Raw genomic sequence first — 41,008 nt, 5'->3', positions numbered from 1 at the left:
GCGCCGCCAGATCGACAACCGCCACGACGACATCCTCGCCACCGGCGGTGTGCATATCGGCGGTACCGACTTCGACAAGCAACTCTCGCTGGCCGGCATGATGCCGCTGTTCGGCTACGGCAGCCGCATGAAAAGCGGCGCCTACATGCCCACCAGCCACCACATGAACCTGGCGACCTGGCACACCATCAACTCGGTGTACTCGCAAAAATCCAAGCTGGCGCTGGGCAGCATGCGCTACGACATCGAGGACACGGGCGGCATCGACCGGCTGTTCAACCTGATCGAACAGCGCGCCGGGCACTGGCTGGCGATGGAAGTGGAAGAAACCAAGATCCAGCTGACCCAACAGGACAGCCGCCATGTGCTGCTGGACCGGGTCGAACCAGGGTTGAGCGTGGAATTGAGTCGGGCATTGTTCGAGTCGGCCATTGATGGCTTGCTGGAGCGGGTGCGCAACAGCGTGACCCAGTTGCTCAACGATGCCTCGGTGGACGTGGCCCAGGTGGACACAGTGTTCTTTACCGGGGGTTCCAGCGGGATTCCGGCGCTGCGCCACAGCATCTCGGCGATGCTGCCGAATGCGCAGCATGTGGAAGGGAATATCTTTGGCAGTATCGGCAGTGGTCTGGCGATTGAGGCCAGCAAGCGCTACGGCTACTGAGTTTTAGCTGAAACCGTGGCGCGCCCTTCGCGAGCAAGCCCGCTCCCACATTTGACCGAGTTCCAACTTTGGAATGCAGCCGAATGTGGGAGCGGGCTTGCTCGCGAAGGGGCCAGTCCAGGCAACATCAATGCCTAAACCATCCCCGCCAGCTTCAACTCACTCTTCAAGTACGCATAATAAATCGGCCCCGCCACCACCCCCGGCAGGCCGAAGGCGGCTTCGAACACCAGCATCGCCAACAGCAATTCCCACGACTTGGCACTGATCTGCCCACCGACGATCCGCGCGTTGAGGAAGTACTCGACCTTGTGGATCACAATCAGGTAGCCCAACGCCGCCACCGCCACCCAAATCGACAGCGACAGAGCCACGATGGTGATCAGGGTGTTGGACATCAGGTTGCCGATCACCGGCAACAGGCCCAGCAGGAACGTCAGCACGATCAACGTCTTGGTCAGCGGCAGGTGAATCCCGCACAGCGGCAGCACCACGGCGAGGAAGATCGCGGTGAACGCGGTGTTCAGCGCGGCGATCTTGATCTGGGCGAAGACGATGTTGCGAAAGGCCTGGACCAGCAGGTGCAGGCGGTCGAACAACGCGGCCGCCAGGGGTTTGCGCTTGGTGAGGTCCGGCACCCGCTGCAGGGCGATGATCGCGCCCAACACCATGCCGATGAGCAAGGTCACGAACATGTGCGCGGCGTCTTTGCCCACCAACTGCAATTCGCTGAGGTGTTTGCTCAGCCATTCGCCGATGGCCACGCGGAACTCTGCGGCGCTGGCCGGCAAGTACGCGTCGAGAAACGGCGGCAACTGGCCGCGGGCTCGGTCGACCACGCCCATGAATTTATCCAGGGAAGCCCCCGGGTTTTCCGCTTCGTGCAGCAGGAAGCTGATGGCCCCGGCAAAGATCAGGGTCAGGATGCTGACGATCAAAGTCCCGAGCAACGCCACTGCCAACCAGCGCGCCCGCCGGCCTTCGATTAATCGCTGCAACTGCGGGGTGAGCATGTTGACCAGCTCATACACCAGCAGCCCGGCCAGCAGGCTCGGCAGCAACTTCAACGGCAAAACCAGCAGCAGCCCGCCAAAAATCAGCACGCAACTGACCAACAACAACACGTGACGCTGAGAAAACGTTGGCATACAGCCTCAAAACGAACGGCGTTAAAGGATGGGCAGTCTGCCAGCCTTGGGTGAATCAAGCGAGAAGTCTAAACCCGGCCCAATGTGGGAGCTGGCTTGCCCGCGATAGCGGTGGGTCAGTCAACGAAGGCATCGACTGTCAGGTCGCAATCGCAGGCAAGCCAGCTCCCACAGGGTTCTGCATCACTATTTCTTCAGACAGGTGCTCATAAACGTTTTACGTGCATCGCCGGTCAGCGCCTGGGTTTTCGCCGTGGCGTTGCAGTCTTTCATTTTTTGCTGCTGTGGCGTAAGGGTCTTGGCGTCGTTGGCAGCCGGGGCGGCCTTGAGGCAGGTGCTCATGAATGCCTTGCGATCATCACCGGTTTTGCCACTGGTCTTGGCTTCGGCGTTGCAAGTGGTCATTTTTTGTTGCTGAGCCGTCTGTGCGGCAGTCGCGGCAAAGCCTTGGGAACACAACAGCAAGCCCATCATCAACAGCGGAATACGCAGCATCTTCATGGAGTTTTCTCCCTGTTACCGTGCCGAGGGGCACGGCCTCCCCAGCAGTGTAGTCAAACCCTGTTACACGTTCACCTGCTACGAATATTCGTCCGACGATACTGCTCCGGGGTGCAGCCAGCCTGGCGCTGAAACATCGCGATAAACGCCGAGGCGGTGCTGTAGCCCAGGTCAAAGGCCACTTCCTGGACGCTGCGCGGGCTGTCCAGCGCTTCGATGGACGCGAGGAAACGCAGGCGTTGGCGCCATTCGCCGAAACTCATCCCTAGCTCACGCACGAATTGCCGGGCCAGGGTGCGCTCACTGACATGTACCTGCTCCGCCCACTGGGCCAGCGCACGGTTATTCCCGGGATCGGCCTGCATACCCTCCAGCACGCTGAGTAACCCGGGATGGCTGGCGTACGGCAGGAAACAATCGTGCACCGGGGCCTGCCGAAGCTGGTCCACCAGCACCTGGGCCAGGCGCACATCGGCTTCATTCTCAGGAATGTTGACGTCACGCTCGGCAAAATCACTGAGGATCGCCTTGAGGATATCGCTGATGGTCAGGGTGCACGGCTGCGCCGGCAATTGCTCGCACAAGGCGGGCGCCAGATATACCGAGCGGTAGACGATCGCCTGGGCATTGTAGGAACTGTGCTGGGTGTTTGGCGGAATCCACACCGCGTACTGCGGCGGCGACATGAAGCGGCTGCCGGCCACTTCAAAACGCATCACGCCTCGGGCCGAGTAGTCCAGGGAACCCCAGGCATGCTGGTGCGCACTGGCATGGGTGTCGGCCTCGAATTCCGAATAGCGGAAATACACCGGGGACGGCAACTGGTCGAAATCGGGAAGGTTGATGTACTTCTTCGGCATATTGTCTGGATACAGAGGTCGGATGGCTGGATCGAAGTATAGGCTTCGATCCAGACAAAGGATAATCGCCGCTCATAGACGCAACAGGCTCCTTTCGATGCAATACGCTTATCCGTTACTGGCCATTTTTATCTGGGCCGGCAATACCGTGGTCAACAAACTCGCGGTGGGGACGATTTTCCCTGCCGAGATCGGCTTTTATCGCTGGCTGCTGGCGGGCGTGCTGTTTACCCCGTTCATGCTCAAACCCGTCATCGCCAATTGGTCGCTGATTCGCCCCAACCTGGGCAAGATCTTCATCCTCGGCGTGCTGGGCATGGCGGTGTATCAGAGCCTGGCGTATTACGCCGCGAACCTGACCTCGGCCACCAACATGGGCATCATCCTGTCGCTGATGCCGCTGATGGCCCTCACCGCCGCCATCATCAGCCTTGGCCAACGCCTGACCTTCGGCGCCCTGACCGGTGCCGTGCTGTCGTTCGCCGGCGTGGTAGTGGTGGTTTCCGCCGGCAGTCTCAGCGCGCTGCTGCAACACGGGCTGAACATGGGCGATGCGATGATGCTGGTGGCCACCCTGGCCTACGCGGTCTACAGCACCCTGCTGAAAAAATGGCAACTGCGTTTGCCGCCGCTGGTGTTGCTGTATTTGCAGGTGCTGGTGGCAGTGGTGGTGCTGTTTCCACTGTTCCTGCTCTCCGACAAGGCCGGCCTTGGCTGGTCGAATATCCCGCTGGTGCTGTACGCCTGCCTGTTGGCCTCGATGCTCGCGCCGTTGGCGTGGATGCATTCGGTGAAGACCCTCGGCCCGAGCCGCACCACGCTGTTTTTCAATTTGCTGCCGCTGATCACCGCGTTGATTGCCTCAGTGGTGTTGAAGGAGCAACTGGCGATGTATCACCTGGTGGGCGGCTTGCTGACCTTGGGCGGGGTGATTTTGTCGGAGCGCTGGACGACACCGGTTCGCAGCAATGTCGGCGCGCCTGAAGCTACTTAAGGCCGACCACGCCGGCGACGATCAAGCCCACCGACACCAGCTTGATCAGCGTCAGGCTCTCCCCCAGCAGCGCAAACCCGAGAAACACCGTGCCCAGTGAACCAATGGCGGTCCAGATCGGGTAGGCCACGCTCACCGGCAACTCACGCATGGCCAGGGTCAGGAAGTAGATCCCGCCCACGGCCGCGATGACGGTGATCAGCGATGGCCACAGCCGGGTGAAACCGTCGGCGTACTTCATGCCCATGGCGAACGTCACCTCAAACCCGGCAGCGATCAGCAGGAAGAGCCAGGACACCTCAGAAGCTCCCGGCCAGATCGCGCAGTTGGCCTTCGACCGCATCGCAGGAACGACGGAAAACACTCGGGTCGGACTCCTCGCCCTCTGCGGCGATCACTGTGACGTCTTCAATGCCGATAAACCCCAGCGCGGTCCGCAGGTGCGGATCGGCGTGGTTCATCGCCTCGTTTTCCCCGCCCGGGCCAAAGCCGCTGCCGCCGCGACTGGTGATGATCAGCGCCTTTTTGCCCAACAGCAACGGCTGGTAGTGGGCGATGCCCTGGCTGTCCTGAGTGATATCTACGGTGTGGCCCATGCGCACGATCTGGTCGATCCAGGCTTTGAGGCCGCTGGGGATCCCGAAGTTGTACATCGGCACGGAAATCACCAGCAGTTCGTGCTCGACCAGCTCGGCCACCAGTTCATTGCTCAGTTGCAAATCGGCGTGCATGGACAACGGCATTGCCTGCGGCTCCGGGTGGAAGCTGGCGGCAATAAACGCTTCGCTGACGTGGGGGATAGATGCCCGGCCCACTTCGCGGCGGGTCAGCTGCTCGTCGGGATTGGCGGTGTGCCAGGCGACCAGGAACACCTCGGCCAGGCGCCGGGAGTGGGAACGTTCGCCGCGGGGGCTGGAATGGATCGCAAGCATTTTTTTCATCTGTTGGCCTTCACACGCTAGACTCAGGCAACCTGAATGGCTGCCTCTGTTGCGCACAAATCTAGAGTCGAGCGGCCTTCCTCACAAATGAGCAATAGTTGCTTTGGATGAACTGAATTCATCCATGGAGCCTCACATGTTTGCCTCGCTGCCCCTGACCGCCCTGCGCGCCTTTGAATCAGCCTCACGCCTGTTGAGCTTCAAGGCCGCCGCCCAGGAGTTGTCGGTAACGCCGACGGCGGTGTCCCATCAGATTCGCTCATTGGAAACTTGGCTCGGCGTGCAGCTGTTCGAGCGCCTGCCGCGCCAGGTGCGCCTGACGGAACGCGGCGAGCGCCTGTTCCACAGCCTGCACGGCGCGCTGCTGGACGTCGCGCAAAGCCTCGACACCCTTCGCCCGCAGCGCAGCGCCAGCAATCTCACGCTCTCGACTACGCCGGCGTTCGCCGCTCTGTGGCTGGTGCCGCGACTCGGGCGCTTCTATGCCGCCCATCCGGATATCAGCCTGCGCCTGGACACCAACTGCGCCGTGGTCGACTTGCAGCAGGACGCCAGCGTCGACCTGGTGATCCGCTACAGCATCGACGACTACACGAACCTCTACGGTTTGTGCCTGTTCGACGAATGTTTCGCCGTGTATGGCTCCCCCGAACAAGTCGCCCTGGCGCGCGAACGCACCCCGACCCTGATCAGCGTGCGCTGGCACAACTCCAAGCTGTACGCCCTGGGCTGGCAGGCCTGGTGCGAAAAAGCCGGGGAAGATTGGTTGCAATCCGCTTCGCCACTGCGCGAATACGACGAAGAACACTACGCCTTGCAAGCAGCGATTGCCGGCCAGGGCCTGGTATTGGCGAGCAATATCCTGGTCTCGGAAAGCGTCGCCAGCGGGTTGCTGGTGCCTTACCGGCCACAGATCCGCGTCAACGGCGCCGGCTACAGCGCCCTGTGCGTGCCGGGGCGTGAACGGCATCCGCCGGTCCGGGCGTTTTTTGAGTGGTTGCAGGAGGAAGCGCGGCTGTCGGGACACACGCTGGAAAATCCGATAAAACTTTTCGGGTTGCCTGGGACTCACAACCAGTGAGCGATCACGCCGACAGAGCGTGGCGCAAAACCGGATTAGTACCAGGAGAATGAGATGACTGACTCACATTTGTCTGACGTAGCCACTTTACGTGACCGCGCCCGCAAGAACGTCGAAAACGGTGCCGTGACTGAAGGCTATGACGCCGACCGCCAGGAAATCCTGCGTCTGCTCAACGAATCACTGGCCACCGAACTGGTGTGTGTGCTGCGCTACAAGCGCCACTACTTCATGGCCAATGGCGTCAAGGCGCATGTCGCCGCCGAGGAATTCCTCGAGCACGCGACCCAGGAAGCCGAACACGCCGACAAGCTGGCCGAGCGCATCGTGCAGTTGGGCGGCGAGCCGGAGTTCAACCCCGACCTGCTGTCGAAAAACTCCCACGCGCAGTACGTGGCCGGCAATACGCTGAAGGAAATGGTCTACGAAGACCTGGTGGCCGAGCGCATCGCGGTGGACAGCTATCGCGAGATCATCCAGTACATCGGCGACAAAGACCCGACCACTCGCCGGATCTTCGAAGAGATCCTGGCCCAGGAAGAAGAACACGCCGACGACATGGCGGATATTCTGAAGGACCTGTAACTAACACTGCTCACACCGCAAAACCCATGTGGGAGCGGGCTTGCTCGCGAAGGCGGTGGATCAGTCGGCACATTCTTGACTGATCCACCGCCTTCGCGAGCAAGCCCGCTCCCACATTTGGTTCCCGGTTTTGTCAGCTAGCCCTTCACTGTTTTAGGTGCCTTGCCTTCCTTCATCTGTTGCAGCAACGGCGCACACTGGTTCGGCTCATCGCCGCTCGGCGCCACCAGCGCCAGCAAACCCGCCGCCGGGCCGGCAATCACACCCAGTGCAACCATACCCGCACCACGCAACATCAGCGGCACCGCCTTCACGCCAGCATTCGGCTTGATAAACGGCCCGTTGACGTACAACGGCGAGCGCAGGGAGAACAGGCGGAAGCCTTTGGACTCTGGGGTAATCGTCAGGTCAAGCTGCTCGCTGGCCATGTTCGCGGTGCCATCGATGTAGATGATCGCGTTCTCGGTATCGAACACAAACAGGCGAGTCGTCGCCAGGCCCGACTTGATACCGAAGTCTGCGGCCGCACAGTTGATCTTCACTTCCTTATCGCCAAACAGGCGGCCGACCACGTAGTTGCCGACGTTGAGCCCGGCGATTTCCATCAGTCCGCGGCTGATGGCGCCGTCGTTGATCAACATCTTCAGATCGCCATTCGACGTGCCAAGCAATGCCGCGACGGAGTTGCCGCGCCCGGAAATATCCGCATCGCCGTTAAGTTCACCAAAGCTGGTTTTCATTGGCTCAAAGGTCGGGAACAGCTGTTTGAGCTTGAAGTTGCGCGCGGTGAGTTTCGCCTGGCCTTCCATCGGAGTGGTGCGCCCGTTAAGGCGAATCTGCGCATCGAGCTTGCCACCGGCCACGCCGAAACGCAGGGGCTCCAGGCTCAACTGGCCGTCGTTCAACACCAAGTGGGTGTAAAGATCGGTGAACGGCAATTCGGCACTGTGGACGATGCGCTTGCCGGTGAATTCAACGTCGGCATCCATGTCGCGCCAGCGTTCGGTGCGGAACTCTTCCACCGGCAACACCTTGGTCGCCGGCTGCTTGCTTTCGCCGCCACGGGCTTTTTGCTTGGCGTTGGAGTCGGCGCCAATCAGCGGCGCCAGGTCGGTCATCAACAACTGGTTGGAGACCAGCGCACCGGTGAGTTTGGGCCGCGGCTGGCTGGCGACGTAGCCGAGGTTGCCGTGGATGTCGCTGTTGCCGATCTTGCCGTTGAAGTTTTCATACTGGAACGACGCGCCACTGGCCTCATGCAGCTTGGCGATCAGGTGGCCGTCGGTGGAATAGGCTGGCGAATCCGGCAGGGTCACGCCGGTGAGTGGGTAGAGATTGCCCAGGCTGCTGCCGGAGAGTTTGAGGCGCAGGTCGAGGGCGCCGAGGTTCATCGGGTCGGTCAGGGTGCCAGCCAGTGCGATGCTGGTGTCGCCGATCCGGGCCTGAGCTTGCAGCGGGAACGGCTTGGCCGCGTCCTGCAACGCCAGCAGGCCACCGATCTTGCCGGTGCCATCGAGCTTCTGGCCGTGGTACTGGCCTTTGACCTTGAGGCCGAACGCGTAATCCTGCGGCGCCGAGCCTTTTTCCAGGGCTTTCTTGGCGTCGGCATCCCCGACGATCTCGCCGAAGGGGATCGGCTTACCGAGCAAATCAATCACTACGTCGAGTTGGGTCTTGAGGGTTTGATCGTCAAGGGTTACGTGGCCTTTGTCGAAACCAATCGCGCCGATATCCACCACCCAGCTGGACGGCTCGGCATTCGGGTCCTTGGGGTCGAACTTGAAGGTCCAGTTGGCGCGGCCATCGGCCAGGCGCTGCAATTGCGCACTCGGTTCGGTGAGGTCGATACGCGGGATCACCACACGCTGGGCCAGCAACGCCAGGGGCGAGATGCGCAATTCCACGCGCTTGAGGGTGACCATCTGCGGGGTTTTCGACCAATCGGGGTTGCCCAGGGTCAGGTCCTCGGCAATCACATGGGGCCACGGAATCCAGGCGCGCCAGCCGCCTTCATCGGGCTCACGCTGCCACACCACTGCCAGGTTGCCATTGATGGCAAACGGTCGATGCAGCTCTTCGGAGACCTTGGCGTTGAGCGGCGGCTTGATCCGGTTCCAGTCAAAGAACACCAGGACCAACACCACAATGGCGATTAACAAAACGAAGCTGGCGCAGCTCCAGGCGAGAATTTTACGAGTGCGCGTCATTGCACAGGACTCCAGGTTACGACTTAGCGGGCGCATTGGGGCGCACGTTTTGACTACAGCTTATATGGCTACGACTGACAAACGGCACGGGGGTTTAACCCCATTGATGAATTAGCGGTAAAAACCGCCTTTCCTGACCAATCAGACAATTTCAATCATCAACCACGCACCGTTGTTACCCACGATCGTGTCGAAAATACCCACCTCGGTGCAAAAGCGCGGGCTTGAGACCTGCGAGATAGAGCCCTCGCAGGGAACAATCAATTCTGTTGATTATTACCATTGTGTTTATGAACTTTTATATCGACTTATCAAGAGTAGCATTAGCCCTGTACCCAATTTATCGCCCTCCCAAGGAGCAACCCATCATGAAACGCCAATTACTCGCAAGCTTTGTACTTTCCGTCCTGGCCACCAGCGCATTTGCCCTGCCAGCTGCTGAACAGGCCACCCCACAAGTGAAAGCCGATGCTTCCCACTTCAGCCAAACCCTGGCTCGCAGCGGTGCTTCGGACAAGAACAACACCGACTACAACGGCAGCATCACTGAAAACGGTTCGGAACAAGCCAACAAACGTGCTTACACCGAAGGCGTCGCTGAAGGTGGCCGTGATCGTCTGGAACAGAAAGGTCTGGTTGAAGGTGGCGCTGATCGCCTGATGGAACGCAACGCTGTTGCCGAAGGTGGCCGTGATCGCCTGGAACAGAAAGGCCTGGTTGAAGGCGGTGCTGAACAAGCCAACGAACGCGCCTACGCCGGTTCCGTAGCTGAAGGCGGTGCCGACCGTCTGGCAGAACTGCATCAAGCACAGAGCTAAGCCCGTGCTGGCCCTGGAAAAAAGCCCGATCACCCGATCGGGCTTTGACTTTGTGTGAACCGCAACGCCCTTCTCCCTTTTGAAGTTCGACGCTGGCAAAGCTGATTTGCTAGAGTGCGTCGCTGTCCTTGTCCACAAAGCCCGCCTGCCAATGCTGCCCCGTGCCGAACAGAAGCAACAGACCCGACTCGCCCTGATGGACGCAGCCCGCCATCTGATGGAGTGTGGCCGTGGGTTCGGCAGCCTGAGCCTGCGTGAAGTGGCCAAGACCGCCGGCATCGTGCCCACCGGTTTCTACCGTCACTTTGCCGATATGGATCAGTTGGGCCTGGTATTGGTCAGTGAAGTCGGCCAGACCTTTCGCGCGACGATTCGCCTGGTGCGCCACAATGAATTCGTGATGGGTGGCATCATTGATGCCTCGGTACGGATTTTCCTGGATGTGGTCGCCGCCAACCGTTCGCAATTCCTGTTTCTGGCCCGCGAGCAATACGGTGGCAGCCTCGCCGTGCGCCAAGCCATTGGTGCCCTGCGCGAAGACATCACCAGCGACCTCGCCGCTGACCTGACCCTGATGCCCAAGCTCCAGCACCTGGATTCCGACGGTTTACACGTAATGGCCGACCTGATCGTCAAGAGCGTGTTCGCCACCCTGCCCGACATCATCGACCCGCCCGCCGAAGCGCTGCCTGCGCACCTCACGCCTCAAGCCAAGATCACCCAGCAACTGCGCTTTATCTTCATTGGCCTCAAGCATTGGCAAGGCTTGGGCAGCACTGAATAAATCAGCGCACGGCGTGGAAACGCTTGGCGGTGGTGTAGTTCTTGTTCCAGTAACTGTTGGCCAGTGAATCGATGCGCACGCTTTTGCCGGTGCGGGGCGAGTGAATGAATTTGCCCTCACCTATATAGAGACCGACGTGGCTGACCTGACCGCGCCCGTTGCCCCTGAAAAACACGGCATCACCCGGTTGCAATGCATCGCGCTTGATCGTGGCCGCAGTTGAGCGGTGCATCTCAGACGTCGTGCGGGGCAGATGAATGTTGGCTTCGGTCTTGAACAGGTACACCAGAAAGCTGCTGCAATCGAAGCCCTGCCGTACCGAGGTGCCGCCCCACTTGTAGGGCGTGCCCAGCAGCGCATGGGCACGATCGATCACGTTGTCGATAGAAGGCCGCGGGGTAAATGCCGGGGCCCGATGGAGATTGGCCGAAGCGGATGAAAGGGTGAGCGACAAGCTGACAATGATTAAACAGAAAAATGACTTGTACATGATGGAACCGCTGAGAATTAAACACGGAGCGGAATCCTAATGAAACAGCGCGTAACCCGATGACCGCCTAATCCTGTAACTGCGTGGGAAAAATCCGAAACAACTCTTCCACACCCAAAGATGAAAGAAATTTCATGCAACGAGCCATGGAATTCAACGCCGAGCGCCCGAATCCGGTGCTATAAATCCACTCGCGCACCAAAATGAAACATTTTGGAATAATTTCCTGCGCCATCAGGTGGCACACGCCGCCTGCCTACAGGGAATTCCTACTCCCCGCGTGGTTGGCAAGACCCTTGCTCTAGCTTGCTTATCGCTCATAGCTGGAAGCTTTCTGATGCTGGTGATCCACCGCCGAATCGCCCCCGAACCCGTCTGGGCCGCAGAGTTGCTGCTGAATTTCGAAGCCCGCAGCAAAAGCCGCTTGCGCTGTTTCAGTGCCGATGGAGAAGACGTCGGCCTGTTTCTGGAGCGCGGTCAACCGCCGCTGCACGATGGCGAATTCCTACAGGCCGAAGACGGACGTGTCGTACGCGTGTGCGCCCGGCCTGAACAACTGCTGCACGTCACCTGCAGCAGTGCCTTTGAACTGACCCGCGCCGCCTATCACTTGGGCAACCGCCACGTGGCGCTGCAAGTGGGGGACGGCTGGTTGCGCCTGCTGGATGACTACGTGCTCAAGGCCATGCTTGATCAGTTGGGTGCGACGACTGAAACCATCGAGGCACCCTTTCAGCCGGAACACGGCGCCTATGGCGGTGGTCACCATCACTCCCGCCATGGCGACGAAGACTTCAACTACCCACCCAAGCTGCATCAGTTCGGCGTACGTCTATGAACCCAGCCTGGGCGCTGTTGCGTCTGGCCAGTCCGCAGCTGCCGATTGGTGGCTACAGCTATTCCCAGGGCCTGGAAATGGCCGTGGAGCAAGACCGCGTGACCGACCCGGCAAGTGCCGGGCGCTGGATCAGTGATCAACTGTTGCTCAACCTGGCGCGCTTCGAGGCGCCGCTGCTGCTCGCCCACTGCAAGGCCGCCGCTGAACAGGACTGGCCACGCCTCGCGCAGTTGTGTGAGGAACACCGCGCCAGCCGCGAAACCCGCGAGCTGTACCAGGAAAGCCGGCAGATGGGTTACTCCCTGCACCAACTGCTGAACGGCTTGCCGGAACTGGATGACGCCGCGCGGGAGTTTCTCGCCCTGCGACCCGAACCACACCTGGCCCTGGGCTGGGCGCTGGCCGCACGCGCCTGGCAGATCAGCCCCGACGACGCCCTGGCCGCCTGGCTGTGGAGCTGGCTGGAAAACCAGCTGGCGGTGCTGATGAAAACCTTGCCACTGGGCCAGCAAGCCGCCCAGCGCCTGACCAGTGAACTGCTGCCGCTGCTGCAACAAGCCCAGCAGGACGCCAGCCAACTCGACCCCAACCACTACGGCAGCGCCGCCTTTGGCCTGTCCCTGGCGTGCATGGCCCATGAGCGCCAGTACAGCCGCCTGTTCCGTTCCTAGGGCACTTTATCTTGGAGAATCATATGAACACCCAACCCCTGCGCGTCGGCATCGGCGGGCCGGTCGGCTCCGGCAAGACCGCCCTGACCCTGGCCCTGTGCCTGGCCCTGCGTGATCGCTACAACCTGGCGGTGGTCACCAACGATATCTACACCCGCGAAGATGCCGACTTCCTGGTGCGCAACCAGGCCCTGGCGCCCGAGCGCATCATCGGCGTGGAAACCGGCGGCTGCCCCCACACCGCGATTCGCGAAGATGCCTCGATCAACCTCGAAGCGGTAGACCAACTGAACCGGCGCTTTCCCGGCCTGGACCTGATCCTGGTGGAATCCGGCGGCGACAACCTGTCGGCCACCTTCAGCCCGGAACTCTCGGACCTGACCATTTACGTGATCGATGTGTCGGCCGGCGACAAGCTGCCGCGCAAAGGCGGGCCCGGGATTTGCAAATCCGACCTGCTGGTGATCAACAAGATCGACCTGGCACCGCTGGTGGGCGCGTCTCTGGAGCTGATGAACAGCGACACCCAGCGCATGCGCGGCGGTAAACCTTTCGTCTTCAGCAATCAGAAAACCGGCGTCGGCCTGGAAGAAATCGTCGCCTTCATCGAACGCCAGGGCTTGCTGACCGCAGCCTGATCAACCTCAACAAGGAGCCTGTCCATGCGCCTCAATACACTTCTCGCAGCCGCAGCCTTGCTGCTCACTCCCGCTCTCGCCTTCGCCCACCCCGGCCACGGCGACAACGGCTTGGTGGCCGGTATCAGCCACCCGCTGGGCGGCATCGACCACTTGCTGGCGATGCTCGCCGTAGGCCTGTGGGCCGCCCAACAAAAAGGCGCGGCGCGCTGGGCGTTGCCGTGCACCTTCGTCGGCACCATGCTGATCGGCGGGATGCTGGGCTTTGAAGGGCTGGAACTGCCGGCGCTGGAAAGCGGGATTGCCGCGTCCGTGCTGGCGCTGGGCCTGGCGGTGGCGCTGGCGGTGCGTCCGCCGTTGTTCGTGGCGGTGGCGGCCACGGCACTGTTTGCGCTGTTCCATGGCGTGGCGCATGGTTTGGAGCTGCCTGATATGTCCAGCCCTTGGGCGTATGCCGTAGGGTTCGTGGGTGCGACAGCGGTTCTGCATGCGGCGGGTTATGCCGTGGTGCGCTTCCTGCCGGCGGCGGCAGCGCCGTTGGTGCGGGTGGCGGGCGCGGCTTCGGCGGCGACTGGGGTTTGGTTGCTCGCAGCCTGATTTTCGGTGCTCCTGAGGGCCTCTTCGCGAGCAAGCCCGCTCCCACAGTCGACTGCATTCCAACAATGGAACTCGATCGAATGTGGGAGCGGGCTTGCTCGCGAAGGCGGCAGTAAAGACAACACCGATCCCAAGCCTGATACCATGTCGCGCAAACACCCCTGCCGTGACGACGCCAGCCGATGCCCATCGCTCCAAGCTCCGCCCTCAAGCCTCAATTGACCGCTGTGTTGACGCACTTCCACGACCTGATCGTGCCGCTCTGGCATGGCCCGGGCTGGAATGCCGACCTGGCGCTGCCCTATGAGGCCCTGGACGCCGACCATCGGCCGTTGCCCCCGCAACGCTACCGCGCCATGGCCTGCGCACGGCAGTTGTACCTGTTCGCCAGCCTGATCGGCGAGCCCGGCGCAGCCTTTGCCGAGGAGCGCGCCGCCGCGCTGTTCCGTTCCCTGCAACGGCATTTCCACGACGCCGAGCACGGCGGCTGGTTCTACAGCATCGACGCCCACGGCAAGCCACTGGACAAACGCAAGGACCTCTACACCCACGCCTTCATCATCTTTGCCTGCGCCCACTATTGGGCCAAGGTGCGTGAATCGCTGGTGGAGTCGGTACTGGACGCGGCCCTGGAAGTGGTCGCCGAACGCTTCGCCACCGGCGACGGCCTGTACGAAGCGGTGCTGGAGCGTAACTGGTCGTCCCTCAAGTCCGGCCCTCTGCAAAACCCGTTGATGCACCTGGCCGAAGGCTTCCTCGCCACGCTGGCCGTGCGTGAAGACGCCGTCACCCAGGACGCATTGCTGGACCTGGCCAACGCCCTGCAAAAGCGCTTCATCGACCGCCAACACGGCGTGATGATGGAAAAACCCCTGGGGGCTGTGGATAACTGGTTTGAGCCGGGACACCAGTTCGAATGGTTCTTCCTGCTGGAGTCTTCGGACTTGTTGCGAGGCACACCGCTGCACGCGTCCCTGAACAAAGCGTTCAGCTATGCCGAGCAAAAGGGTGTGGATAACCTGACCGGTGCGGTCAGCGGCATGCTGGCCCTGGACGGCAGCCTGCGTGACGGCACCCAGCGTATCTGGGCCCAGGCCGAATACCTGCGGGCGCTGACCTTGCGGCCCAACAGTGAAGCCGTGCTGCAACGCCAATTGCTGGCGCTGCAACAGCGCTTCCTGCACGACAAAGGCTGGAATGAGTGCCTCGATGCCAAGGGGCAAGTCAGCCGACGGGACATGCCGTCGACCACGCCTTACCACTTGGCGACGTGCTACCTGGGCCTTACGCAATCCATTTGCGATCCCCGGTAAAACTGATCGTCAGCCAGCGGGCCGCGTCCGGCTTGCCCAGCCCTGTGGATATTTCTTCGCGCAGCCCGTCCAGGGTGGCGACGTTATCCACCGGGTAATCCGCCGGCAGCACCACATGAATCTCGATAAACCGCGCCCGCCCGTGCTTCTGCACGTAGGACACGTAGTCGTCGAAACCATGCTTGGCCTGAGCCGCGTCCATCACTTCGCGGACTTTGCCGTCCAGTTGGTCCGGTACAATTCCCAGCACATCCCGCAGCGCCGGGCGCAGGATCTTGAAGGCCGGCGCCAGCATGCTCAACGCCAGCAGGATCAGGATCAACGGGTCGACGTACACCGCCCACTGCCCGTAGCCCTGGGACTTGAGCAACAGCGCCGCCAGGAAGCTCACCAGCAGCCCCACCGACAGCATCGCGTCCACCAGCCAGCTGATGTTGTCGAACTGGATCAGCGACGACTTGAGCGTGCGATTGCGATAACGCACATAGAAGAAATAGGCGAACTCGACGACGGTAAACACCGCCGCGTAGATGATCACCAGGCCCAACTCGATATCGCGCCCGCCATTGATAATGCCGAACACACCGTTGAGAAACGCATAGATGGCTATCAACAGCAGGAAGCTGCCTTCGATCAGCAGCACCATGGGTTCCAGGTGCCAATAGCCGAACTGGAAACGTTCGTTGCTTTTCTTGGCGATCAGCTTGGCCGTGATCAGCATCAGCACCTTGATGGCGGTGGCGATCAGCGAGAAAAAGCCGTCGAATAAAATCGATTGGGCGCCCGACACCACACCCGTGACGATCCCGGCGATCGCCACGGCGAACATCAGGATGGTCGATTGTTTGAGCAGCGACTGCTCACCTCGGTTACTCACATATCCTCCTGTCAAAACCTTTGAACCGCACAGCGCGGCGGGGTTTTCAGGGGTGGAGTGTACCTTATGTCCTGTTTTGGCCGATTTGCCGCATATTTAAGGCTGACAAAAACCTGTGGTGAGGGAGCTTGCTCCCTCGCCACAACAGCTCGACGAACTTAGCCCTTGGCACCACGCTCAATCGCAAACCCGGCCCAGGTCTGGCTGACCGGCATCAGTTCCAGACGGTTGATGTTCACGTGTGCCGGAGTATTCAGCACCCAGAAGATCGTGTCCGCAATGTCCTGTGGCTGGATCGGCTCGGCACCGGCATAGGTCGCGTCATAACGCGCCTGATCACCGGCAAACCGCACCAGGGAGAACTCGCTTTCGCACAGGCCCGGCTCGATGTTGGTCACACGCACGCCGGTACCTTGCAGATCGCAACGCAAGTTCAGCGAGAACTGTTTGACGAAGGCCTTGGTGCCGCCATACACGTGGCTGCCCGGGTACGGGTAGCTGCCGGCGATGGAGCCAAGGTTGATGATGCCGGCGCCACGGCCGTGGGCGATCAGGCGCGGCAACAGCAGGCTGGTGGTGGTCAGCAGGCCCTTGATGTTGGTGTCGACCATGGTTTCCCAATCGTCGAGGCTGCACTTGGGCGCAGGGTCGGTGCCCACCGCCAGGCCGGCGTTGTTGATCAGCCCGCGCAGTGTGGAGAAGGACGGCGGCAGGTTGGCGATTGCCTCTTCCATGGCCTTGCGGTCACGCACGTCCACCACCAGGCCGAGTACTTCGGTCTGCTTGGAGAGTTCGGCGCACAGGGCGTTCAGACGCTCTGCGCGACGGCCGGTGAGCACCAGTTTCCAGCCAGCTTCGGCAAAACGGCGGGCACAGGCTTCGCCGAAACCGGAGGTCGCGCCAGTAATAAACAGCGTATTGGACATGGTGTTCTCCTTGCGGGGCTACGAGGTAAAAAATCAGCCAGCAGAATGCCCGGCTGCCGGGCTGGCGGCAACTGATACACGCTGTGGACACAGGTGAATGCCGCTCATGCTGTACGAAATTCAACCAATCACTTGGGAGCCATACAGGCCGTGGCGTCCAGCCATGTGCGCGCACCTTATCCACAGCCCCGTCCACAGTCTTTGGGGGCAAGTGCAAAAAGCTGAAAGCCGCAGTACACAAGGCTTTCAGTGCAATTCAAAAAGTTTTTTGCTTGACCTTGAGCGAGCCATATGTAGCCCGGTTCAAAACGGTGCAATCAGGACGATGGCCCCAGGCCAGTCATTCCGGCCTCTGCGGCACTCTTTCCAGAGTTTAGTCACAGACTTATCCACAGGCCGGAGTGACATCTTCCGGTCATATACCTGTGTCTTTAAACAGGTTGACAAAACCCTCGAGGGGTCGCGAAAAACTCACTGCTCAATAAACAACCACCGCGCTACAAGCCACGAAAACAAAGGCCTCCAGCCAGCTACTCCCACGTTACCCACAGCCGGTTCCACAGTGGTTGGGGACAAGTCAAAACTGTGACAAAACAGGGATTTGCGGCGGCTATATGTCGCGCTTTGGCAGGTGTCTGGATTTGTTGTCCACAATTTCAGGAAAGCCTGCAGGCGACGCAAAAAATGTGGGAGCGGGCTTGCTCGCGAAGGCAGAGTGTCAGTCTATACATGTGTGACTGATACACCGCCTTCGCGAGCAAGCCCGCTCCCACATTGGACCTGCGAACGACTTAATGCCCGCCGAGGTAGGCGTTGCGCACCTCTTCATTCACCAGCAGCTCCTTGCCGGTGCCTGTAAGGCGAATCTCGCCGTTGACCATCACGTATGCCCGATCCGACAAGCGCAGCGCATGGTTGGCGTTCTGCTCCACCAGGAAGATGGTCATGCCGGTAGACGCCAGCTCCCGCAGCGTGGAAAAGATCTGCTTCACCACAATCGGCGCCAGCCCCAGGCTCGGCTCGTCCAGCAGCAACAGTTTGGGCCGACTCATCAGCGCACGAGCGATGGCGAGCATCTGCTGCTCCCCACCGGACATGGTCATCGCCCGCTGGTTACGCCGCTCCTTGAGCCGCGGGAACAGCTCGAACATCCGCTGCATGTCCTCGGTGGCGAACTTGTCGCCAATCGGGATGGTGCCCATCAGCAGGTTTTCCTCGACGGTCATGTCCGGGAACACCCGCCGCCCTTCCGGCGACTGCGCAATGCCGTTGGAGGCGATGTAGTGGGACGACTTGTGGGTAATGTCGACGCCGCGGTAGATGATCTGCCCGGACTCGGCCCGTGGCTGGCCAAAGATCGACATCAGCAGCGTGGATTTACCCGCGCCGTTGGAGCCGATCAGGCTGACGGTTTCCCCTTCGTTGATGTGCAGCGAGACTTTCTTCAGGGCCTGGATCGGGCCGTAGTACACGTCCAGGTCTTTCAGTTCGAGGATTGGCTCACTCATACCAGTTCCTCTTCGTCAGCGCCCAGGTAAGCCGCGATCACTTTAGGATCATTGCGGATTGCTTCAGGGCCGCCCTCGGCAATCACGTTGCCGTGGTCCAGCACCACGATGTGGTCGGAAATACTCATCACCATGCCCATGTCGTGTTCGATCAGTACCACCGTCAAGTCATGCTCGTCCCGCAGCAGACGAATCATCGCGCTGAGGGCTTCGGTTTCCTGGGGATTGAGGCCGGCAGCCGGTTCGTCGAGGCAGATGATCTGCGGCCGGGTGCACATGGCGCGGGCGATTTCCAGGCGGCGTTGTTGACCGTAGGACAACTCGCCGGCCAGGCGGTTGGCGCAGTCCACCAGGTTCACCACTTCCAGCCAGTAGAAGGCATGGTCGAGGGCATCGCTTTCTGCCTTGCGGTACCCCTTGGTGTTGAGGATGCCCGCGAGCATGTTGCGGTTGACCCACATGTGCTGGGCCACCAGCAGGTTCTCCACCACCGACATTTCCTTGAACAGGCGAATGTTCTGGAAGGTGCGCGCCAAACCGGCACGGTTCACCAGGTGGGTGCCGCCGAACATTTTGTAGAACACCCGGCTGACGAAGCTCTTCGGCGAAACAAAGTCGGTGGCCTTGAAGCGCTCGCCCAGCAGCTGGATCACGTTGGTCTGCTTGCCGCGCACATTGAGTTCGATCTTCCCGCCGGAGGCTTTGTAGAACCCGGTCAGGCAGTTGAACACCGTGGTCTTGCCGGCGCCGTTGGGGCCGATCAAAGCGAAGATCGAGTTGCGTTCGACCTTGAGACTCACATCGCTCAAGGCCTTGATGCCACCGAAGTGCATCATCAGGTGTTCCACGGAGAGGACGACTTCCTTGCTCATGGCGCCACTCCTTTACGTGGGACTACACCGGTACGGCTGATACGAATCAAGCCTCGTGGTCGCCAGATCATCATCACCACCATCAACACGCCGAACAGCAGCACGCGGTATTCAGAGAAGCTGCGCAGCAGCTCCGGTGCCACGGTCAGTACGAACGCGGCAATCACTACGCCAACGGTCGAGCCCATGCCGCCCAATACCACGATGGCCAGGATCAGCGCCGACTCGAAGAAGGTGAATGACGACGGGTTGACGAAGCCCTGGTAGCTGGCGAAAAACACCCCGGCCAGGCCGGCAGTGGAAGCGCCAATGGTGAACGCCGAGAGCTTCACCAGCACGTGGTTGAGGCCCATGGAACGGCAGGCGATTTCATCTTCGCGCAAGGCTTCCCAGGCGCGGCCCACCGGCATGCGGGTCAGGCGGTGCTTGATGTACAGCACCAGCAGCACCACCAGGAACAGCACGATGTAGATGAACAGGAATTTGAAGTTGGGGTTGTAGTCGATGCCGAAGAACTCGTGGAACGGCACCCCGCCATCCTTCGCCTTACGCACGAACTCCAGCCCGAAAAACGTTGGCGACGGCACCGGCATGCCATTCGGGCCACCGGTAAACGACAGCCAATTGTTCAGCACCAGGCGGATGATTTCACCGAAGCCCAGGGTCACGATTGCCAGGTAATCCCCGTGCATTCGCAGCACCGGGAACCCGAGAATGCACCCCGCCAGCGCCGCGCAGATCGCCGCCAGCGGCAGCACTGTCCAGAAGCCCAGGCCGAGGTATTGATAACCCAGCGCCAGGCCATAGGCACCGATGGCGTAGAACGCCACGTAACCCAGGTCGAGCAGCCCGGCCAGGCCCACCACGATGTTCAGGCCAAGGCCCAGCAACACGTAGATCAGCCCGAGGATCACCACGGTCAGCAGGTATTTGTTGGCGAAGAACGGGAACACGATGGCAATCACGATCAACGCCGGGATGATCCAGCGCAGGCGCGATTTGTAGTCGGGCTTGAGTACATGTACACCGGAACCGGTGCTTTCAAAACCTTGCAGAATCCGCAGGCCCCTGGGGGTTTGCAGGAACAGGCTCATGGCAAAGCGGCCGACCATCACAATGGCCACCAGGATGCCGACACGCGCCGGTTGCAGGTTGAAGCTGTAGCCGTCGAGGACTACGCCGACGATCGGACCGAACACGATCAGCGAAATCAGCCCGGCGAGTACCGCATCGACGACACTTTTCTTGATATCGATAGAGTAGGCAGCAGACATAGTTATACCTTCGCCACGAGTGGGCGACCGAGCAGGCCCTGGGGACGGAAAATCAGGATCACCACCAGCAGGGAGAAACTGAACACGTCTTTGTAGTCAGAGTTGATCAACCCCGAGAACAGCGACTCGGAAATACCCAGGATGATCCCGCCCAGCATGGCCCCAGGCAGGGAACCGATGCCACCGAGTACCGCTGCGGTAAATGCCTTGATGCCGATGATGAAGCCGGCATAGAAGTCGAACGTGCCGTAGTTCAGGGTGATCAGCACACCGGCCAACGCGGCCATGGCGGCACCAATCACGAATACGTAGGAGATGACCCGGTCGGTGTTGATGCCGAGGATCGACGCCATCTTGCGGTCTTGCTGGGTTGCGCGGCACATGCGGCCGAGCTTGGTGTACTTGATGATGTAGGTCAGCAGGCCCATGCCGACAAACGCGGCCACCAGGATGAACACCTTGGTGTAGGTCAACTGCACGAAGCCGGTGCCGATGTCGACTCTCCAGGCGCCGGCCAGCAGCGTCGGGATGCCTTGTTGCTTGGCGCCCTGGGCGATCTGCGCGTAGTTCTGCAGGATCAGTGAGATACCGATGGCGCTGATCAGCGGTGCCAGTCGGGTGGAGTTGCGCAGCGGTTTGTAGGCGACACGCTCGATGACCCAGCCATAAACGCCAGTGACGACGACGGTGAAGATCAGGGTGCCAAGGATGAGCAGCGGGAAGGATTCGATGCCGAAGTAAGCCAGCAGTGCCAGACTGATCGCCGCGAGGTAAGCGGAAATCATATAAACCTCGCCGTGGGCGAAGTTGATCATGCCAATGATGCCATAGACCATTGTGTAGCCGATGGCGATCAAGCCATAGACCGACCCGAGGGTCAGCCCATTGACCAGTTGCTGCAGGAAAATACCATCCATAACGCAATCTCACGCAGTGAGAGCCTGCACACCTGTGGGTGTGCGGATCTTCTAGGAGGAAAAGACAGACACAAAAGAGGCTGGCAACCACGTCCCCTTGTGAGAGTTGGCTTGTGTGGGAGTCGGGCTTGCCCGCGATGCAGACACCTCGGAATGTCAGTCAAACCGAGGTGACGCTATCGCAGGCAAGCCAGCTCCCACAAAAGCCCGGCTCCCACAGGGTCAAGTGGCGTCTAACCCATCGCGCTAACTATTACTTCTGCTTTTCCAGCTGGTGATACTTGCCATCCTTGTCCCACTGGTAAACCACATAGTCGGAGACTTTCAGGTCGCCCTTGGCGTCCCAGGTCTTCTCGCCCATGACGGTTTTGACCGGGTGGGCTTTCAGCCACTTGGCCGCGTCTTCGCCCTTGTTGGACTTGGCGCCATTGAAGCCAGCGGCCAGGGCCTGGAGCGAAGCATAGGCATACAGGGTGTAGCCTTCAGGCTCGGTGCCACTTTTGCGGAACTCTTCCACCACGGCCTTGCTGTCTGGCAGCAGGCGCGGGTCGGCGCCAAAGGTCATGTACACGCCGTCCACGTACTGTGCGCCGCCGGCGGTCGCTACCAGTTCGTCAGTGACCACGCCGTCATCGGACATGAACTTGACGTCTTTCAAGCCGGCTTCACGAATCTGGCGAACCAGTGGACCGGCTTCCGGGTGCAGGCCGCCGAAGTACACGACATCAGCACCGGTGGAGCGGATCTTGGTGACCAGGGCGCTGAAGTCTTTCTCGCCACGGGTCAGGCCTTCTTCCAGCACCGGCTTCACGCCACGCTTGGTCAACTGCGCCGCAGTAGCGTCTGCCAAACCTTTGCCGTAGGTGTCCTTGTCGTTGATAACCGCGACTTTCTTGCCCTTGAGCACGTCGACAATGTAGTCGCCGGCCACGATGCCTTGCTGATCGTCACGGCCGCACATACGGAACATGGCGGTCATGCCGCGCTCGGTCACTTGCGGGTTGGTGGAGCCTGGGGTGATCGCGATCACACCCGCGTCGTTATAAACCTCGGAGGCCGGAATGGTGTTCGAGGAGCAGAAGTGCCCGACCACGCCGATCACTTTGTCCTGGTCAACCAGACGGTTGGCCACGGCCACGGCCTGCTTGGGTTCGCAGGCATCGTCGCCGGCAACCAGCACGACTTTCTCGCCATTGATGCCGCCGGCCTTGTTGATGACGTCGGCTGCCGCCTGGGCACCTGTCATGTACTGCTTGCCAAATGCCGCGTTGGCACCGGTCATCGGCCCCGCTACGCCAATCTTCACATCAGCTTGAGCAAACGCAGAAACACCCAGCGCCGCAGTAACGGCGAGGGCCAGGAAACCTTTCTTGTAAAACGTCTGGGACATGAGTGGTGCTCCGAGGTTTTTGTTGAATTGGCACTGCAGCTTCACTTCAAAAACTTTCAGCGAAAGCCCAGAGCAAGCGGCGTGCCATTACGTTTTTATTATTCAAAAAGACACGGTGTCATTGTTATTACAGGTTTTTGGGCGCCTTTTGATTGGACGTGCAACCGTCTATCTCAACCGGGTGCAACCATTGGACCCATAAAGTGCAACCCGGCCGTTCAAGCACTGCAACCCGGCCATTAAACGGCCACCCTTGAACCTGTAACAGCGTGCGTAACGGAAGTGCACATTTACAGTGCGTTACTGCTACGACTCGCACCAATACAGATTAGTAGCCGGCTAAGAAAATGCAGGCTTCTGAGCGGTATTTCGTTGATCAGATCACGATCCGCAGGCATTGGCCCGCGTGATACAGCGAGAATCCCGCCTCATACAAACAGCTGCGCAGGCCCACACCAGCCAGCGGCTGCATCGGTGCGAAGGGGATCGGCAGTGCCTGTGGATCCTGGTGACACAGGTAGTCCGCAAAGGCTTTGCCCACGACACTGCCGGTCGTCACGCCGCGCCCGTTGTAACCGGTAACCGCCACCAACCCGGGAGCCGGCTCGAACAGGCGCATCAAGTGGTCCGGAGTGAAGGCGATGCAGCCGGTCCAGGTACATTCCCACTGCACCGGTTTGAGGTACGGGAAGTAGTGCTGCTGCACCCGATCGGCCCAGGCCTTGAGGAACCAGGTGGGTTTCTGGTTGCCGTTGCCCAGGCTGCCGAGTAGCAGCCGGCCTTCGGCGTCGCGGCGGATGCTGCTGAGTACCTGGCGGGTGTCCCAGGAGCCCTGGCCGCCTGGGAGAATTTGTTGTGCGGCTTCGTCGGTCAGCGGGGCCGACGCCACCTGATAGTAATAACCGGGGAAAAAGTTGCGGCGCAGCTCGGTCCACTCACCTTCGGTGTAGGCGTTAGAGGCGATCACCACCTGTTCGGCCTGCACTGAGCCCTGGGCAGTCTGCACAGACCAGTGCTGGCCCTGGCGTTCCAGTTGAGTGACCGGGGAATGGTCAAACAACTGCCCGCCCAGCCCGACTGCGGCATTGGCCAAGCCGCTGGTGTAAGCCATCGGGTTCAAGGTACCGGCACGTCGGTCGAGCAAGGCGGCAGCAATCTTTTTGGTACCGGTGGCTTGCTCACAGGCCGCGCCGGTCAACAGCTCCACCGGTGCGCCACGACGCTTCCATTGTTCTTCACGACTGCGCAGATCCGCCTCGCCACGGGCGTTATGCGCCATGTGCAAAGTGCCCTCGCGGCGCAGTTGGCAATCGATGTTGTATTTGTCGATCAGGCTGAACACCAGGGACGGTGCCGCACCGAGCATGCGGTTGAGCTGGCTGCCTACCGCTTCGCCAAAACCGGCTTCGATCTCGTCCGGGGGAATCCACATCCCGGCGTTGACCAGGCCGACGTTACGCCCCGAACCACCGTGGCCGGTGCGATGGGCTTCGAGTACGGCGACGCTTTTACCTTGTTCCAGCAGGTGAATGGCCGCCGACAAACCGGTGATCCCGGCGCCGATCACGCACACATCCACCTTGACCTCGCCCTTGAGCGCAGCGCGATCCGGCCGGCCAGGGGTGAGTTGCTCCCACAAACATGCTTCGCGTAATGCCATTGCCAGACTCCGATGAGACCTAACAAACCACTATTGTTGATGTGCGAACCCGATCAGAGATTCAGTCGAAGGTGATGCCTTGGGCCAGCGGCAGTTCCAGCGAGTAGTTCACGGTGTTGGTCTGGCGACGCATGTACCCGCGCCATGCATCCGAACCCGATTCACGGCCGCCACCGGTCTCTTTCTCACCGCCAAACGCGCCACCAATCTCCGCGCCGCTCGGGCCGATGTTGACGTTGGCGATCCCGCAATCACTGCCCACCGCCGACATGAACTGCTCAGCTTCACGCACGTCAGTGGTAAAGATGCACGAAGACAGGCCCTGTGGCACCGCATTGTTCAGGCGCAGCGCCTCAGCGAAATCGGTATAGCCCACCACATACAAAATCGGTGCGAACGTCTCGGTGCACACCACATCACTCTGCTCCGGCATTTCCACAATGGCCGGCGACACGTAGTAAGCGTTGGGGAACTTGTCTTCCAACTGCCGCTTGCCGCCAAACACCCGGCCGCCTTCGCTCAAGGCTTGCTCCAGGGCATCCTGCATGTTTTCGAAGCTGTGCTTGTCGATCAGCGGGCCGATCAGGTTGCCTTCCAGCGGATGGCCGATGCGCACTTTGGAATACGCGGCCTTGAGGCGGGTGACGATTTCCTCTTTGACCGACTCATGGGCGATCAAGCGGCGCAGGCTGGTGCAGCGCTGCCCGGCGGTACCGACGGCGCTGAACAGGATGGCGCGCACGGCCATGTCCAGGTCGGCGCTTGGGCCGAGGATCATTGCGTTGTTGCCGCCCAGCTCGAGAATGCTGCGGGCAAAACGTGCGGCGACTTTCGGTGCCACTTCGCGGCCCATGCGGGTGCTGCCGGTGGCGCTGATCAGCGCAACGCGCGGGTCATCCACCAGTGCGGCGCCGGCATCGCGGCCACCGATGATCACTTGGCTGAGGTACGGCGGTGCATCGCTGAAGTTCTTCAACACGCGCTCGAATAGCGCCTGGCAGGCCAGGGCAGTGAGCGGGGTCTTTTCCGAGGGTTTCCAGATCACCGCGTTGCCGCATACCAGCGCCAGCGCGGTGTTCCACGCCCATACCGCGACCGGGAAGTTGAACGCGCTGATTACGCCGACCACGCCCAGCGGGTGCCAGGTTTCACGCATATGGTGGCCTGGGCGCTCGGAAGCGATGGTCAAGCCGTACAGTTGGCGCGACAGGCCGACGGCGAAGTCACAGATGTCGATCATTTCCTGCACTTCACCCAAACCTTCCTGGGTGATCTTGCCGGCTTCCCACGACACCAGCTCGCCGAGGTCGGCCTTGTACTCGCGCAACACGTCCCCGAACTGGCGCACCAGCTCGCCACGACGGGGTGCCGGCACCTTGCGCCAGGCGTCGAATGCATGCTCGGCGCGACTGACCTGCTGCTCCACCTCGGCGGCGCCTTCCCAGTGCACACTGGCAATCCGGCTGCCATCAATCGGCGAATGCACGGGTTGTTTACCCGACTGGTACAGCGCCGGGTTTACCCCGAGACGATCAAGCAATGCGGCAACCATGGGTCACTCCTTCAATCCACAAACAGAAATATGCGCCGCCAGTTCACACGGCGATCCAGACCTTATTTGTAGCTGGACCAAGACTTGCCAACAAACGACGATTAGGCGAGATATCATTCCGTTTATTCATGCTAAGAACAAAAAGAGGCGTGCCGTGCTGAATAAAAGACATTTGCCCTCGATCACCGCCTTGCAGTGTTTCGAAGCGGTCACCCGCCACCTGAGTTTTACCCGCGCCGCCGAAGAGCTGAACCTCACCCAGAGCGCCGTCAGCAAACAGGTCGCGCAGCTGGAAGAGCTGCTGCAGCACCTGCTGTTTCGCCGGGTGCGCCGCCGCTTGCAGATGACCCCGGCAGGCGATCTGTACCTGGTGGAAGTCCGAAAAATACTCACTCAGGTGGAGATGTCCACCCACTACCTGCGCTCCTACGGCGGCGAGACTGAAGTGCTGCGGGTGTCCACGCCTTACACCTTCGGCGCGCGCTGGCTGGTGCCGCGCCTCAAGGGCTGGCGACTGCGGCATCCGCAGATTCACCTGGACCTGTGCAACGAACAGGAGCCCGACGAGCTGCTGCAAGGCAAGGCCGACCTGGCCTTCTACTTCGGCCAGGGCTCACGGCCTGGCACTGAAAGCCTGAAGCTGTTCAGCGAAGAACTGGTGCCCGTGTGCTCGCCCGACAGCCTGCCCGCGCAACCGTTTACCGACCCCACACAACTCAGCGAACTGGTGCTGCTGCAAAACGCCTCGCGCCCCCAGGGTTGGCACGACTGGTTCGCCGCCCAGGGTTATCACACCGAACACAGCTACCACGGGCCGCGCTTCGAAACCTTTTATATGTGCATCCGCGCTGCACAAGTGGGCTGCGGCGTGGCGCTACTGCCCAGGTTTCTGGTGGAAGAGGAGTTGGCCGAAGGCAAGCTGGTGATCCCCTGGCAGCACGCGATGCCGAGCCAGGACGCCTATTACCTGGCCTACCCCGAACACTCGGCGGAAGTGCCCAAGGTGCGGGATTTTGTGAAGTGGATGATGGAGCAGGTTGAGTCTGATTGAGCTTCTTTGTCTGCAATACCGCTATCGCAGGCAAGCCAGCTCCCACATTTTGGAATGCATTCACCTGTGGGAGCTGGCTTGCCTGCGATGGCGCTGGTAGCCATCCTCAAAAAAATCACTGGCAAAACAGCACAGGTCTATGCGCCACTAGCGCCATTCCTTAATTGTGCGTAAAGGTCGGCGCCCATCGCCGACCCGTCTGGAGATTCCCGTTATGAGCGAGAGTGTGTTTGCCGATCGCATCGTGCAGAACCTGCTCGACACCGACTTCTACAAGCTGACCATGATGCAGGCGGTGCTGCACAACTACCCGAACGTGGAAGTTGAATGGGAGTTTCGTTGCCGTAACAGTGAAGACCTGCGTCCGTACCTGGCGGAGATCCGCTACCAGATCGAGCGCCTCGCCGAGCTGAGCCTGAGCCCCGACCAGTTGGGTTTCCTGGAGCGCATCAGCTTCATGAAGCCGGATTTCCTGCGTTTCCTCGGGCTGTTTCGCTTCAACCTGCGCTACGTGCACACCGGCATCGAAAACGGCGAGCTGTTTATCCGCCTGCGCGGGCCGTGGCTGCATGTGATCCTGTTTGAAGTGCCGATGCTCGCCATCGTCAGCGAAGTGCGTAACCGCTATCGCTACCAGACCGTGATCCTCGAACAGGCCCGCGAGCAGCTGTATCGCAAGTTCGACTGGCTGACGGCGAATGCCAGCGTCGAAGAACTTTCCGAATTGCAGGTGGCGGATTTCGGCACCCGTCGGCGCTTCTCCTACCGCGTGCAGGAAGAAGTGGTGAACGTGCTCAAGCACGACTTCCCCGGGCGTTTTGTCGGCACCAGCAACGTGCACCTGGCCCGCGAGCTGAACATGAAGCCGCTGGGCACCATGGCTCACGAATGGATCATGGCCCACCAGCAACTCGGCCCGCGGCTGATCGACAGCCAGATCGCCGCCCTCGACTGCTGGGTGCGCGAGTACCGTGGCCTGCTGGGCATCGCCCTGACTGATTGCATCACCACCGATGCGTTCCTCGGCGATTTCGACCTGTACTTCGCCAAGCTCTTCGACGGCCTGCGCCACGACTCCGGTGACCCGGTGCAATGGGCCGAAAAGGCGATCGCCCACTACCACAAGCTGGGGATCGAGCCGATGAGCAAGACCCTGGTGTTCTCCGACAGCCTCTCGCTGCCCAAGGCGCTGGAGATTTTCCGCGCGCTGCGTGGTCGGATCAATGTGAGCTTCGGCATCGGCACCAACCTGACCTGTGATATTCCAGGTGTGGAACCGATGAGCATCGTGCTTAAAATGACCGCCTGTAATGGCCAGCCCGTCGCAAAGATCTCTGATGAAGCGGGCAAGACCCACTGCACCGATCCGAACTTCGTCGCTTATTTGCGCCACGTTTTCAAAGTACCTGCCCTACCCAGCAAGGAGTGAATCATGCAAGCCGTACAGCGCGAGATTGCTGAACAGCTCAAGGTCCAACCACCGTTCAAGGACCAGGCCGCCCTTGAGGCGGAGGTTGCCCGGCGCGTTACCTTTATCCAGGACTGCCTGCTCAATTCAGGCCTCAAAACGTTGGTGCTGGGCATCAGCGGCGGCGTCGACTCCCTGACCGCCGGCCTGCTGGCCCAGCGCGCGATGCAAGAACTGCGTGCGGCCAAGGGTGACGACGCCTACCGCTTTATCGCGGTGCGCCTGCCCTACGAAACCCAGTTCGACGAACACGACGCCCAGGCGTCCGTGGACTTTATCGAACCCGATGAGCGCCACACGGTGAACATCGGCCCGGCGGTGAAATCCCTGGCCAATGAAGTGGCGGCGTTTGAAGGCAAGGCCGCGGTCTCCCGGGACTTCGTGCTGGGCAACACCAAGGCGCGCATGCGCATGGTGGCGCAGTACACCATCGCCGGCGCGGCCAGTGGTTTGGTGATTGGTACCGACCATGCGGCGGAAGCAGTGATGGGCTTTTTCACCAAGTTCGGTGATGGCGCCTGCGACCTGGCGCCGCTGAGCGGGCTGGTGAAGAATCAGGTACGCGCGATTGCCCGGCACTTTGGTGCACCGGAATCGTTGGTGGAGAAAATCCCGACGGCCGACCTGGAAGACCTGTCGCCGGGCAAGCCGGACGAAGCGTCCCATGGCGTGACCTATGCCGAGATCGATGCGTTCCTCCACGGCGAGCCGGTGCGCGAGGAAGCCTTCAAGATCATCTGCGACACCTATCGCAAGACCGAGCACAAGCGGGTGATGCCGTTTGCTCCCTGAGGTAACTCAGCAGCTCATTGTGGCAAAAGGGCTTGTTGTGGCGAGGGAGCTTGCTCCCGCTGGGGCGCGAAGCGGCCCCTGAAACCTGCTTAGCGCTTTTTCTGATGCTACGCGGTGACCTTATTGGGGCTGCTCCGCAACCCAGCGGGAGCAAGCTCCCTCGCCACAAGAGCAGCTTGTCTACAGGCAAAAAAAAGCGCCCCGAAGGGCGCTTTTTTTTGCCTGAAGGGTGATTACTTCAGGGTCACAGTGCCTTTCATCATCGAGATGTGGCCTGGGAACGAGCAGAAGAACGCATAGTCAGTGCCTGCCGCCAGCTTCGACACATCGAAGGTCACGGAGTCTTTCTCGCCAGCACCGATGATCTTGGTGTGGGCGATGATGCGGGTGTCGCCGTCTTTCAGGTAGTTCTTGTCGATACCGGCGGCCATGCCGTCGCTGGCGATGCCAGGCATGTCGGCGGCGGAGCTCAGCACCCAGTTATGGCCCATGACGTTTTTCGGCAAGCTGCCGGAGTGGGTCAGCTCGACGGTGAACGTCTTGCAGCTCTTGTCGATTTCGATGGCCTTGGTGTTGAAGGACATCTGGTCAGTGGAGTCGACAGTGACCTTGCACTCTGCAGCAAGCAACTGGCCGCTAGCCAGAGTCAGCAGGGAAACAGCAACGAGTTTGGCAAACATGTGAATCTCCAGGGCAGGGTTTAAAAAACGCATATTGCGACAAGGGTGCCTGAGGCAGGCGGGAATTCTTATGATCTGCATCAACAGATTGTATACAACTTTAGGCTATCAGACTCATCGACACAATCTACCGGCCAAAGTACTGATGCCGGCCTATGATCGGATCATCACCCTTCCGGAGTCCGAGCCATGCACCTCAATAGCCTGTTCCGCAGCCTGCTTGCCGCCTATGCCTGTGGCGCCAGCGGCACCTGCGAAACACCTCAACGCGAGGTTTAATCCTTTGAGAGACGCACGCCAGCCTTTACTCTTTAGCCACAACTGAGTGGAGTCAGGTATGTCCTTGAAGTCTGTCTGTGTGTTTTGCGGTGCCAGCAGCGGCACCAATCCGGCCTACCGTGAAGCAGCCGTAGCCCTCGGGCGCGCGCTGGCCGAGCGCAAGCTGACCCTGGTGTACGGCGGCGGCGCCGTGGGCCTGATGGGCATCGTCGCCGATGCGGCGCTGGAAGCCGGCGGTGAAGTGATCGGGATTATTCCCGAAAGCCTGAAAGTCCTGGAAATCGGCCACAAAGGCCTGACCCGCCTGGAAGTGGTCGACGGCATGCACGCCCGCAAGGCCCGCATGGCCGAACTGAGCGACGCGTTTATTGCACTGCCGGGCGGCCTGGGCACCCTGGAAGAACTGTTCGAAGTCTGGACCTGGGGCCAGCTCGGCTACCACGGCAAACCGCTGGGCTTGCTCGAAGTGAACGGCTTTTACCGCAAGTTGACCGATTTTCTTGATCATATCGTCGGCGAAGGCTTCGTCCGGGCCCCGCATCGTGCCATGCTGCAAATGAGCGAATCGCCGGCTGAGCTGCTTGACGTACTGGATGCCTGGCAACCGCTGGTCTTGCCCAAATGGGTGGACCAAAAACCCGATTAACCCTTGGGACGCGATTAAAGGCAGAATACGCGCCGCTCAACCTCACCTTCGACCCCAGAGGATCGCCCATGGCAAAACCTAATTACTCCTTCGCCAAACGTCAGAGAGACTTGGCCAAAGAGCAGAAGAAAGAGGAAAAGCTGCAGCGCAAGAAAATTGCAGCCGACGAAGAAGCCGGTGCACTGAACCCGGATGCTGAAGGTACAGTGGCTACAGACGACACCGAAGCACCGAAAGACGCTGAATAGGTGATCGTTCCCACGCTCCGCGTGGGAATGCATCCTGGGGCGCTCCGCGTCCCGATTTGAGATATGTGCAGGGTGACGCAAAGCGTCACAGCAGGCATTCCCACGCGGAGCGTGGGAACGATCTTGTGCATTACTCCAGCGGCATCACCGTCACCCGCACTTCCGGGTCATGGCTCCCTCCCCCCAGAATCACCCCCCGCAACGGCGAAACATCAGAAAAATCCCGGCCCCAGGCCAGGGTGATGTGTTCCAGTGCCGGCTGCACATTGTTGGTCGGGTCAAAATCCACCCAACCCGACACCGGGCAAAACACCGACACCCACGCGTGGGACGCATCCGCGCCGATCAACCGTGGCTGGCCGGGCGGTGGCTGGGTCAGCAGATAACCACTGATATACCGCGCCGCCAGGCCCCGGGAGCGCAGGCACGCGAGCATCAGGTGGGCGAAGTCCTGGCACACGCCGCGCCGGCGCTCCAGCACTTCCACCAGCGGCGTGGCGACCTGGGTGGCTTCGGCATCGAAGGTGAACTCGCTGAAAATCTTTTCCATCAGCGCCTGCACACCCAGCAGCAAAGGGCGACCTGCCGGGAAACAGTCTTCGGAGAACTCGACGAAGCTTTTCTTCAAATGCACATAGGGCGATTCGAACCGATAGCGGCAGGCCTCGATCACTTCGGCCGACAGCGGCTGGCTGCTGTAGGTCAGGCCGTTGCGGGTCTGGTCCCAGGCCGGCGACAGGCTGAAATCCAGCACCGGCCGCGCCAGCACTTCCACCGTCAGCCCGGCGTTGACCAACAGCTCATCATGGGGCCGCTCGAACGCCAGCCGGGTGATCGGGTTACCAAACACGTCCAGCTCATCCCGGCGCGAGGTCGGCTCGGGGCTGATCTCCAGTTGCTGCGAGCTGCAGCGCTGCCAGGCGCAAGGCCGCGGCCACAGGTGCGCGAGCTGCTGGGCCAGGGACACCGGGCTGTCGTAGTGGTAATGGGTATCGTGGAAAATCTGGTAGCGGGCACTCATCACACAGACACCGTTTGCTGGCTGACATCGTCCACATGGGCAAAATGGCGCAAGGCCAGGCGGTCCGAGACTTGCCCGCTTTCATCGGCCACCGCTTGCAGCAGGTCGGCCAGGCCGTCCAGCGCAGCGCGCACGCTGGACTCGCCGAACAGCGGGTTCTCCAGGCAGCCCAAGTCAAAGCGCGCCAGGCGCTCCACCAATGGCGCCAGTCCGGTTTCCCGGGGCACGCCGAAATCGTCATTCAAGCGACGCAAGGTGCGGCTCACCAGTTTCAGCTGGAACAGCACCGCGTGAGGGTTTTGCTCATCCAGCAGCAACAGGTCCAACACCGGGATCAATTGCGGCACTGCAAGGTAGCGCGAGCGGTAAGTAATGCTGCTGTTGCCCAGTTCCAGCAACCATTCCAGCCCGGCCTGATCGAACACCGCCACGCCGCGCAGGAAGGCCGCCAGGCTGCTGCTGAGAAACTGCAGGCGCTCAATGCGCCTGCCCATCATCAAGAAACGCCAGCCTTCGTCGCGGGTCATGTCGTCGAGGGCAAAGCCCGACAGCGCCGCGAGGGACATCACCAGGCGGTTGAGGAAATCCAGCAGTTCGCCGAAGTCCGGCTCTTCGCTCTCCAGCTCCAGGGCTTCGCGCTGCAATTCCACCAGCGCCTGCCAGTTTTCCCGGGACAGCTTGCCGCGCACCTGGGACGCCGCCCACTGCAAACGCTGCAAGTTGGCCCGCAGGCTCGACGGCCAGTCATCACCGAGCAACGCCGCCTGAAGCCGCTCAGGCAACTCCCCCTCCTCCGGTAACAGTCGCAGGTTCTCACCCAGCTCAACGGCCGCCTGCAGCGCCAGCGGGTCGTCTCCGTCGACATAGCGGGCGAGGACGATCCGCAGCCAGCGCGCGCTGTCATCACAGCGCTCGCAATAACGGCCAAACCAGAACAGGTTTTCCACCACCCGCGACGGCAGGTACGGATCACGCCGCACCAGGTCGTGGGCGCCGATGGCCCGTTGGGCGCGCCATTGCTCGGTGCCGAGGGCGCGTTCGCCGAGCACCCAGGTGTCCTTGCTTGCACCGCCGCGCTGCATCGACACCACTTCGGCATCGGCTTCCGCTGCCACGCGGGTCAAGCCACCGGGCAATACCCGGTATCCGTCGGCGCTGGCCACGGCGTACACGCGCATGCCGATGGCGCGGTGTTGAAGGTGATCGTCGACGGTGTGCCAGACCGGCGCCTGTGACAGCTGCGCCAGTTCCTGGGCGACGTAGGCGTAAGGTCGTGCGCGCATGCGTTCGGCCAGGGCCTCGCGCTGTTCGTCGTTCAAGTCGCGACCAAACACCGGGGCGAAACTTTGCGACGGGAACGCCGGCTTGATCAGCAACTCCGGCAGTTTTTCCAGGGCTTCGGCCAGCACCGGCGCCTCACCGCACCACCAGGTGGCGATGGACGGCAGGATCAGTTCTTCGCCAAACAGGAATTGATTGATCTTCGGCAAAAAGCCCAGCAGGCCAGGGGATTCCAGCACGCCACTGCCCAGGGCGTTGGCCACCAGCACATTGCCTTGGCGCACAGCGTCCAACAGGCCAGGCACGCCGAGGGCCGAGTCGGTGCGCAGTTCCAGCGGGTCGCAGAAGTCGTCGTCCAGGCGACGCATGATCGCGTGCACCCGGCGCAGGCCGCTGAGGGTTTTCAGGTACACCGTGGCGTCGCGCACCGTCAGGTCGCCGCCTTCCACCAGCGGGTAGCCGAGTTGGCGGGCGAGGTACAAATGCTCGAAATAGCTTTCGTTGAAACGGCCCGGTGTCAGCAGCACGATCAACGGTGGCTGGTCGTCGCTCGGCGCCTGGCGAGCCAGGGTTTCCTGCAAGGTGCGGAAGAAACCAGTGAGGTGCTGCACCTGCAAGTCGCGGTACAGGTCCGGGAAGGCGCGGGACACGATGGTGCGGTTTTCCAAAGCATAACCGGCGCCGGACGGGGCCTGGGTACGGTCGGCGGTCACCCACCAGCGGCCATCCGGCGTACGCGCCAGGTCCACGGCGTACAGGTGCAGAAACGCGCCGTCGGGCGGCTGGATGCCCTGGCACGGCCACAGGAAATTGTTATGGCCGAACACCAGTTCTGCCGGCAGCAATCCTTCGGCGATCAAGCGTTGCGGGCCATAGAGATCGGCCAGTACCGCATTCAACAGGCGCGCACGCTGGGCGATGCCGGCGGAGAGTTGCTTCCACTCATCGGCGGCCAGCACGTGGGGCAACAGGTCCAGTTCCCAAGGGCGATCGGCGCCCTTGGGGTCGGCGTAGACGTTGTAGGTCACGCCGTTTTCCTGGATCTGCCGGGTCAGCAGGGCCTGACGCTGGGCGAGTTGCGCCGGAGTGCTGCGTTGCAGGTGATCGAGCAGGCGCTGCCAATGGGCACGAACCGCGCCGCTGTCGTCCAGCAGTTCGTGATAAGTGCCCGCAGTCAGCGGGTAACGGTCGAGCAAGTCGGGCATGGAACGCTCGGCAGGGGCAAGGGAAGTCAGTATGTGGGAGCCGGGCTCGCCCGCGATGCAGGCACCTCGGTGTATCTGGTGTACCGAGGTGATGCTATCGCAGGCAAGCCAGCTCCCACATTAGAGATTTGTCGCTTTCGGGATTATGTACATTCAATCCTCTGTCTTTTTTGCAAAGCGCCGCAAATCCAGGGTCATCGGCAATTCATCATTGATCACCACACTCGGCACCGGCAATTTCCCGGGACTGTGCCCCAAGCGGAAAAACCGCGCCATTCGCCGGCTTTCAGCTTCATTGGCATTCACCGGCAGGCTGTCGTAATTGCGTCCGCCCGGGTGGGCGACATGGTACTGGCAACCCCCCAGCGAGCGCTGCATCCACGTGTCCAAAAGATCAAACACCAGCGGCGCATGCACCGGGATGGTCGGCTGCAAACAGTTGGCCGGCTGCCACGCGCGATAGCGTACGCCAGCCACAAACTCTCCAACGCGCCCGGTGGGTTGCAACGGCACCGGGATGCCGTTGCAGGTCAGCAAGTAACGCTGGGGCGGCAGGCCGCTCAACTTGACCTGCAAGCGCTCCAGGGACGAGTCCACGTAACGCACCGTGCCGCCCACCGCACCCTCCTCGCCCAGCACATGCCAGGGCTCCAGGGCCTGGCGCAGTTCCAGTTCGATACCGCTGACGGCATAGTCGCCGACCTTGGGAAAACGGAACTCCAGGTGCGCGGCAAACCATTCAGCCCGCAGCGGATAACCGGCCGCGTTCAGCTCGACGATCACGTCGGCAAAATCCTGCTCGATAAAGTGCGGCAGCAGAAAGCGGTCGTGCAATTCCGTACCCCAGCGCGCCAGCTTTGGCGGCGCATAGGGTTCACGCCAGAAGCGCGCGACCAGCGCCCGCAACAGCAGTTGCTGGGTCAGGCTCATGCGCGCGTGGGGTGGCATTTCAAAAGCACGCAATTCCAGCAGGCCCAGACGGCCGGTGGCACCGTCCGGCGAGTAGAGCTTGTCGATGCAGAACTCGGCGCGGTGGGTGTTGCCAGTGACGTCGATCAGCAGGTTGCGCAGCAGGCGGTCCACCAACCAGGGCGGGCATTCTTCACCCACTTCGGGCATCTGCGCGAAGGCGATTTCCAACTCGTACAACGCATCGTTACGCGCTTCGTCGACCCGTGGCGCCTGGGAAGTCGGGCCGATGAACAGGCCGGAAAACAGGTAGGACAACGACGGGTGGTTATGCCAATAGCTGATCAGGCTGCGCAGCAGATCGGGGCGCCGCAGGAACGGTGAGTCCTTGGGCGTAGCGCCACCGAGCACAAAGTGGTTACCGCCGCCGGTGCCGGTGTGGCGGCCGTCGATCATGAATTTTTCTGTGGTGAGGCGGGTTTGCCGGGCTTCCTCGTAGAGAAACTCGGTGCGCTCCACCAACTCGTCCCAGGTGGCGGACGGCTGCACGTTGACCTCGATCACGCCTGGGTCCGGTGTCACCCGGAAGTTGCTCAGGCGCGGGTCGCTCGGCGGCTCGTAACCTTCCAGCAGCACCGGGCAATGCAGCTCTTCAGCGGTGGCTTCGATGGCCGCCACCAACTCCAGATAATCCTCGACCCGCTCCAGCGGCGGCATGAACAGGTACAGTCGGCCTTCCCGCGCTTCGGCACACAGGGCGGTGCGGGTCAGCCAGTCCGCGGACTCGTCGATCTTAGGAATACGGTCTTTGCTGGCGGCCGACTCACCGTGGCTTTGCAACTGTGAGGGGGTCGGCAGGTCGGGCAGGTCCTGGTTGGGATCGGTGGGATGTACGAACGGATAGTCCGCCGCCGTCACCCACGGCTGCGAGGCCAGTGGCAGGCGATAACCCAAGGGCGAATCACCCGGCACCAGGCGGCAATGGTTGTCCCGCAGGTACCAGCGGCCGCTCTGCCAGCGGTCATTGGCCGCCGTTCGCGCCAGCGGCAGCACCTGGCCGATGACTTTATCCAGGCCCTGGCTGAAGACTTTGCGCAGGCGTTCGCGCTCGAGCTTGTCCTCCAGGCGCGGATCTTCGGCGGTGACGTTCTGCGGCAAGGCGCCTTCGCGCCACAGGTAATAGAAATTGTCTTCGTAGGCCGGGAATACAAACTGCGCAGGCAGTTTCAGGCGCTCGGCGACGCTGGCCAGAAAACGCCCGGCCATTACGCCGTCGGCGCCATAGCTTTGTTGCTCATCGGCGATCAATGCGCTGTTGTGCCAGATCGGCACGCCGTCGCGGCGCCAGTAGCAGTTGAGGGACCAGCGCGGCAGTTGCTCGCCGGGGTACCACTTGCCCTGGCCGAAATGCACCAGGCCCTTGGGCGCGTAGTGCTTGCGCATGCGCTGGAACAGCTCGGCAGACAATCGGCGTTTGTCCGGGCCGAGAGCGGCGGTGTTCCATTCCGCACCGTCAGGGTCGTCGATGGAGACAAAGGTCGGCTCGCCGCCCATGGTCAGGCGCACGTCGTCCTTGAGCAGGTCACCGTCGATCTGCCGGCCCAGGGCCTGGATCGCCAGCCACTGCTCTTCGGTGTAGGGCTTGGTAACCCGTGGGGCCTCCCAAATCCGCTCCACGGACATCTCGTGGGTAAATTCGCACTCGCAGGGTTCCACCAGGCCACTGATGGGCGCTGCTGAGGAAGGATCAGGACTACAAGCCAACGGGATATGCCCTTCACCAGCGAACAAGCCGGAGGTGGCATCGAGGCCGATCCAGCCGGCGCCGGGCAAATACACTTCGCACCAGGCATGCAGGTCGGTGAAATCCACCTCGGTGCCGGACGGGCCGTCGAGGGCTTTGACGTCGGCGGTCAGCTGGATCAGATAGCCAGACACAAATCGCGCCGCCAGGCCCAGGTTACGCAGCAGTTGCACCAGCAACCACGCCGAATCCCGGCAGGAACCGGAGGCGTTTTCCAGGGTGAATTCCGGAGTTTGTACGCCCGGTTCCATGCGGATCAGGTAGCCGATATCGGCGGCCAGACGCTGATTCAGGCCTACCAGAAAATCCACCGCCGGCAACGGCGTGCGGTCGATACCCGCCAGATACGCGGCGAATCGCGGGGTCAGCGGTAATGTTTCCAGGTACGGCGCCAGCTCGCGCTGCTCATCGGCGGCGTAGCTGAAAGGGATTTTTTCGGCGTAGGGTTCCAGGAAGAAATCGAACGGATTGAATACCGCCATCTCGGCGACCAGGTCGACTTCGATGCGCAATTCGTCAGTTTTTTCCGGAAACACCAGACGCGCCAGGTAATTGCCCTGGGGGTCTTGCTGCCAATTGATGAAGTGCTGTTCCGGCAGCACCTTCAACGCGTAGGACAGAATCCGAGTGCGGCTATGAGCCGCCGGACGCAGACGAACAATCTGTGGGCCGAGCTCGACCGCGCGGTCGTAGCGGTAATGCGTAACGTGGTGCAACGCGACATGAATCGACACGGCGGCCTCCTGCGAGCCAGGGCATGAAAACAAAGCGCGCAAGACTTATGCCAGAGCAGTGGTCATTGCGCTTTATCGTGGGACCCGGTGCAGTACAGCACCAAAACGGCGCGATGGCTGCCGTCGTGGTGCGAGGGTTGCACATATTTGTGGCGGGAGTGTGAGGGTGGGTGGTGAATCTACCCAGTCACCGTGCTTTGTGCTTGGCGATCACGGCTTCGCGCAGGTGGCGCACTTCGCGCAGTTTCTGGCGCATTTCGCGGTGGCGCTTGCTGTTGAGCAGCAATAACCCCAACAACGGGAAGAGGACAGCCGAGCCATAGACCAGCACGTGAGAGGTGTATTGAATCATCGGCAATACGAACAGCAGGCAACATCCCAGGTAACCCGCCATCAAGCCGGTGGCCCACGAGCGTCCGCGCGCGATCATTACGTTGCCAAACACTATCACCGTGACCAACACCAGAATGGCAATCCCGGAGTAGCTGGATTTGAGCCCCGGATCAACGTCACGTAAATAAGTCACGCCCGCCAGGGATACAGCAGACGCCCCGGAAAAGATCGCCATGAAGATCGTGCCCATGAACACCGGGAAATAGCGTGCGAGAAAACTGCCCATGTCGGGAAAGCCGTTCATTCCGTCAGGTCCTCGTACAAGCCAATTGCAAGGGTGCTGGCGGCGCCAACATTACCGGTACGGTAGCTGCCGGTGAGGCCTAATATGCCACCCAGTGCATCTTTCATTTGGGTCAGGGTTGCGTGGCGAATTTCGGTGGAGCTGAAACTCTTCGTCAGCTTGCCTGTGCGCTGCTGCAACTTGAGCAACTTGGGCGTCAGGCTGGGGTCCCTCAGGCTTAGCAGTTCCTTGGTCAACTTCTTGCGTTCCTGGCGGCTCAAGCCCTTGAGCAGTTCGTACCAACTCTTGCCCAACGCGGCGGCCTTGTTGGCCTTGAGCAATCTCACCGTCGTCAGCGCGCCGGTGCCGATACCCACCAAAGAAGCGGCATCAAGGATGGGGGAAACAGCGCCGTACCATTCGGCGTCATCCATACGGTCATTGGCATCGGGGTCAAGGATTTCGTTGTAGGTACGCGCTACGCCAAACCCACATTGCGCGCTGCTGGCCAGCGCCGCCGTAACACCAATGCCGACCACAAAGGCACTGGCACCCGCCGTAAACGGTACGGCAACGCTGCCGCTGAAGACAACGATCCAGCCGATCACCGCAGCGGAGCATGACAACCCCATATCGAACGTCTCGCTCATGAGGCGCCCTTCCCGAGGGTTGGTCTTCACCTGCTCCACAAACTGTGCCGGGGCTATGTATTTTTGCGCCTCACGCAAAATGATGCGCTTGGGCCTGATGCTGCAAATCGGTTTGAATTCGCGCAGGGTGACGACATTGAAGTCAGCATCGATATACACAACACCCGCCCCCACAATGCCGGGATCGGCGTCGATGGCAGCAAACAGGCGTGGCAGGTTGATCTGGCTTTCGATGCGCTGGCGGGCCATGAACTGGGAGCGGTTGGAGTCCATGCCGATGCCAAGCAGGGGGCTGCTCATGGGGTGTTCTTCCTTGAAATGGGTGGTGACTGAACTGACGCTTTCGCGAGCAAGCCCGCTCCCACATTTGACCGCATTCCCCTGCCGGAACCCGGTCAAGTGTGGGAGCGGGCTTGCTCGCGAAGGCGATTTAATGGGCGCCACCTTAACAAACAGGCTACCCACCCGCTAGAAAGCAAAACGCCAGCACGAGGCTGGCGTTTTGCGATTCAGGCTGCGATCAACGCGGTACGACCGGCTTGCGGGCTGGCTTCTTGCCTTTGCCCTTGGCGGCGTCGGTGCGTTCCTTGGCGGCCTGCTTGTTGCGCGCCATGGCCGCGGCCTTGGCTTGCTCACGCTTGTCCCACGGATTGCTGCCGTCACTGCCACGGGGCGGCAGGCCGGTGTGCTGGGTGAGGATCCTGGTGGTGGTTTCCTTCGCAACCTTGTGGCTGCCAGCCGGCGTCGAGTTCTTGCGACGGGCGCTCTGGTAGCTGTCGGTGGCCGGCTGGTGCAACGGGATCAGTTGCTCCTTGCCCGGCCCGATCAGGTCGGCACGACCCATGCGGGTCAAGGCTTCACGCAGCATCGGCCAGCCTTTCGGGTCGTGGTAGCGCAGGAAGGCCTTGTGCAGACGGCGCTGTTCTTCGCTCTTGACGATGGTCACCGCGTCGCTCTTGTAGGTGACCTTGCGCAGTGGGTTCTTGCCCGAGTGGTACATCGCCGTGGCGGTGGCCATTGGCGACGGGTAGAACGCTTGCACCTGGTCGGCGCGGAAGCCGTTGCCCTTGAGCCACAGGGCCAGGTTCATCATGTCTTCATCGGTGGTGCCCGGGTGGGCAGCGATGAAGTAAGGGATCAGGTACTGCTCCTTGCCCGCTTCCTTGGTGTACTTCTCGAACATGCGCTTGAACTTGTCATAGCTGCCAATGCCCGGTTTCATCATCTGGTTGAGCGGACCTTCCTCGGTGTGTTCCGGGGCGATCTTCAGGTAGCCACCAACGTGGTGGGTCACCAGCTCCTTCACGTATTCCGGCGACTCGACCGCGAGGTCGTAGCGCAGGCCGGAAGCGATCAGGATCTTCTTCACACCCGGCAACGCACGGGCGCTGCGGTACAACTGGATCAACGACGAGTGGTCGGTGTTCAGGTTCGGGCAGATGCCCGGGAACACGCAGGATGGCTTGCGGCACGCGGATTCGATTTCCGGGCTCTTGCAGGCGATGCGGTACATGTTCG

At 61.1% G+C, this 41,008-nt stretch carries 39 protein-coding genes (1 of these 39 only partly in view); 16 read left to right on the top strand and 23 right to left on the bottom strand.

Features of this window, described 5'->3' with window-relative positions; genetic code table 11:
* Window positions 1-664, top strand: a 664-nt coding sequence (locus K0H47_RS06160; RefSeq protein ID WP_219272183.1) for an Hsp70 family protein, incomplete at its 5' end; no start/stop codon positions are given.
* Between the two features lie 134 nt (window positions 665-798).
* Here the strand turns inward: K0H47_RS06160 and K0H47_RS06155 are convergent.
* The 3 genes from K0H47_RS06155 to K0H47_RS06145 form a co-directional block, all read right to left on the bottom strand.
* Window positions 799-1,812: an AI-2E family transporter gene (locus K0H47_RS06155; RefSeq protein ID WP_003217402.1), complete on the bottom strand. Its 1,014-nt coding sequence runs from the start codon at window positions 1,810-1,812 to the stop codon at window positions 799-801.
* A 186-nt stretch (window positions 1,813-1,998) separates the two neighbouring features.
* Window positions 1,999-2,313 (bottom strand): PsiF family protein, encoded by a 315-nt coding sequence (locus K0H47_RS06150; protein WP_017478381.1) that lies wholly within the window; start codon window positions 2,311-2,313, stop codon window positions 1,999-2,001.
* Window positions 2,314-2,384: 71 nt separating this feature from the next.
* Window positions 2,385-3,173 carry a helix-turn-helix transcriptional regulator gene (locus tag K0H47_RS06145; protein ID WP_063033362.1) on the bottom strand — a complete coding sequence of 263 codons (789 nt, stop codon included), beginning with the start codon at window positions 3,171-3,173 and terminating at the stop codon, window positions 2,385-2,387.
* A 97-nt stretch (window positions 3,174-3,270) separates the two neighbouring features.
* On the opposite strand from K0H47_RS06145, the gene K0H47_RS06140 reads away from it, so the two are divergent.
* Window positions 3,271-4,167 carry a DMT family transporter gene (locus tag K0H47_RS06140; protein WP_177025926.1) on the top strand — a complete coding sequence of 299 codons (897 nt, stop codon included), beginning with the start codon at window positions 3,271-3,273 and terminating at the stop codon, window positions 4,165-4,167.
* On the opposite strand, the gene K0H47_RS06135 is transcribed toward K0H47_RS06140, so the two are convergent.
* Window positions 4,160-4,465 carry a multidrug efflux SMR transporter gene (locus K0H47_RS06135; protein WP_177025925.1) on the bottom strand — a complete coding sequence of 102 codons (306 nt, stop codon included), beginning with the start codon at window positions 4,463-4,465 and terminating at the stop codon, window positions 4,160-4,162. The genes K0H47_RS06140 and K0H47_RS06135 overlap by 8 nt on opposite strands.
* Before the next feature lies 1 nt (window position 4,466).
* Complete coding sequence (locus tag K0H47_RS06130) at window positions 4,467-5,108, bottom strand: FMN-dependent NADH-azoreductase (RefSeq protein ID WP_219272182.1); 642 nt, start codon at window positions 5,106-5,108, stop codon at window positions 4,467-4,469.
* 124 nt (window positions 5,109-5,232) lie between these two features.
* Here K0H47_RS06130 and K0H47_RS06125 point away from each other — a divergent pair, with 124 nt between their 5' ends.
* Window positions 5,233-6,189, top strand: a complete 957-nt coding sequence (locus K0H47_RS06125; protein WP_177025923.1) for a LysR substrate-binding domain-containing protein — start codon at window positions 5,233-5,235, stop codon at window positions 6,187-6,189.
* A gap of 54 nt (window positions 6,190-6,243) precedes the next feature.
* Window positions 6,244-6,774 (top strand): bacterioferritin, encoded by a 531-nt coding sequence (locus K0H47_RS06120; RefSeq protein ID WP_017478375.1) that lies wholly within the window; start codon window positions 6,244-6,246, stop codon window positions 6,772-6,774.
* A gap of 137 nt (window positions 6,775-6,911) precedes the next feature.
* Here K0H47_RS06120 and K0H47_RS06115 read toward each other — a convergent pair whose 3' ends face one another.
* A complete protein-coding gene (locus tag K0H47_RS06115; RefSeq protein ID WP_201142998.1) occupies window positions 6,912-8,981 on the bottom strand; it encodes an AsmA family protein in 2,070 nt (689 codons plus the stop codon).
* 368 nt (window positions 8,982-9,349) lie between these two features.
* Here K0H47_RS06115 and K0H47_RS06110 point away from each other — a divergent pair, with 368 nt between their 5' ends.
* Together K0H47_RS06110 and K0H47_RS06105 are read left to right on the top strand one after the other, a co-directional pair.
* Window positions 9,350-9,799 (top strand): hypothetical protein, encoded by a 450-nt coding sequence (locus K0H47_RS06110; protein WP_063033368.1) that lies wholly within the window; start codon window positions 9,350-9,352, stop codon window positions 9,797-9,799.
* A 151-nt stretch (window positions 9,800-9,950) separates the two neighbouring features.
* Window positions 9,951-10,583 carry a TetR family transcriptional regulator gene (locus K0H47_RS06105; RefSeq protein ID WP_177069990.1) on the top strand — a complete coding sequence of 211 codons (633 nt, stop codon included), beginning with the start codon at window positions 9,951-9,953 and terminating at the stop codon, window positions 10,581-10,583.
* Window position 10,584: 1 nt separating this feature from the next.
* Here the strand turns inward: K0H47_RS06105 and K0H47_RS06100 are convergent, their stop codons facing one another.
* Window positions 10,585-11,073: a C40 family peptidase gene (locus K0H47_RS06100; RefSeq protein ID WP_093202310.1), complete on the bottom strand. Its 489-nt coding sequence runs from the start codon at window positions 11,071-11,073 to the stop codon at window positions 10,585-10,587.
* Between the two features lie 337 nt (window positions 11,074-11,410).
* On the opposite strand from K0H47_RS06100, the gene ureE reads away from it, so the two are divergent.
* From ureE to K0H47_RS06075, 5 genes are all read left to right on the top strand, one after another.
* Window positions 11,411-11,911, top strand: a complete 501-nt coding sequence (gene ureE, locus K0H47_RS06095; protein WP_017478370.1) for an urease accessory protein UreE — start codon at window positions 11,411-11,413, stop codon at window positions 11,909-11,911.
* Window positions 11,908-12,582: an urease accessory protein UreF gene (locus K0H47_RS06090; protein ID WP_063033370.1), complete on the top strand. Its 675-nt coding sequence runs from the start codon at window positions 11,908-11,910 to the stop codon at window positions 12,580-12,582. Before ureE ends, K0H47_RS06090 begins: the two co-directional genes overlap by 4 nt.
* Window positions 12,583-12,605: 23 nt before the next feature.
* Window positions 12,606-13,220, top strand: coding sequence for an urease accessory protein UreG (ureG, locus tag K0H47_RS06085; RefSeq protein WP_003217431.1), 615 nt, complete (start codon window positions 12,606-12,608; stop codon window positions 13,218-13,220).
* 24 nt (window positions 13,221-13,244) lie between these two features.
* Window positions 13,245-13,817, top strand: coding sequence for a HupE/UreJ family protein (locus K0H47_RS06080; RefSeq protein ID WP_218263933.1), 573 nt, complete (start codon window positions 13,245-13,247; stop codon window positions 13,815-13,817).
* A gap of 182 nt (window positions 13,818-13,999) precedes the next feature.
* Window positions 14,000-15,130, top strand: coding sequence for an AGE family epimerase/isomerase (locus K0H47_RS06075; protein WP_219272180.1), 1,131 nt, complete (start codon window positions 14,000-14,002; stop codon window positions 15,128-15,130).
* On the opposite strand, the gene K0H47_RS06070 is transcribed toward K0H47_RS06075, so the two are convergent.
* The 9 genes from K0H47_RS06070 to K0H47_RS06030 form a co-directional block, all read right to left on the bottom strand.
* The gene (locus tag K0H47_RS06070) at window positions 15,102-16,007 is read right to left on the bottom strand and encodes a cation diffusion facilitator family transporter (RefSeq protein WP_017478366.1); all 906 of its coding nucleotides are present in this window, start codon (window positions 16,005-16,007) and stop codon (window positions 15,102-15,104) included. The two genes, K0H47_RS06075 and K0H47_RS06070, sit on opposite strands and share 29 nt — an antisense overlap.
* A gap of 158 nt (window positions 16,008-16,165) precedes the next feature.
* Window positions 16,166-16,933: an SDR family oxidoreductase gene (locus K0H47_RS06065; RefSeq protein WP_219272178.1), complete on the bottom strand. Its 768-nt coding sequence runs from the start codon at window positions 16,931-16,933 to the stop codon at window positions 16,166-16,168.
* 791 nt (window positions 16,934-17,724) lie between these two features.
* Entirely contained in the window at window positions 17,725-18,441 is a 717-nt protein-coding gene (locus K0H47_RS06060; protein WP_063033374.1) for an ABC transporter ATP-binding protein, read from the bottom strand.
* Window positions 18,438-19,313 carry an ABC transporter ATP-binding protein gene (locus K0H47_RS06055; protein WP_219272177.1) on the bottom strand — a complete coding sequence of 292 codons (876 nt, stop codon included), beginning with the start codon at window positions 19,311-19,313 and terminating at the stop codon, window positions 18,438-18,440. Before K0H47_RS06055 ends, K0H47_RS06060 begins: the two co-directional genes overlap by 4 nt.
* Window positions 19,310-20,587: a high-affinity branched-chain amino acid ABC transporter permease LivM gene (gene livM, locus K0H47_RS06050; protein ID WP_017478364.1), complete on the bottom strand. Its 1,278-nt coding sequence runs from the start codon at window positions 20,585-20,587 to the stop codon at window positions 19,310-19,312. Before livM ends, K0H47_RS06055 begins: the two co-directional genes overlap by 4 nt.
* Before the next feature lie 2 nt (window positions 20,588-20,589).
* Window positions 20,590-21,504 (bottom strand): branched-chain amino acid ABC transporter permease, encoded by a 915-nt coding sequence (locus K0H47_RS06045; RefSeq protein WP_003217447.1) that lies wholly within the window; start codon window positions 21,502-21,504, stop codon window positions 20,590-20,592.
* A 253-nt stretch (window positions 21,505-21,757) separates the two neighbouring features.
* Window positions 21,758-22,894: an ABC transporter substrate-binding protein gene (locus tag K0H47_RS06040; RefSeq protein WP_017478363.1), complete on the bottom strand. Its 1,137-nt coding sequence runs from the start codon at window positions 22,892-22,894 to the stop codon at window positions 21,758-21,760.
* 376 nt (window positions 22,895-23,270) lie between these two features.
* Window positions 23,271-24,554 carry an FAD-binding oxidoreductase gene (locus K0H47_RS06035; protein WP_177025917.1) on the bottom strand — a complete coding sequence of 428 codons (1,284 nt, stop codon included), beginning with the start codon at window positions 24,552-24,554 and terminating at the stop codon, window positions 23,271-23,273.
* Between the two features lie 61 nt (window positions 24,555-24,615).
* Window positions 24,616-26,106, bottom strand: coding sequence for an aldehyde dehydrogenase family protein (locus K0H47_RS06030; RefSeq protein WP_017478361.1), 1,491 nt, complete (start codon window positions 26,104-26,106; stop codon window positions 24,616-24,618).
* 154 nt (window positions 26,107-26,260) lie between these two features.
* Between K0H47_RS06030 and K0H47_RS06025 the strand changes: the two genes are divergently transcribed.
* The 3 genes from K0H47_RS06025 (at window position 26,261) to nadE (ending at window position 29,417) form a co-directional block, all read left to right on the top strand.
* Window positions 26,261-27,157: a LysR family transcriptional regulator gene (locus K0H47_RS06025; RefSeq protein WP_017478360.1), complete on the top strand. Its 897-nt coding sequence runs from the start codon at window positions 26,261-26,263 to the stop codon at window positions 27,155-27,157.
* Window positions 27,158-27,371: 214 nt separating this feature from the next.
* A complete protein-coding gene (pncB, locus tag K0H47_RS06020) occupies window positions 27,372-28,586 on the top strand; it encodes a nicotinate phosphoribosyltransferase (protein ID WP_017478359.1) in 1,215 nt (404 codons plus the stop codon).
* A gap of 3 nt (window positions 28,587-28,589) precedes the next feature.
* The gene (gene nadE, locus K0H47_RS06015) at window positions 28,590-29,417 is read left to right on the top strand and encodes an ammonia-dependent NAD(+) synthetase (protein WP_177025915.1); all 828 of its coding nucleotides are present in this window, start codon (window positions 28,590-28,592) and stop codon (window positions 29,415-29,417) included.
* Between the two features lie 233 nt (window positions 29,418-29,650).
* On the opposite strand, the gene azu is transcribed toward nadE, so the two are convergent.
* Window positions 29,651-30,097, bottom strand: coding sequence for an azurin (gene azu, locus K0H47_RS06010; protein WP_008439083.1), 447 nt, complete (start codon window positions 30,095-30,097; stop codon window positions 29,651-29,653).
* A gap of 337 nt (window positions 30,098-30,434) precedes the next feature.
* On the opposite strand from azu, the gene K0H47_RS06005 reads away from it, so the two are divergent.
* Together K0H47_RS06005 and K0H47_RS06000 are read left to right on the top strand one after the other, a co-directional pair.
* Window positions 30,435-31,022, top strand: a complete 588-nt coding sequence (locus K0H47_RS06005) for a TIGR00730 family Rossman fold protein (protein ID WP_063033377.1) — start codon at window positions 30,435-30,437, stop codon at window positions 31,020-31,022.
* Window positions 31,023-31,090: 68 nt separating this feature from the next.
* Window positions 31,091-31,270: a hypothetical protein gene (locus K0H47_RS06000; protein WP_017478355.1), complete on the top strand. Its 180-nt coding sequence runs from the start codon at window positions 31,091-31,093 to the stop codon at window positions 31,268-31,270.
* Window positions 31,271-31,400: 130 nt separating this feature from the next.
* Here K0H47_RS06000 and K0H47_RS05995 read toward each other — a convergent pair whose 3' ends face one another.
* The 6 genes from K0H47_RS05995 to K0H47_RS05970 all read right to left on the bottom strand — a co-directional run.
* A complete protein-coding gene (locus K0H47_RS05995) occupies window positions 31,401-32,291 on the bottom strand; it encodes a transglutaminase family protein (protein ID WP_017478354.1) in 891 nt (296 codons plus the stop codon).
* Window positions 32,291-34,777, bottom strand: coding sequence for a circularly permuted type 2 ATP-grasp protein (locus K0H47_RS05990; protein WP_063033378.1), 2,487 nt, complete (start codon window positions 34,775-34,777; stop codon window positions 32,291-32,293). The genes K0H47_RS05995 and K0H47_RS05990 overlap by 1 nt, the downstream gene beginning before the upstream one ends.
* 153 nt (window positions 34,778-34,930) lie before the next feature.
* Complete coding sequence (locus K0H47_RS05985) at window positions 34,931-38,224, bottom strand: transglutaminase family protein (protein ID WP_177069976.1); 3,294 nt, start codon at window positions 38,222-38,224, stop codon at window positions 34,931-34,933.
* A gap of 187 nt (window positions 38,225-38,411) precedes the next feature.
* On the bottom strand, window positions 38,412-38,861 hold the full coding sequence (locus K0H47_RS05980) for a hypothetical protein (RefSeq protein ID WP_093202336.1): 450 nt from the start codon (window positions 38,859-38,861) through the stop codon (window positions 38,412-38,414).
* On the bottom strand, window positions 38,858-39,790 hold the full coding sequence (locus K0H47_RS05975) for an NAD synthetase (RefSeq protein WP_003217480.1): 933 nt from the start codon (window positions 39,788-39,790) through the stop codon (window positions 38,858-38,860). Before K0H47_RS05975 ends, K0H47_RS05980 begins: the two co-directional genes overlap by 4 nt.
* A gap of 220 nt (window positions 39,791-40,010) precedes the next feature.
* Window positions 40,011-41,008, bottom strand: partial view of a YgiQ family radical SAM protein gene (locus tag K0H47_RS05970; RefSeq protein WP_026078089.1) — the 3' portion only. The gene runs 1,306 nt beyond the window's last position; the window shows 998 of its 2,304 coding nt (coding positions 1,307-2,304); its start codon lies beyond the right edge, outside the window; it ends in the stop codon at window positions 40,011-40,013.

Origin of the sequence: Pseudomonas sp. Xaverov 83 (genome assembly GCF_019352905.1) — a bacterium.
Lineage (GTDB): Bacteria > Pseudomonadota > Gammaproteobacteria > Pseudomonadales > Pseudomonadaceae > Aquipseudomonas > Aquipseudomonas yamanorum.
Note: the sequence above shows the minus strand (reverse complement) of the source record. Positions and strands in the feature narration are given on the sequence as shown.

What these genes read in the sequence shown, in the direction of transcription:
- K0H47_RS06105 (WP_177069990.1), top strand. Translation starts at nt 9,951, where the DNA reads ATGCTGCCCCGTGCCGAACAGAAGCAACAGACCCGACTCGCCCTGATG.
- K0H47_RS06040 (WP_017478363.1), bottom strand. Translation starts at nt 22,894, where the DNA reads ATGTCCCAGACGTTTTACAAGAAAGGTTTCCTGGCCCTCGCCGTTACT.
- K0H47_RS06035 (WP_177025917.1), bottom strand. Translation starts at nt 24,554, where the DNA reads ATGGCATTACGCGAAGCATGTTTGTGGGAGCAACTCACCCCTGGCCGG.
- K0H47_RS06140 (WP_177025926.1), top strand. Translation starts at nt 3,271, where the DNA reads ATGCAATACGCTTATCCGTTACTGGCCATTTTTATCTGGGCCGGCAAT.
- K0H47_RS06065 (WP_219272178.1), bottom strand. Translation starts at nt 16,933, where the DNA reads ATGTCCAATACGCTGTTTATTACTGGCGCGACCTCCGGTTTCGGCGAA.
- K0H47_RS05980 (WP_093202336.1), bottom strand. Translation starts at nt 38,861, where the DNA reads ATGAACGGCTTTCCCGACATGGGCAGTTTTCTCGCACGCTATTTCCCG.
- ureE (WP_017478370.1), top strand. Translation starts at nt 11,411, where the DNA reads ATGCTGGTGATCCACCGCCGAATCGCCCCCGAACCCGTCTGGGCCGCA.
- K0H47_RS06045 (WP_003217447.1), bottom strand. Translation starts at nt 21,504, where the DNA reads ATGGATGGTATTTTCCTGCAGCAACTGGTCAATGGGCTGACCCTCGGG.
- livM (WP_017478364.1), bottom strand. Translation starts at nt 20,587, where the DNA reads ATGTCTGCTGCCTACTCTATCGATATCAAGAAAAGTGTCGTCGATGCG.
- K0H47_RS06080 (WP_218263933.1), top strand. Translation starts at nt 13,245, where the DNA reads ATGCGCCTCAATACACTTCTCGCAGCCGCAGCCTTGCTGCTCACTCCC.
- nadE (WP_177025915.1), top strand. Translation starts at nt 28,590, where the DNA reads ATGCAAGCCGTACAGCGCGAGATTGCTGAACAGCTCAAGGTCCAACCA.
- K0H47_RS06145 (WP_063033362.1), bottom strand. Translation starts at nt 3,173, where the DNA reads ATGCCGAAGAAGTACATCAACCTTCCCGATTTCGACCAGTTGCCGTCC.
- K0H47_RS06100 (WP_093202310.1), bottom strand. Translation starts at nt 11,073, where the DNA reads ATGTACAAGTCATTTTTCTGTTTAATCATTGTCAGCTTGTCGCTCACC.
- K0H47_RS06005 (WP_063033377.1), top strand. Translation starts at nt 30,435, where the DNA reads ATGTCCTTGAAGTCTGTCTGTGTGTTTTGCGGTGCCAGCAGCGGCACC.
- pncB (WP_017478359.1), top strand. Translation starts at nt 27,372, where the DNA reads ATGAGCGAGAGTGTGTTTGCCGATCGCATCGTGCAGAACCTGCTCGAC.
- K0H47_RS06075 (WP_219272180.1), top strand. Translation starts at nt 14,000, where the DNA reads ATGCCCATCGCTCCAAGCTCCGCCCTCAAGCCTCAATTGACCGCTGTG.
- K0H47_RS05975 (WP_003217480.1), bottom strand. Translation starts at nt 39,790, where the DNA reads ATGAGCAGCCCCCTGCTTGGCATCGGCATGGACTCCAACCGCTCCCAG.
- K0H47_RS06120 (WP_017478375.1), top strand. Translation starts at nt 6,244, where the DNA reads ATGACTGACTCACATTTGTCTGACGTAGCCACTTTACGTGACCGCGCC.
- K0H47_RS06150 (WP_017478381.1), bottom strand. Translation starts at nt 2,313, where the DNA reads ATGAAGATGCTGCGTATTCCGCTGTTGATGATGGGCTTGCTGTTGTGT.
- K0H47_RS06155 (WP_003217402.1), bottom strand. Translation starts at nt 1,812, where the DNA reads ATGCCAACGTTTTCTCAGCGTCACGTGTTGTTGTTGGTCAGTTGCGTG.
- K0H47_RS06090 (WP_063033370.1), top strand. Translation starts at nt 11,908, where the DNA reads ATGAACCCAGCCTGGGCGCTGTTGCGTCTGGCCAGTCCGCAGCTGCCG.
- K0H47_RS06130 (WP_219272182.1), bottom strand. Translation starts at nt 5,108, where the DNA reads ATGAAAAAAATGCTTGCGATCCATTCCAGCCCCCGCGGCGAACGTTCC.
- K0H47_RS05990 (WP_063033378.1), bottom strand. Translation starts at nt 34,777, where the DNA reads ATGCCCGACTTGCTCGACCGTTACCCGCTGACTGCGGGCACTTATCAC.
- K0H47_RS06000 (WP_017478355.1), top strand. Translation starts at nt 31,091, where the DNA reads ATGGCAAAACCTAATTACTCCTTCGCCAAACGTCAGAGAGACTTGGCC.
- K0H47_RS06110 (WP_063033368.1), top strand. Translation starts at nt 9,350, where the DNA reads ATGAAACGCCAATTACTCGCAAGCTTTGTACTTTCCGTCCTGGCCACC.
- K0H47_RS06055 (WP_219272177.1), bottom strand. Translation starts at nt 19,313, where the DNA reads ATGAGCAAGGAAGTCGTCCTCTCCGTGGAACACCTGATGATGCACTTC.
- K0H47_RS06115 (WP_201142998.1), bottom strand. Translation starts at nt 8,981, where the DNA reads ATGACGCGCACTCGTAAAATTCTCGCCTGGAGCTGCGCCAGCTTCGTT.
- ureG (WP_003217431.1), top strand. Translation starts at nt 12,606, where the DNA reads ATGAACACCCAACCCCTGCGCGTCGGCATCGGCGGGCCGGTCGGCTCC.
- K0H47_RS06060 (WP_063033374.1), bottom strand. Translation starts at nt 18,441, where the DNA reads ATGAGTGAGCCAATCCTCGAACTGAAAGACCTGGACGTGTACTACGGC.
- azu (WP_008439083.1), bottom strand. Translation starts at nt 30,097, where the DNA reads ATGTTTGCCAAACTCGTTGCTGTTTCCCTGCTGACTCTGGCTAGCGGC.
- K0H47_RS06125 (WP_177025923.1), top strand. Translation starts at nt 5,233, where the DNA reads ATGGAGCCTCACATGTTTGCCTCGCTGCCCCTGACCGCCCTGCGCGCC.
- K0H47_RS06030 (WP_017478361.1), bottom strand. Translation starts at nt 26,106, where the DNA reads ATGGTTGCCGCATTGCTTGATCGTCTCGGGGTAAACCCGGCGCTGTAC.
- K0H47_RS05995 (WP_017478354.1), bottom strand. Translation starts at nt 32,291, where the DNA reads ATGAGTGCCCGCTACCAGATTTTCCACGATACCCATTACCACTACGAC.